A 50099-nucleotide genomic window follows, 5' to 3' on the forward strand; every position below is an offset into this window, starting at 1 on the left:
ACCCCTCGCAGGTGCTCGACGGGGTCGAGGTGCGGCTCGCGCAGCCGGCGGACGCACCCGAGCTGTTCGTGCTCCAGCGCGCGAGCTGGGTCGCCGAGCAGCACGACAACCCGGGGCTGCGGATCCCCGCGCTCCACGAGACCTACGACGAGTTCGTCGACTGGCTGGCCCGCGACCACGTGCTGGTCGCGCGGGCCGGCGGTCGGCTCGTCGGCGCGGTGCGTGGGTCGCTGGCCGACGACGGCACCACGTGGCACGTCGGGCGGCTGATGGTCGCGCCCGACCTCGGCGGTCGCGGGCTCGGCCGGCGGTTGCTGGAGGCGGTCGAGGCCGCGGCGCCGGCCGGCGTGGCGGCGTACGAGCTGTTCACGGGGGCGGGCAGCACGCGCAACCAGCGGATCTACAAGAAGGCGGGCTACCGGCACGCCGGGGAGCTCGAGCCGGGCGTCGTGCGGATGGTCAAGCGGGCCGGACGGCGCTGAACGGTCCCGGGAAGATTTCTGGCCGTCGAGCCCGCTGTGGCAGACTGACCCACCGGCCCAGTCGGCCGAAGGACCGCTCCGAGGAACACACGGAGGGTCCGCGTCGGGCTCCTGCCACAGGGGGAGTCCTGCGCCGCCGGCCACCAGCACTGCGCCACCCGCACCGTACCTTTCGATCACCGCGGCTGACCTGTGGCACTCGCGAGGAGCAGTCATGACCAACAACCTGGTGGCCGAGATCGGCAACAGCCTCAAGCGCGACGACGTCCCGGCCTTCCGCGCCGGCGACACCGTCAAGGTCCACGTCAAGGTCGTCGAGGGCAACCGGTCCCGCGTCCAGATCTTCCAGGGCGTCGTCATCCGCGTCCAGGGCGCCGGCATCGGCCGCACCTTCACCGTCCGCAAGGTCTCCTTCGGCGTCGGCGTCGAGCGCACCTTCCCGCTCAACAGCCCGATCTTCGAGCAGATCGAGATCGTCACCCGCGGTGACGTCCGCCGGGCGAAGCTGTACTACCTGCGCAACCTCCGCGGCAAGGCCGCGAAGATCAAGGAGCGCCGCGACGCCTGAGCGCTGACCAGGTGCTGGGGCAGGACACCTCCTCCCTAGACTCTGCGCGTGACCACCGAAGACCGCGACCTCGATCCCGCTGACGACACCGTCGGCACACCGGACGGGTCGCGGTCTTCGTCGTCTCCGGCCGCCGGGGACCTCGAGGGCGACGGCAAGAAGAAGCGCAAGCACCTGCCCGTGTGGCAGGAGACGATCCTGCTGCTCGGCATCGCGCTCGTCCTGGCGGTGGTCATCAAGGCGCTGTTCGTCCAGGCGTTCTACATCCCCTCGGAGTCGATGGAGCCGGGGCTCGTCAGGGACGACCGGATCCTCGTGCAGAAGGTGTCCTACTGGTTCGGCGGGGAGCCGCAGCGCGGCGACGTCGTGGTCTTCGAGGACCCGGGCAGCTGGCTGAGCAGCGCCGAGCAGGGCGAGCCGTCCAACGGCCTCACCTCGCTGATGGCCAAGATCGGGCTCTACCCGACCGGCGGCCACCTCGTGAAGCGCGTCGTCGGCGTCGCTGGCGACACCATCACCTGCTGCGACAAGAAGGGCCGCATCTCGGTCAACGGCAAGGCGTTGAACGAGGAGGCCTACGTCAAGCAGGAGAAGGGCATCGACTGCCGCGGCCCGATGACCGGCAACTGCAGCTGGTCGGCCGGGCCGGTGCCCGAGGGGCAGCTGTTCGTCATGGGCGACAACCGCGGGCACTCCGCGGACTCCAGCGCCCACCTGTGCCTGCCCGAGCAGGAGACCGACTGCACCAAGAACCCCTACGTGCCGGTCGACTCCGTCGTCGGCAAGGTGTTCGTGCTGCTCTGGCCGACCGACCGATTCGACTGGGTGGGGCGTCCCGACGCGTTCGCGGACGTGCCCGACCCGTCCTGACCCTCCCGGGAACCCGTGTCCGTCCTCCCACGTGGCTCGACCGTCCGGCGTGACGCCGGGATCTACGGCTACGAGCGTGCCCTCCGCCGCCACGGCATCGAGCCGATCGCCGGCGTCGACGAGGCCGGCCGCGGCGCCTGCGCCGGCCCGCTCGTCGCCGGCGCCTGCATCCTGCCGTCCGGCAAGTCGGGCATCGTCCCCGGCCTCGCCGACAGCAAGCTGCTGACCGAGAAGGCCCGCGAGCGCTGCTACGACCAGGTGGTACGTCGTGCCGTCGCCTGGTCGGTCGTCGTCGTCCCGCACGACGAGTGCGACCGGCTCGGCATGCACGTCGCGAACGTCGAGGCGCTGCGCCGGGCCGTCGCCCTGCTCGACGTCCCACCCGCCTACGTGCTCACCGACGGGTTCCCCGTGGACGGCCTGGGCGTGCCCGGGCTCGCGGTCTGGAAGGGGGACCGGGTCGCCGCCTGCATCGCCGCGGCCTCGGTGCTCGCGAAGGTCACCCGCGACCGCATCATGCGCGAGATGGACGCCGACTGGCCGGCGTACGACTTCAAGACGCACAAGGGCTACATCACCGACACCCACAGCGCCGCGCTGCTCGAGCACGGACCCTCGCCGGTGCACCGGATGCGCTTCGTCAACGTCCGCCGGGCGGCCGGGCTCGAGCCCGCGGTCGACGTGCACAATGAGGTCGCGGACGTCGCCGAGGCCGTCGAGGACGCCGCCGCCCTGGAGGGGATGTCATGAGCGCGGAGGACCTCGAGAAGTACGAGGCCGAGATGGAGCTGACGCTCTACCGGGAGTACCGCGACGTCGTCGGCATCTTCAAGTACGTCGTCGAGACCGACCGCCGCTTCTACCTGTGCAACCAGGTCGACGTGAAGGCGCGCACCGAGGCCGGCGACGTCTTCTTCGAGGTCTCCATGTCCGACGCCTGGGTCTGGGACATGTACCGCCCCGCCCGCTTCGCCAAGAACGTGAAAGTGCTCACGTTCAAGGACGTGAACGTCGAGGAGCTCCAACCTTCGGACATCTCTCCGCCGAAGACATAGCCCGAACGGGCCATTTCGCCCCATGGTGCTAAGCATCCGTCCTATGGTCGACGCCGGGGGAGGACGGTCGTGGGGGCCGTCCCGGACGAGCGTGTGCAGGGGTGGGTCGTGGCTGGTCGCAGGATGCTTGCGCGCCGCGGCGACCGTGGCGCCGCGGCTGTGGAGTTCGCCCTCGTCGCCCCGCTGCTGTTGCTCCTCCTTTTCGGCATCATCAGCTACGGCTACATGCTGAGCTTCCGCCAGGCGTTGAGCCAGGCCGCCGCGGAGGGCGCACGCGCCGCTGCTGTCGCCCCCGTCGCGGCCAACCGGCAAGCCGACGCCATGGCGGCTCTCAACGAAGGGCTTGCGTCGTACGGCGTGAGCTGCACGTCGACCGGTCTGATGAAGGGGTCGACGCCCGTCGGGACCTGCAGTGTCTCGACGCCGACGTCCTGCACCGGTTCCGGCACGACGTCGCCGCTGTGCATCAAGGTGAGCGTCGACTACCTCTATGGCGCGCACCCGCTGACTCCCGCGTTCCCCGGGCTCGGCGCTGTTCTTCCCGATCACCTCCAGTACTCGTCCTCGGCCCGGGTGAGCTAGGTGTCCCGTCACCGAGACGACCGCGGTGGAGTCACAGTCCTCGTCGCCGTCGCGATGGCCGTCCTCGTGCTGATCGCGGCGTTCGCCGTCGACCTCGGGATGCAACGCGTGGCTCGGCGAGACATGCAGGCGGTCGCGGACGTCGTCGCCATGGACCTGTCGCGCGAGCTGAAGGGGCAGTCCACGGGCACGATCCTGGACAGCGCCGCTTTCAAGACGGCCGTCGCACAGAGCGTTGCCCGCAACGACGACAACATCCTCGGCGCCGCTCCGACGCTGCTCGTGGAGGTCGGACTGGTGTCGGCCACCTCCTTCATACCCACCGGCAGCCTCACCCATCGCGCGGGCGACAGTGCCGTCGGGACCGTCACGAAGACGACGCCGGGTGCGCTACCCAACGCAGTGCGGGTGACGGCCAACGGCGGTGTGGACTTCGCGTTCACAAGCGGGCGCGGCGACGTGTCGCGGACCGCTGTAAGCACCACGCAGAGTTACGCGTGTTTCCGCGTCGGCTCGTACGCCCTGTCGGTAGATCCGGGCAACCCGAACGACCCGGAGTCGAAGCTGATCAATGCGCTCTTGGGTGACGCGCTCAATGTCACGGCGATCGGCTACCACGGCCTGGCGGATGCCAACATCTCCCTCGCCGGCATCGCCGCGGCGCTGAATGTCGGATCGCCGGAGGGGTTGGCTGCAGTCGAGGGCCTGACGGTGCGACACCTGGTGGAGGTCTCGGCCGCGGTGCTGCTGCGCGAGGCCGGCGCAGTGACCGCTGACGTCTCCCTGTTGCAGTCCCTGCAGGAGAAGGCGTCGGTGCTGCTCGATGCGACCATCGATCTGGACCGGGTCCTCACGCTGACCACCGCGAGCCCGGCGGCGTTGGCGACGGACATCAACGTCCTGGACCTCCTTGCGGGTGCGGTCCTCGTCGCCAACGGTGAGAACCTCCTCAAGACCGGAGTGATCTGGAACGAGCCGGCCATCTCCAAGGGAGAAGTGCTTCTCCAGGTCATTGAAGCGCCGCGGCAGGGCTGTGGTCCGATCGGGACCAAGGTCTCGACGTCGCAGGTCAAGCTGCACACGACCATCGAGCTTCAGCCAGGTTCGAAGTTGTGGAACCTCGACGTCGTCAAGGTCGACGGCAAGGTGCCGTTGGTCGTGGACGTCGATGTAGCGAAAGCCGACGCCACTCTCACGCGAATCAAGTGTGGAGCCGGCTCGACCGCGGACAAGCAGGAAGTAGACGTCCAGGTCGACCGGAGCAACATCAGGCTGGGACTCAGTGCACCGCTCCATCTGAGTGGAACGCTGGGCCTCGGTTCGCTCGTCAACGACCTCTGGTCGCTTCTCAGCCGTCTTGGATTGGGCAACCTGCTCACCACCCTCTTCAGTCGCGCGCCGCAGCTACGCTTCGACATCACCGTCGAGGCGGGTGCCTCGCTGGACAGCGGATCGACCAGCTCCACCGCGCCCTTCAAGCATCCCGACCAGCAGTACGGAGCCCTGGTGCCGGTGTCCCCACGCGACACGCTCAAGCTGCCTGCCGCAAGTGTCGTGATCGGCGACATCACCGGCTCGGTGAGCCTCATCGTGGGCGGAGAGGACAAGGGCGAGGTCCTTCTGGGAGAACTAAACCTCGGCGGTCTGATCTCGGCGATCACGTCGGAGATCGTCAACAAGTCCGTCAACCCGCTCATCAACAACGTGAACGCGATTATCAACCCGCTGACGTCGATGCTGGGGATCACCGCCAATGGCGCCGACGTGATCGTGCAGGCGCCCCCGAGCTGCGACGTGCCACGCCTCGTCGGTTGACGGTCGTGACTTCCGCGTACGAGGAGTGGCGTTGCTCCGTCGTCCGGTCTAATCGAGTAGTCAGGTTGGACTACGGGGGCCGCTGGCGGCGGTGAGGGCCTCTACGCTTCTGCCCTCAGGCCATCGGGGGTCGTAGGGAGGAGCACCGGCTTTGTCGAGCCGCCGGCTCAGGGAGCGCCGCGGCGAGGGGCGGGGAGCGGCCGCAGTCGAGTTCGCACTGCTGCTGCCGCTCTTGCTGCTGCTCGTCTTCGGCATCATCCAGTACGGCCTGTACTTCTGGACGATGCAGGGAGGCAGCGACATCGCACGCGATGCCGCGCGCCTCTCGGCTGTCGGCATGCCCGACAAGTGCGCCGACTTCCAGAGCCGCGTCCGCGCAGAGGTCGATGCGCTGAACGGCGCCGGGGAAGCCGCGACGATCACCCGGACGTACGACGACGCGCTGCCGAACGGGATCAACGTGGGCGACACGGTCGAGGTTCGCGTGGAGTTCCCGGCAGCAGACCTCAAGCTGCCGTTCCTCCCGTTCGTCAACGGTGGCCTGGTCTCCACGACGGCGCAGGCGCGGGTTGAGTACGTGCCGGTCGCACCTGAGGCCTGCACGTGAGGACGCGGGACGAGAGCGGCGCGACGGCGGTGATCGTCGGCATCCTCGCGGTCGTGCTGTTCGGGGTGGCCGCGCTGGCCGTCGACCTCGGCAACGCGTGGGCGCGGGAGAGGTCGGTCCAGAAGCAGGTCGACGTCACTGCCCTGAGCGTGGGTCACCTGCTGCCGGCGTCCGCCAGCGACCTCCCGGCCATCGCGGATGCCGCCGCGGCGTACCTCACGGGCAACGTCGCCTCCGGCCAGGAGGCCATCGTGGTGGACGACCTCAAGAACGGAGTGCTGGCCGACGGCGAGGTCCGGCTGCAGGACGAGGACGGCGACGCCTGCACCTCTGAGTGCGTGCGGCTCGAGATCACGGCACCCGGTGCGCGGGTCGACTTCGGCCTGGCCGGCGTCCTGGGTGAGAGCGGACTGGACGTGCAGCGGTCAGCAGTGGTCCAGGCGTTCTCCGCCATTCCGCGCGGGGAGAGCGTGCTGCCGTTCTGGTTGCCCAGTGGTTGTGCGCTCGGCCCGGCGATGCTCGACGTGGCGCCCGGGAACTCCGGGAAGTTCGCAGCATCGCCCGCCCCGGCCACGACCTCGGGGACAACCACCTCTGCGACGACCACCACGTCCACGCAGACGGTCCCTGTCGTCCTGCCGAGCGACGTGCAGCAGGGGACCCACGCGATCGTGGGTCCCGCGGCGCCGAGCGTGGCGGGGGTCGGACAGACGCTGTCTGTCGGCAACCTCCGGCTGACCGGCATCCCGAGCAACATCGACCGGGCGTCGATCCGATTCGTGGCGCCGGACGGGTCATGGCACGAGTACGCCGCGATGGACGTCGGCAAGACCGACCCGCTCATCGTGCCGTCGTTCTCCATCGGCCCCGAGGTGACGGGGACACCGGGCGCCTGGCGCGTCTTCGGCGTGGTCCAGGAGAAGAACGACAAGAAGCTGCCGCAGATCTCGACGAGCTCCCTCGAGTTCACGGTCAACGGGCCGGCGCCGGTGGTGCCGCCCCCGCCGGTGGAGCCGGCGCCGGAGCCCGCCAGCGACGCCGGCATGGTGGAGGAGATCGTGGTCGCACCGACCACGGCCGTCGGCTGCGTCGGACAGCAGCGCGGCAACTTCGGCCAGCTCGACAGCCCGCGGAAGGGCGGCTCAGGAACAGCCGACACCCTCGCACTCAACATCGCCGCGGGGCTCGATCACCTCCTCGCGCCGTACCCGTTCCCGGCGGGGACCGCTGAGGCCAAGGACTGCGGCTCGGGCGCGGGCCTCCTGCCCGACGCACAGCTGGACAGCTCGTCGCGGGACGGGAACAACTGCATCGCCGGCCTGCCCGGCAACCGGGTCAGTCCGCTCGCACCCGGGTTCATCACGGGCGTCGCCGGTCACCCGGGCCGGATCGCCGCCACGCGCGGTACGACGACCTGCCCCGGCCGATCGAACGTCTCCTACGGCGGGGCCACCGTCAACAACGACGTGTTGTCGTGCTTCCTGCGCACCGGGTACTCGCTCGAGCACATCAGCCGACCCAGTGGCGTCACCCCGACCATGCTCGACCCGGCGGTGATCCACTCGCCCCGCTTCGTGTGGGTGCCCGTCGTCGGTGCGTCCGACAGGGTCCAGAAGGGCTTCCAACCGATCCGGGAGTTCGCTCCGGCCTTCATCACCGACGAAGGTCCGACCAGCACCCGTACGACGACCGACGCCACGGCTGCCAACGGCATCGTTCTCAACGGCGGAGGCAAGCAGGTCCAGGGGGTCCAGGTCTACGTCTTCAACAAGGACGCCCTGCCCATCGAGGAGTCGGCGCCGACGGTGGCGTATGACCCGGTCGTCGGCATGAAGGTCGCCCGGCTCGTGCGCTGACGGCCCAGCCGCCGTCCACAACGGGTGCCGCCCGCGCGTTCCTCCACACGCTGGCCACGGCACCGAACGCGACGTCCGCCCTCACGGGCAGCCTCGGCGCAGGAGGTCGAGGACATGACGACGACAGCAGCGCGGAACCACGCGGTGGGGCAGTACGGCGAGACGCTCGCCGCCCGGCACCTGGTGGCGGAGGGGATGGCCCTCCTGGACCGGAACTGGCGGTGCGAGCAGGGCGAGATCGACCTGGTGCTGAGGGACGGGCGCACGGTCGTGATCTGCGAGGTGAAGACCCGCAGTGGCCGGATCGGCGGGACGCCGCACGAGGCGGTGACCGACATCAAGGTGGCGCGGCTCCGCCGGTTGGCCAACCGGTGGCTGGAGGAGCACGGCATCGCCCACCTCGAGTCGCGGGTGGACATGGTGTGCGTGCAGCTGCCGCGCCGCGGAGCCGCCGAGGTCGAGCACGTGCGGGGGATCGGCTGATGGCCTTCGCGACCGCGCACACCGTCTCGCTCCAGGGAGCCGTGGGCCACCTGATCGAGGTGCAGGCCGACGTCTCGCCCGGCATCGTCGCGACGGTCGTCGTGGGCCGGCCCGACGTGTCCCTCAACGAGGCGCGCGACCGCTGTCGCATGGCGATCGCCAACAGCGACCTCGGATGGCCGTCGAACAAGCGGGTCACGATCCTGCTGAGCCCGGCGGACCTGCACAAGACCGGCAGCCACTTCGACCTGGCGATGGCGATGGCCGTGCTGGGCGCGAACGGCAAGGTGCCGAAGGCGGCGCTGGCGGGCTGCCTGTTCGTCGGCGAGCTGACGCTGGCCGGTGGCCTGCGGTCGGTGCCCGGTGTGCTGCCGATGGTGCTGGCGGCGGCGCGACGTGGCATCACCGAGGTCTACGTGCCCGAGCCGCAGGCCGCCGAGGCGTGCATGGTGCCCGGCGTCTCGGTGTACGGCATGCGCTCGCTCGCGCAGGTCGCGGCCCAGCTGGCGGGGGAGGAAGTGCCTGACGCACCGCCCGTGGCCCAGCAGTCGGGCAGCCGGCTGCTCACCTGGCGCGGCGACGACCGGCTCGAGGACACCGACATGGTCGACGTCCTCGGTCTCGCCGACGCGCGCTACGCGCTCGAGGTGGCCGCGGCCGGGTCGCACCACCTCATGCTCACCGGGCCCAAGGGCGCCGGCAAGACCACTCTCGCGGAGCGCCTGCCGGGCCTGCTGCCCGACCTCGATGCGGAGGAGTCGCTCGAGCTCACCGCCCTGCACTCGCTGGCCGGGGTGCTCGACCCGGCTGCCGGCATGTTGACCCGGCCGCCGTTCGCCGCGCCGCACCACGACGCCAGCAAGGCGAGCCTCATCGGCGGTGGGACCGGACGGGTGCGCCCCGGGGAGATCAGCCGTGCGCACCACGGGGTGCTGTTCATGGACGAGTTCCCGCTGTTCCGCACCGACGTCATCGAGGCGCTGCGCCAACCGCTGGAGAGCGGCGACGTCACGATCGCCCGAGGGGAGCAGTCCGCCACCTTCCCGGCGCGCGGGATCCTGGTCGTCGCGTGCAACCCCTGCCCCTGCGGCGAGTACTCACCCGTGGCCCGCGACAACCGCTGCACCTGCAGCGAGCGAGCCCGGCGGGACTACCGCAGCCGGATCACCGGCCCTCTGAGCGACCGCATCGACATCACCCGTGAGGTCGTCCCGCTGCAGGCCGGCGGCATCGGCGCGGCCGGCAACTTCGGCCCGCCGGAGTCGTCGGCGCAGATCCGGGAGCGGGTGACGGCCGCCCGTCGCAAGCAGGCGGAGAGGTACGCCGGCTGCGGCTGGCGCTTGAACGGACACGTGCCCGGCCCGGCCCTGCGCGAGCTGTGGCCGCTGTCGACGGCCGCCCAGCGGTTGCTCGACGACAAGATCGGCAAGGGTCTGCTGACCCGGCGAGGCGCGGTCCGGGTCCACCGGCTCGCGTGGACCGTGGCCGACCTCGCCGGGGCGGCCGGACCGGGTGAGGTCGAGCTGTGCACCGCCCTGCGGCTGCGGACCGCCGAACCCCTGCTGCTCGCGGACCTGGAGAGGCGGGCCGGATGACCGGCGATGCGAGCGATGCGGACCGTCTCGCACGGGTGGCACTCTCCCGACTGGGGGAGCCGGGGGACCCGCGGTTCGCGGTCCACACCGCACAGATGGGGGCACCGGCGTTCCACGACGCGCTCCTGCACGAGCGGGACCCCGGCAGCGGCGTCCTCACCGACGTGGCCACCCGGCTGGGAGCGATGCAGCCGGAGCGAGACCTGGAGCTCGCGGCCCGGCTGGGCATCCGGTTCGTCGTGCCAGGGGACGCGGAGTGGCCAGAGCAGCTCGACGACCTGATGGGGGCGGGACAGGTCCACCGACGCGGCGGCCCGCCGCTCGGCCTGTGGGCGAAGGGGCCGGTGCGGCTGGACCGGTTGGCCGGCTCCCTGGCGGTGGTCGGCTCGCGCTCCGCCACGACGTACGGCGTCGACGTGGCCGCCTCGATCGGTGCCGGCGTCGCTCGGGCCGGCCTGCCCGTGGTCTCCGGCGCGGCGTTCGGCATCGACCTGGCCGCCCACCGGGGCGCGCTCGCCGTCGAGGGGCTCACGGTCGCGGTGCTGGCATGCGGCGTCGACCGCGCTTACCCGACCGCGCACCGCAGCTTGCTCGACCACCTCGCCGGCCACGGGCTGGTGGTCTCCGAGCTCCCGCCCGGATCCGCCCCGACTCGACTGCGGTTCCTCGCGCGGAACAGGCTGATCGCTGCCCTGGCCCGCGGCACGGTCGTCGTCGAGGCGGCGGTGCGCAGTGGCGCGCTCAGCACCGCCAACTGGGCCGGTCGGGTCAACCGGACGGTGATGGGTGTCCCCGGGCCGGTGACCAGCGCGCAGTCGCAGGGTGTGCACGAGCTCGTGCGCACGGGTGCCGCGATGCTGGTGACCTCGCCCGAGGACGTGCTCGAGCTGGTGGGGGAGTCCGGTGCCCACCTGGTCGAGGAGCTCCGGGGGCCGGAGCGGCAGCGCGACCGGCTGTCGTTGCGACACCAGCAGGTGCTGGACGCGGTGCCGGTGGCGCGACCCGCACACGTCGACTCGATCTCGCGCACCGCCGGGCTCAGCATCTCCGACACCGGGAACGCGCTGATGCGCCTGCGGGCGGTCGGGCTGGTCGAGGCAGACGGGGACGGGTGGCGGCTCGCCGCGCTGGCTCACCAGTGAGGGCACGCAGTCTTCCTAGACTCCTCGACCGTGGGTGCGGAGACCGAGGAACAGCCGCGGCCGGACGAGCTGCCGGAGCCGATGGCTCGTGTGCTCGCCGACTACGAGCGCCACCTCGTCGCCGAGCGTGACCTGACCCCGCACACCGTCCGCGCCTACACGACCGACGTCGCCGGCCTGCTCGGGCACGCGGCACGGCTCGGACACAGCGACGTGGCGGACCTCGACCTACGTGCCCTGCGCAGCTGGCTGGCCAAGCAGCAGACCCTCGGCCGCTCCCGCACGACCGTCGCGCGGCGGGCCACCGCGGCGCGGGTGTTCACCGCTTGGCTGCTGCGCACCGGGCGCGCCGCGACCGACGCGGGCGCCAGCCTCGGCAGTCCGAAGGCGCACAAGTCGCTCCCGCCGGTGCTGCGCGCCGACGAAGCGGCCGACCTGGTGCGATCGGCCGCCGAGCTCGCCGACGACGGCAGCCCGGTCGGCCTGCGGGACGTCGCGATGCTCGAGCTGCTGTACGCCACCGGCATCCGCGTCGGCGAGCTCGTCGGTCTCGACGTCGACGACGTCGACCGGGAGCGCAACGTCGTCCGCGTCCTCGGCAAGGGGCGCAAGGAGCGCACCGTCCCGTTCGGCCGGCCCGCCGCGCGGGCCCTGGACTTCTGGGTCAAGCACGGCCGGCCGCACCTGGCGGTCGACGGTTCCGGCTCGGCGCTCTTCCTCGGCGTCCGCGGGAAGCGGATCGACCAGCGCGCGGTGCGCACACTCGTGCACCGCCGGATCGCCGACGTCCCCGGCGCGCCCGACATCGGTCCGCACGGGCTGCGGCACACCGCCGCGACGCACCTGCTCGAGGGCGGTGCGGACCTCCGCTCGGTGCAGGAGATCCTCGGCCACGCCTCGCTCGCCACGACCCAGCTCTACACGCACGTCACCACCGACCGGTTGCGCCGGGCCTACCAGCAGGCGCACCCGCGGGCCTGATCTCCACAGGGTGGCGGCAGGTGCCGGGGTAGTCCGTGACGTTCCGCAGGTCGATGCGTCGAAACACCTGCCGAACGTCACGGACTATCCCGCTCGACGGCAGGAGACCGACCAGCCGCTCACCGGAGGCGGGGCCGGCAGGATCAGCGGGGAGCGGGAAGGCTGCTGACCGGCGGCCGCCAGCCGGCGTACGGACGGGGGAGCGTCGCAGCGCGGCCGACCCTGGCCGGTTCGTCCCGCCACAGCGGCAGCAGCCGGACCGGCCCGGCACCCACCAGGTCGAGCGGGTCGAGGTAGGTCTCGCCCTCGAGCCAACCCCAGTGCAGGCACGCCCGCGGGAAGCAGTGCGACCCGGTCAGCTCGAGCGACCCGACGACGTCGCCGGCGGCCACGGTGGTGCCGACCGGCACGCTCCCGGCGACCGGCTGGTACGTCGTCCGGGTCGCGCCGTGCGAGACCACGACGACCCCGCGGCCGGCCAGCGTCCCGGACCACGTCACCTCGCCCGGCAGGGCCGCCCGCACCGGCTGTCCCGGCGACCCGAGCAGGTCGACGCCGCGGTGCCCGGCGCCGTACGGCGTCTCGGGCGGGTCGAAGTGCTCGACCACCGCCGGCTCGGGACGCAGCGGCCACTCACCGACGGGGTCGGTGTCCGCGGCGGGCGCGGCGGCCGGACCGGGTGGGAGCAGCGTGACCAGGAGGGCGAGCGTCGCGAGGTGCATGGACCCACGGTGCGACCGGACCGGGCCGCCCGGGACCCCCGCAGGAGGGCCTGTGCACGAGCCGGCACGAGAGCCGCGATGGGGACGGTTGTCGGCCCCGCAGCGACGATTGGCGGGGGACCGGGCGGACGCCGTAGGCTGGCAGGGCAGTCCGCACGTCACCACGCGTACTGACTTCGCACGTCGGCAGACCGCGGCGGTGCCCTCTCCAGGGAGCCGACCACCCGCGGGCGACGACCCTCGGTCCCAGCGAGAGCCGGGTCGGGTCGCGCGCCGGCGTCAGGGCGACCGGCACCCGTCGGCTCGCGGCAACTGAAAACGACCGGAGCGCGTCACCGGTCCGCCCTCGTTCGCAAGGGCGGGCACACGGCGGCGGCTCCACACACAGGAGAAAACACACCATGGCAGTCGTGACCATGCGCCAGCTCCTCGAGAGCGGCGTTCACTTCGGGCACCAGACCCGTCGCTGGAACCCGAAGATGAAGCGCTTCATCATGACCGAGCGCAACGGCATCTACATCATCGACCTGCAGCAGTCGCTGGCCTACATCGACCGCTCCTACGCCTTCATCAAGGAGACGGTGGCCAAGGGCGGGACGATCATGTTCGTCGGCACCAAGAAGCAGGCGCAGGAGGCGATCGCCGAGCAGGCGACCCGCGTCGGCATGCCCTACGTCAACCAGCGCTGGCTGGGCGGCATGCTCACCAACTTCCAGACCGTGCACCAGCGGATCAACCGGCTCAAGGAGCTCGACGAGCTCGACTTCGACAACGTCGCCGCCTCGGGCCGCACCAAGAAGGAGCTCCTCCAGATGCGTCGCGAGCGCGACAAGCTGGAGAAGACCCTCGGCGGCATCCGCGAGATGGGTCGCACCCCGTCGGCCGTCTGGATCGTCGACACCAAGAAGGAGCACCTCGCCGTCGAGGAGGCTCGCAAGCTCCGGATCCCGATCATCGGCATCCTGGACACCAACTGCGACCCCGACGAGGTCGACTTCCCGATCCCGGGCAACGACGACGCCATCCGCGCCGTCGGGCTGCTGACCCGCGTGGTCGCCGACGCCGTCGCCGAGGGCCTCATCGCCCGCTCGGGTGGCAAGGCCGCCGCTGAGGGCACCTCGGCCGCCGCCGAGCCGCTGGCCGAGTGGGAGCGCGAGCTCCTCGGTGGCGAGGCCGAGCAGGCCGCCGTCGAGGCGACCGGTGGCGACGCCGCCGCCACCGAGGCCCCGGCCTCCGAGGCGACCGGCGCGTCCTCCGAGGGCGCTGCCTCCGACGAGGCCGCGGCCGCCGCGACCGACGAGCCGGCCGCCGAGCAGCCCCAGGCCTGACCGTCCACCGACGCGGCGCCGCACGTACGACGTACGCGCGGCGCCGCGGCGATGGTCACGGCGGGCGTGAGCCCGCTCCAGTCTTCCGATTCCTGCGACCCAGACGGGACAACACCATGGCGAACATCTCCGCCGCCGACGTCAAGAAGCTCCGCGAGCTCACCGGCGCCGGCATGATGGACTGCAAGAAGGCCCTGACCGAGGCCGACGGCGACTTCGACAAGGCCGTCGAGATCCTCCGTGTCAAGGGTGCCGCGAAGGCCGAGGCCCGCGGCGCCGAGCGCGAGGCCACCGCCGGCCTCGTCGCCACCTCCGGCGGCGCGCTCGTCGAGCTGCGCTGCGAGACCGACTTCGTGGCCAAGGGTGACGAGTTCGTCGCCACCGCCCAGAAGATCGCCGACGCGGCCGCCGAGGCCAAGGCCGGCGACGCGGAGGCCCTCAAGGCCGTCCAGCTCGGCGACAAGACCGTCGGCGACGTCGTCGCCGACCTCGCCGTCTCCATCGGCGAGAAGATCGAGCTCGGCCAGGTGGCGTACTTCGAGGGCTCGACGGTCGTCTACATGCACAAGCGTGCCGCCGACCTGCCGCCCGCCGTCGGCGTGCTCGTCGAGTTCGAGGGCGACGAGGAGGCCGCTCGCGGCGCCGCGATGCAGATCGCCGCGATGCGTCCGCAGTACCTCACCCGCGACGAGGTCCCCTCCGACGTCGTCGACCACGAGCGCAGCATCGCCGAGCAGAAGTCGCGCGAGGAGGGCAAGCCCGAGCAGGCGATCGCCAAGATCACCGAGGGCCGCCTGAACGGCTTCTTCAAGGAGGTCGTCCTCCTCGAGCAGGCGTCGGTGACCGAGAACAAGAAGTCGGTCAAGGCCGTCCTCGACGAGGCCGGCACCACCCTCAAGCGCTTCGCCCGTTTCGAGGTCGGCGCCTGAGGCACTAGGGTCTGGCCAGACATCACGAGGAGGCCGGTTCGATGGAGCAGACACTGTCCATCGGGCCGGCCTTCGTCGTGCCCACCGAGGAGAGGAGAGCCGGGTGACCGCGTACCATCGCGTCCTGCTCAAGCTGTCGGGCGAGGTCTTCGGTGGCGGCGAGGTCGGGGTCGACCCCGACGTCGTGCAGAAGGTGGCCCGCGAGATCGCCGCGGTCGCGCGGGCCGGCGTCCAGGTCGCGATCGTGACCGGCGGCGGCAACTTCTTCCGCGGAGCCGAGCTCCAGCAGCGGGGGATGGACCGCGCCCGGGCCGACTACATGGGCATGCTCGGCATCGTCATGAACTGCCTGGCCCTCCAGGACTTCCTGGAGAAGGAAGGCGTCGAGACGCGCGTGCAGACCGCCATCACGATGGGCCAGGTCGCCGAGCCGTACATCCCGCGCCGCGCGATCCGGCACATGGAGAAGGGCCGGGTCGTCATCTTCGGCGCCGGCATGGGCATGCCGTTCTTCTCCACCGACACCGTCGCGGTCCAGCGTGCGCTGGAGAGCAAGTGCGACGTCGTGCTGGTGGCCAAGAACGGTGTGGACGGCGTCTACAGCGCCGACCCGCGGGTCGACCCCACCGCGACGAAGTACGACGACCTCACCTACGACGAGGCGATCAGCCAGGGCCTGCGGATCATGGACCAGACGGCATTCGCGCTCTGCGGCGAGAACAAGCTGCCGATGGTGGTGTTCGGCATGGAGCCCGAGGGGAACATCCTGCGTGTCGTGCAGGGTGAGAGGATCGGGACGTTGGTCAGCGCCGGCTAGGCGCCGACGACCCCCGCAGCGAGAGCACGAGCCCGGCACGGGCGTGAGCAGCCACAGCGACGAGACGAACGCGAACCAGTAGGAGCACCGGTGATCAACGACATCCTCAACGAGGCCGACAGCAAGATGGACAAGTCGGTCGAGGCGACGCGCGAGGAGTTCGCCGCGATCCGCGCCGGCCGGGCCCACCCCAGCATGTTCGCCAAGATCATGGTCGACTACTACGGCACGCCCACGCCGATCCAGCAGCTCGCGTCGTTCACCGCTCCCGAGGCGCGCACGATCCTCATCTCGCCCTTCGACCAGGGCGCGATGAAGAACATCGAGAAGGCCATCCGCGACTCCGACCTCGGCGTGAACCCCGCCGACGACGGCAAGGTGATCCGCTGCGTCTTCCCGGAGCTGACCGAGGAGCGCCGCAAGGAGTACATCAAGGTCGCCCGCGGAAAGGCGGAGGACGGCCGGATCGCCGTGCGCAACCTGCGCCGCACCGCCAAGCAGAACCTCGAGAAGCTCGAGAAGGACGGCGAGGTCGGCAAGGACGACGTCACCGGCGCCGAGAAGCGGCTCGACGGCATCACCAAGAAGCACACCGACGCCATCGACGAGATGCTGAAGAACAAGGAGTCCGAGCTCCTCGAGGTCTGAGGGCTCGGGGACTCCATGACCGACTCCCCGACGCCGGCGGCAGCGCCGGCCAAGGACCACGGGCGGGCCGGCCGCGACCTGCCTGCCGCGATCACCTCGGCGGTCGTGCTGCTCGCCGCGATCGCCGCGTCGCTCTTCTTCTGGAAGACGGCGTTCATGGTGATCGTGGCGGCGGCCGTCGTCGTCGCGGTGTGGGAGCTGCGCAAGGGCTTCCTCGCCAAGGGCATCGACCTGCCCGAGCAGCCGCTGATGATCGGCGGCGTCGTGATGGTCGTGGTGGCGTACTTCTACGGAGCACCCGCGCTCGTCACCGCCACCGCGGTCTCGGCGCTGGTCACGATGCTGTGGCTGCTGCGCCGCGGCATCGACGGCTACGTGCAGAACGCCACCGCCTCGGTGTTCACGCTCGTCTACGTGCCGTTCCTCGGCTCGTTCGTCGCGCTGCTGCTCGCCGAGGGCGGGACCGGCCTCGGCTCGGACTCCGGCGGCTCGGGCCTCGAGAACCCCGGCGTGCAGGGCATCATCACGTTCATCCTGGTCACGATCGCCTCGGACATCGGCGGGTACATCGCAGGCGTGCTCTTCGGCAGGCACCCGATGGCTCCGGTCATCTCGCCGAAGAAGTCGTGGGAGGGCTTCGCCGGGTCGCTGGTGTTCACCGTCGCCGCCGGTTGGGCGCTGGTGACCTACCTGCTCGACGGCGACTGGTGGGTCGGCATCGCGCTCGGGATCATCGCGGTGGTCATGGCGACCCTCGGCGACCTGTGCGAGTCGGTCATCAAGCGCGACCTCGGCATCAAGGACATGAGCCAGGTCGTCCCGGGCCACGGCGGGCTGATGGACCGGCTCGACTCGCTGCTCGCGACCGTCGCCCCGATCTGGTTGCTGCTGCACTACGCGGTCTTCTGACCCGCAGCCGTTAGGGTCCCGGGGATGGAGACCGAGCACGTGGACGAGACCGCTCCGGGGGAGGACCCTGCGGACCGGCCGAGCTGGTGGCACCGCGACCACCCGGTGTTCACCCCGCTCAGCGGCTTCTTCACCGGCCTGGTCGCGATCACGCTGCTGCCGGGGATCTACGCGGCGGTCCTGGGCGCGATGTTCTCCAACGAGCGCGCCGAGGACCTGTTCCCGTTCGTGCTGGTGCTGCTGCTCGTCCCGCTGGGGTTGCTGGCGGTGCCTCGGACGCGGCGGTTCGGGGCGTACCTCCTCCTGGGCATGGTGCTCACCGCGCTCGTGGTCGCCGGCGTCGCGGCGCTCGTCCTGTGGGTCATGGTCGAGACCGGCTCCTGACCGAGGATTGAGCCGGGTGACCGGCCGGGTGGGAGACTGGACGGCGATGTCCGACCCGAAGCCCCTTCCTCTCGTGTTCAACGAGCCGCGCGGCCGCAAGAAGCCGCCGCGGCACCTCGCCGACCTCACCTCCGCCGAGCGCAAGACGCTGCTGGAGGAGCAGGGGCTGCCGGGCTTCCGGGCCAAGCAGCTCTCGACCCACTACTTCGGCCGCCTGGTCGACGACCCGGCCGAGATGACCGACCTGCCGGCGACCCAGCGCGAGGAGCTCGTCTCCGCGCTGCTGCCGCAGCTGATGACTCCGCTGCGCACGCTCGAGGCGGACCGCGGCACGACCCGCAAGACGCTGTGGAAGCTCTTCGACGGCGCCCTCGTCGAGTCGGTCCTGATGCGCTACCCCGACCGCGCCACCGTGTGCGTCTCCAGCCAGGCCGGCTGCGGCATGGCCTGCCCGTTCTGCGCGACCGGGCAGGGCGGTCTCCAGCGCAACATGTCGACCGCCGAGATCGTCGAGCAGGTCGTGGCCGGCGCCCGGGCCATGGGCCGCGGTGAGGTCCCCGGCGGGCCGGGGCGCGTCTCGAACGTGGTCTTCATGGGCATGGGTGAGCCGTTGGCCAACTACAAGGCGGTCATCGGCGCCGTACGCCGCCTCACCGACCCCGCCCCCGACGGCCTCGGCATGTCGGCGCGCGGCATCACCGTCTCCACCGTCGGCCTGGTGCCGCGGATCAACCAGCTGGCCGAGGAGGGCATCCCGGTCACGCTCGCGCTGAGCCTGCACGCACCCGACGACGAGCTGCGCAACGAGCTGGTCCCGATCAACACCCGCTTCTCGGTCGCGGAGACCGTCGAGGCGGCCTGGAACTACGCCCGGACCACGAAGCGCCGGGTCTCGATCGAGTACGCCATGATGCGCGGCATCAATGACCAGGGTCACCGCGCCGACCTGCTCGGCGACGTCCTGAACGCCTACGGCGACTGGGGCTGGGTGCACGTCAACCTCATCCCGCTCAACCCCACCCCGGGGTCGAAGTGGACCGCCTCGGACCCCGCCGACGAGCGCGAGTTCGTCCGCCGGCTCGAGGCCAAGGGCATCCCCACGACGGTCCGCGACACTCGCGGCCGCGAGATCGACGGCGCCTGCGGGCAGCTCGCGGCCGTCGAGGCCTGAGGCCCCGCCCACCACGGGAGTCCCTCGCATACCGGGGCAGATCTGCCCCGGTATGCGTCGGGGTCCCCGGTGAACCGGGGACCCCGACACCTCAGCCGACCAGCGACCGGCGCGCGGCCTACCAGCGCAGCGGGTTGGCGATGAGCAGCTCGACGTTGCGGTCCTGACGGGTGCCGGTGCGGCCGACGGCGCGCTCGTGCCAGTCGTTCGCGGCCAGCTCGCGGCCGATGGAGGCCAGCGCGTGCGTGTCGTCCAGGTCGGCGGCGTCCGGCGCCACCGGGCCGCCATGGTCGACCATCGTGGCGAAGATCGAGAGCGTGCGGTCCTTGTTGTTGGCGATCTCGATCAGCCGCGACTGCTGGGGCCAGTCGATGTGGGAGGCGGTGTTGATCTCCCAGAAGCCGCCCTTGCCCTGGGGCTTCTTGCGTGCCCAGACGTTGTTGGTGTGGGTGTGGCCGTTGACCCAGGCCACGACGTTCGGGTGGGCCAGCAGGGTCGTCACGACCTCGTCGCCGAGCACCCGGTTGCCGCCGGCGTTGTTGTCCATCGAGGTCGAGGTGTGGTGCGAGCAGACGACGACGAGCTTGTTGTCCTTCTTCGCCTGCTTCAGGGTCGACTTCAGCCACGCGTGCTGGGCCTGGTCGATCGAGCCGTTGGACCCGCCGGCGAGGTTGACCGTGTCGAGACCGACGAAGCGGATCCGGCCGCGGTCGAGGGTGTAGTACGCCGTGCCGTCGGCGAGGTTCTGCTGGGTGAACCCGTGACCCTTGAGCCAGGTCTTGGTGGTGAAGTGCTCCGCGACGACCTCGGCTCGCGAGAGCAGGCGCCGGTCGGGGTCGGACGTGACGGTGCGGGCACCGGGGGAGCTCATCACCTTCTGCAGGATCTCGGTGACCCGCCCGGTGGCCAGCGCGAGGAGCACCTCGCCCTTGCTGACCTCGGCCGGCGGCGAGATGACCTTCGTCGATCCCGTGGCGACGGCCGACAGGCCCTCGATCGCGGTCGGGAAGTTGCCCTGCACCAGCCCGTCGTGGTTGCCGAAGACCGAGATCCACGGCATCTTCAGGCCCTCGGCGGTGAACGGCCGGCGGGCGGCGTCGAGCAGCCCCGGGAAGGCGGGGAAGCCGTACTTCGCCCGCGGCCGGTCCGGCTCCACGCCCTCGGGGAGCGGGTCGGGGTGGTAGTAGTGGATGTCGTAGAAGCCGGGCTCGAGGTCCGCGACCCCCTCCCACTTCTCCAGGTCGCCCGAGTCGATCCGGACCTCGCCGCCGTCGAGGACGTCGATGTTCCAACGGATCTCGTTGAGCTGGGCGTTGTCGGAGTTGTCGCCGGTCTGGACGGCGAGCGCGAGCGGCTTGCCGGTGACCGGGCCCTTCCCGATCGCGTTGATCTCGCGCACCATCGAGTCGGCGATGTGCGCGGCGAGCATCTCGTGCGGGCGGTAGGAGGAGCTGAGCAGCCCGGTCGGTCCGTTCTCGGCGTCCTCGTCGTCCCAGCGGTCGACCCACTCGACGCGGAGGGGGGACTGCGCGTCGGTGACGTGGACGTCGCTGAGCTGGGCGAAGGCGAGGACGCCCCGGCGCCGCTTGACCCGGCCCTTCTTCGGCTTCACGCCGAGGTCGGTGCGCACGACGTGCTTCTCGCCAGGACCGGCGACCAGGGTGGTGTAGCCACCCGGGCCGGGAGCGGCCTTGCGGATGACACCGGCGAGCGTGGTCCGGCGAGCGGCCGCCGCGACGGCGGAACCCGCGGAGGACGCGGCGGACGAGGCCGCGGTGGCGGCGGAGGAGACCGCGCCCGAGGCGGCGGCCGTGGCGGCGAGGGCGGCAGCACCGGCGGACCGGAGCAGCTGGCGGCGGGAGAGGTCTGGCATCGGCATGGTGCGAGAACCCTAGGTGTGACCGCCGACACTCGGGTGGGTATTGCCCGAATCCGTCACCGGTTCGAGACCACGAGCGCGGCCGCCTCCTCGACGGTGTCGACCAGGTGCACGTGCGGCTCCATGTGCCGGCCGCGGGCCAACGACCGCAGGAGCGGCCAGACCGGGAACGTCTCGGTCCAGTACGAGCCGCCGACCAGCACCATCGGCGCGACCGACGACTCGTCGGCGTAGTAGTTCTCGCACGCGTCCTGGAAGACCTCCTGGACCGTGCCCGCCGCGCCGGGCAGGAAGACGATCCCGGCGTCGCACACCTCCAGCAGCACCGCCTCCCGGGTGGCGTTGCGGAAGTACTTCGCGATCGCGGTGGCGAAGACGTTGGGCGGCTCGTGCCCGTAGTGCCAGGTCGGGATGCCGAGGGTCTCGGCGGGGTCCGGGTGCGCCGCGCACACGTCGAGGGCGGCACGCGCCCACGCGCCGATCGAGGGACGGTACGACGGCACGCGCGCCAGCCCGGCGAGCGCGGCGGTCAGGTCGTCGGCGGAGCGGCGCGCCAGCCTCGCGCCGAGGTTGGCCGCCTCCATGGCGCCCGGCCCGCCGCCGGTGGCGACCGTGCAGGACCCCGTGCCGGCCAGGGCGTGCCCGAGCGCGGCCGCGGCGGCGTACCCCTCGGACCCGCGCTCGAGCGCGTGGCCGCCCATCACCCCGACCAGCCGGCGGCCGGTGACCCAGGAGGCGAGCGCCTGGTCGACGGCGTGGTCGTGCAGCGCCTGGGCGAGCGCGGTCTCGGGCGTGGACGGCTCCTGCGACCAGGCGTAGGCGCGCGCGTCGAGGGAGTCCGGGTAGTCGCCGTGGCCGAAGAGCTCCGCCGCGGTGTAGAGGTCGGCGCGCGCCGTGTCGAGCGGTGCGCCGGCCATCGTCGGCAGGACGAGGGCACCCTCGGCGAGCAGGCGCTCGGCGTCCCCAGGCGCGAACGTGCAGCCGAGGAACGCGGCCCCCGCCACGCGGCACCGCGCGAGGAGGTCCGAGCGCTCCGTCAGGTCGAGCGCGCGGACCCGCCAGCCCGACAGCGAGGTGGCCCCGGCGGCCAGGCGGCGGTCGAGGTCCGCGAGCGACTCGACGTGGACGACGCGGCCGTGGGTGCTCTTCACCCGGCCAACCTAGGGGCCGTCCCTAGAAGGCGTGGGCCAGCAGCTCGCCGAAGAGCTCCTGCTCGTCGACCTCCAGCCCGCGGGCGCGGAACCACCGGCAGACGTTGGTGCAGTCGCGGAGCAGGTAGTCCATCCCGTTGAGGTTGCCGACCAGGTCGACGACCTGCGGCAGGTCGATGACGACCAGGCGCTCGCCGGCCGCCAGGATGTTGTAGGGCGACAGGTCACCGTGGACCACCCCGTGCTGGACCATCACGGCGAGCGCGTCGCGCAGCTGGTCGAAGTACGACGCCAGCAGTGCCGGCGCCGGCCGGGTCTGCGCCAGCCGGGGCGCGGTCTCCACGCCGTCCTCGCCCTCGACGTGGATCCACTCCATCAGCAGCTCGGTGCCGTCGAGCTGCACGGGGTAGGGGACCGGCAGGCCGAGCGACCAGAGCCGCTTCAGCGCCTCCCACTCCGAGAGGGCCCACTCGCCGGCGGCGACCTGGCGGCCGAAGGTGGACTTCCGCTTGACCGCGCGCTCCTCGCGGGAGCGCTTCCGGCTGCGGCCCTCGGTGTAGGACGCGGTTCGGTGGAAGGTGCGGTGCTCGGAGGAGCGGTAGCGCTTCGCCGCCATGACGACGCGGTCCGGCTCGTGCGGGTCACCGCGCTCGAGCAGGAAGACGTCGGCTTCCTTGCCGGTCTTGAGGATGCCGAGGTCGGTGTCGACCGCGCCGCGGGAGGTGACGAGCCAGTCGGGCCAGGGCTCGGGTCCGCGCGCGAGCGGCTCCACGTCGTACCACGTCGTCCAGCGCTGGCCGTCGTCGAGCTCGTCGTAGGTGCGCCACTCGGTGACGAAGGCGGGGTCGACCTCGACCGCGGAGAGGTGGTCAGGGGTGGTGCGGGGTTGCTGCGGGTCCTGCAGTGACAAGGGTGCTCCAGGGATGCGAGAGGAGAGGGGCTGCTGGGGGCAGGCCGGAGACAGTCATGGACATGTCACGCTCCTCTCGATCGCGGGGCCGCTGCCGGAACGCCACGGCGCCCGGTTCGGGACCATCATCGAGGTCCTCGAGCGGTCGTGGCAACGGGATTGCGACCGCCCCGTCGGTGCCCCGGGTTACCGTTCCGCCGTGCCCCGAACCCGTCGGTTGCTGACCGGTCTGCTCACCGCCGCGCTGCTGCTCGGCGGATCCGCGGCCGCCCTGCCTGGCGAGCGCGCCGCGACGGGTCCGCGGCCCGGCGCGGCCGGGATCGGCGACCCGTACTTCCCCCGGGACGGCAACGGCGGCATCGACGTCCGGCGCTACGACGTCGACGTCAGCTACGACTTCGCGCGCGGCCGGCTCTCCGGCACCACCCGGCTGACGCTGCGGCCCACCCAGGCGTTGTCGCGGTTCAACCTCGACCTGCTCCTCCCGGTGGAGGACGTCCGCGTCGACGGGCGCCGCGCCGGCTGGACCCGCCCCGACCGCCACGAGCTGCGCATCCGGCCCGCCCGGCCGCTCGCCGCCGGCGAGGTGGTGACCGTGCTCGTGCGGTACGCCGGCCGTCCCGCGAGGTTCGGCTACGCGGGCGAGCGGAACTGGCTGGCCGACGGCGGCGAGGTCGTCGCCATGAACCAGCCGCACATGGCGCCGTGGTGGTTCCCGGCCAACGACCACCCGCGCGACAAGGCCGTGATGGACGTAGCGGTGACCGTGCCGGCGGCCAAGCAGGTCGTCGGCAACGGCCGGCTCGTCTCGCGCACCGTCCACGGCCGGACCGCGACCACGCGCTGGCGGGCCGCGGAGCCGATGGCGCCATACCTGGCGTTCTTCGCCGCCGGCCCCTTCGAGGTCGACCGCGGCACCGACCGCGCTGCCACGCCGGGCGAGCGGGACCTGCCGTGGTACGTCGCCGTCTCCCGCCGGATCCCCGAGCCGGACCGGTCGCGGTCGATGGACCTCATGCGCCGGACGCCGGCGATCGTCCGGTGGACCGAGCGGCAGGTGGGCGACTACCCGTTCGGGTCGACCGGCGGGCTGACGACCAGCCTCGACCCGGGGTTCGCGCTGGAGAACCAGACGCGGCCGACGTACCCCGTCATGCACGGCGACGGCGCGCTCGCCACGGTCGTGCACGAGGTCGCCCACCAGTGGTTCGGCGACTCGGTCTCGGTGCGTGGCTGGCGCGACATCTGGGTCAACGAGGGTGCGGCGACGTTCCTGGAGGCGCGGTACGCCGAGACGCACGGCGGCGTGCCGGCGCAGCGGTGGATGGAGCGCACCCACGCGGCGCTGGCCGGCTCCGAGGAGTTCTGGGACCTGCGGGTCGACGACCCCGGGCCGAGCCGGATGTTCGCGGCGCCGGTCTACGTGCGCGGCGGGATGACGTTCCAGGCGCTGCGCCAGCGGATCGGCGAGGACGACTTCTGGCAGCTGTTGCGGACCTGGGTGCGCGACCGCGCCGGCAGGCACGGCTCCGGCGCCCAGCTCGAGGCGCTCGCGGAGCGGGTGAGCGGGGAGGACCTCGACGCGTTCTTCGAGGCCTGGCTGCGCGCGCCGCGACCGCCGGCGCGCACGGCCGCCAACGGGTTCGCGTGACCGTCGACCGCACGCTCCTGGACCCGCTGCTGGTCTTCGCCGCCGGCGCGCGGCTGGACCGCGGGTTCGGCCACCTCGACCGGGACGGGTCCGTCGATGGTGGGCGCGGGCTGGAGCTCTGGATCAACGCGCGGATGACCTACGTCTTCGCGCTCGCGTCGATGCTGGACGACGCGGGTCCGGTGCCGGCCCGGGAGCTGGCGCGGCACGGCGTCGACGCACTCTCGGGGCCGTTCGAGGACCGCGTGCACGGCGGCTGGTGGAGCGCCCTCGACGCCGATGCGGTGCCGACGCAGGACACGAAGTCCTGCTACGACCACGCCTTCGTCGTGCTCGCCTCCGCCGCCGCGGCGGTCGCCGGTGTGCCGGGCGCGGGCGACCTGCTCGAGCGTGCGCTGGCGGTGCACGAGCAGCGCTTCTGGGACGAGGCGCGGGGTCTCTGCGTCGAGTCGTGGTCCGGCGACTGGTCGGTCGCCGAGGGCTACCGCGGTGCCAACGGCTGCATGCACACCGTCGAGGCCTACCTCGTCGCCGCCGACGCCACCGGCGACCCGGTCTGGCGTGCCCGGGCGCTGCGCGTCGCCGAGCACCTCGTCGACCGGGTCGCCCGCGCGCACGACTGGCGGGTGGTCGAGCACTTCGACGCCTCGTGGCGGCCGCTGCCCGAGCACAACCGGGATCGACCGGCCGACCCGTTCCGCCCCTACGGCGCGACGCCCGGTCACGGGCTGGAGTGGGCCCGCCTGCTCGTCTCGCTCCGCGCCGCGGTCGAGCGCGCCGGCGACGAGCCGCCTGCCTGGCTGCTCGAGGCGGCCGTCGGCCTCTTCGACCGGGCGGCCGCCGACGCCGACGAGGGCCGCACCGGCTTCCCCTACACCATCAACTGGTCGGGGGCGCCCGTCGTCGACCAGCGGTTCCACTGGGTCCACTGCGAGGCGGTGCTCGCTGCCGACGCGCTCGCCCGGGCGACGGGCGGGGAGCGGTACGCGGCGCTGGCGGAGCGGTGGTGGACCTTCACCGTCGAGCACTTCGTCGAGGGCGATGGCTCGTGGCTCCACGAGCTCGACGTCCGCCTCGCGCCCTCGGGTGGGACCTGGCCGGGCAAGCCCGACGCCTACCACGCGGCGAACGCCCTGCTCCTCCGGTCGCTGCCGCTCGCTCCTTCCGCCCCCGTCGCCCTCCGCGGCCCGGTCGCTGGTTGAGCCGGCGCCCTCGGCCCAACCAGCGGTGGCGAGGCCGGTACTCGTCGACCGGCTACCAGAAGTCGGCCCGTGGGCGCATCGGCCCAGGTCGCGACCGCGGCCGGATGAGTTCTGGTAGTCCCTCGACGCCGGCTCAACCAGCGGCAGGGACGATCTTCGCGGTGAAGCGGGCGAGGAGGCTGGGGCGGCGGGTGAGGGACTCCTCGGCGTCGGCGAGGCGGGTGGCGCGAAGGCCGGCGTTGATGCCGAGCCACCGCAGCGGTTCCGGCTCCCAGGCGGGGGAGCGGTGGCCGACCCACGGCAGCCGGACCAGCTCGGTGTCGTGGCCGAGCACGAGGTCGCGCAGGGTGCGGCCGGCGAGGTTCGTGGTGGCGACCCCGTCGCCGACGTACCCGCCCGCCCACGCGAGCCCGGTCCGACGGTCCAGCCCGACCGAGGCGCACCAGTCCCGGGCGATGCCGAGCGGGCCGCCCCAGGCGTGGGTGACGCGCGTGCCGGCGAGCACGGGGAAGAGGTCGACGAGAGTGGCGTGCAGCCCGGCGAAGACCCGCTCGTCGCGGTCGAACGCGGGGCTGACCCGCGAGCCGAGGTGGTACGGCGCGCCACGCCCGCCGAAGGCGAGCCGGTCGTCGGCGGTCCGCTGGCCGTAGATGACCAGGTGCCGGTGGTCGCTGAACGTCTCGCGCCGAGCCAGCCCGATCTCGTCCCACACCGCGGCCGGCAGCGGCTCGGTGGCGATCATGAGCGAGTAGACCGGGACGACCGCGCGCCGCTGCCCGGGCAGCAGCGGGGTGTACCCCTCCGTCGCGCGCACGACGACGTCGGCGCGCACGTCCCCGACGGCGGTCCGGGCGCGGCCGGGCTCGATCGCGGTGACCCGCGTGCCCTCGTGGATGGTGACGCCGTGCCGCTCGCACGCCTCGGCCAGGCCGCGGACCAGGCGCGCGGGGTGGATGGCGGCGCAGTCGGGGGTGTACGTCGCGCCGACGGTGCTCCTCGCGCGCAGCACGCCGGTCGCCTCCCGCCCGTCGAGCAGCCGCAGGTCGTCCTCGCCGCGGCCCCAGGTGCGTGCCGCGGCGACCTCGGCGCGAGCGCGCGCCCACTGGGCCCGGTTGCGGGCGACGACGACGGTGCCGCCCTTGGCCAGGTGGCAGTCGATGCCCTCGGCAGCAGCGGTCCGCGCCACCTCGTCGACCGTCGCGCGCATGGCCCGGTGCTGCGCGAGCGCGGCGTCGCGCCCGGCGGCGGCCGCCAGCGCGGGCAGGGAGGCGGGGAAGAGTGCCGAGCACCACCCGCCGTTGCGCCCGGACGCGCCGTGCCCGACCTGCTCGGCCTCGAGCACGACGATGCGCAGGGAGGGGTCGGCGACGGCGAGGGAGTACGCCGTCCACAGCCCGGTGTAGCCGGCGCCGACGACGACCACGTCGGCGTCGCGGGCGCCCGGCAGCGGTGGGCGCGACGGCGCGGGCGGGGCCGTGTCGTGCCACAGCGAACGGGTCAACGGACACCCCAGGAGTAGGTCTGCTTGCGCAGGCTGAGGTACATGAACGTCTCGGTCGCGACGACGCCCTCGATCGAGCGCACGCGGTGGGAGAGCAGGTCGAGGAGGTGGTCGTCGCTCTCGCAGACCACCTCGACGAGCAGGTCGAACGAGCCGGCCGTGATCACGACGTAGTCGACCTCGTCGAGCGCGCTCAGCGCGTCGGCGACCGGCTCGAGCGGGCCCCGCACCTTGACGCCGACCATCGCCTGTCGCGCGAAGCCGAGCTCGAGCGGGTCGGTGACCGCCACGACCTGCATGACGCCGCCCTCGACGAGCCGCTGCACCCGCTGGCGCACCGCGGCCTCCGAGAGCCCGACGACCTTGCCGATGGCCGCGTAGGAACGCCGACCGTCCTGCTGGAGCTGCTCGATAATCGCCTTCGAGACGTCGTCGAGCACCACGGGGGTGCGGTCCTGCCGGCGGGTCATGGGCGGCACTCTCCCACGGCGGGGCCGGTCCGAGCGACCACGGAACGCCGAGGCAGGCCGAGACCGCACGAGCGATTTCGTTGCGAACACGTTTCGTGTCGACGGTTTCGCTTGCCGGGGGTCCCGCTCGGTGGCACGATCCGGAGCACGCCAGCCCGAGACGAGCTGCGGCCGCACGGCCGCCGAGGGGAGCCGGATGACACCGCGACCGCCCACCGGCCCGTCGGCTGCCCGCGGCGGGCTGGCCACGCGGCGTACCGTCCTGCGGGGCCTGGGGGGCCTCGCAGTGGCGGGTGCGAGCGTGGGGGTGCTGCCGCTCTTCGGCCAGGACGGCGCCCAGCAGGACCCCGCCGACTGCCGGGCTCCCGACCGGTCCGCCGACGACCGGCTGGTCGTGGTGTCGAACTGGCCGGGCTACATCGACCCGCGCCGCGACGAGGGCAACACCCGCGACCTGCTCGAGGAGCGGACCGGAATCACCGTCCGCTACACCGACGACATCAACGACAACGCGGAGTTCTACGCCAAGGTGCGCAACCAGCTCGGCAGCTGCGAGCCGGTCGACCGCGACCTGATGATGCTGACCGACTGGATGGCGGCCCGGATGATCAGCCTCGGCTGGGTCCAGCCGCTGGACCGGAAGAACGTCCCCAACCTGCACGCCAACCTCATCGAGCCGCTGCGCGGCGTGGCGTGGGACCCCGACCTGCAGTACCACGCGCCTTGGCAGACCGGCCTGACCGGCGTCGCCTACAACGCCGCGAAGACCGGCGAGATCGGGAGCTTCGCCGAGCTGCTCGACGACCCGGCGCTCAAGGGGCGCGTCACGCTCCTGTCGGAGATGCGCGACACGATGGCGTTCGCGCTCAAGGTGGTCGGCGCCGACCCGGAGGACTTCACGCAGGACCAGTGGGACGACGCGATCGACCGGCTGCGCAAGGCGGTGAGCGACGGCCAGGTCCGCGCGTTCACCGGGAACGAGTACATCCAGGACCTCGCCGCCGGCAACATCGTCGCCTGCGAGGCGTGGTCCGGCGACGTCATCCAGCTCCAGTTCGAGAACCCCGACATCAGGTTCGTGGCGCCCGAGGAGGGCCTCGCGCTGTGGAGCGACAACATGCTCGTGCCCAACGGCGCCGAGCACCAGGCCAACGCCGAGGCCTGGATCGACCACTACTACGACCCGGCGATCGCCGCGCGGCTCGCGGCCTGGGTCAACTACATCTGCCCCGTCGAGGGCGCCCGGGAGGAGATGGAGAAGCTCGACCCCTCGTTGGTCGACAACACCCTCATCTTCCCCGACGCGGAGATGCTCGCGCAGACCTTCGCCTTCATGCCGCTCGACGACCGCCAGGCGATGGCCTACGAAAGGGACTGGTCCGATGTCACAGGTGGCTGAGACCCCCACGAGCCCCGAGCGCCCGTCCGCACCCGCGCGCGACGGCGACCACACGGCGTACGACGGGTTGCGGCTGCGCCAGGTGACCAAGGAGTTCGCGGGCGGGTTCACGGCGGTCCGCTCGCTGGACCTGGACGTGCCGCGCGGGTCGTTCTTCGCGCTGCTCGGGCCGTCCGGGTGCGGCAAGACCACCACGCTGCGGATGGTCGCCGGACTCGAGACGCCGACCTCCGGCACGATCACGCTGGCCGGGCAGGACATCACCTACGCCAAGCCGTATCGCCGACCGGTGAACACCGTCTTCCAGAGCTACGCGCTCTTCCCGCACCTCGACATCTTCGAGAACGTCGCCTTCGGCCTGCGCCGCCGCAAGGAGAAGGACGTCGACCGCCGGGTCCGCGAGATGCTCGAGCTGGTCGAGCTCTCGTCGCAGGCCCGCAAGCGCCCCGCGCAGCTCTCCGGCGGCCAGCAGCAGCGGGTCGCGCTGGCGCGGGCGCTCATCAACCAGCCCGAGGTGCTGCTGCTGGACGAGCCGCTCGGCGCGCTCGACCTCAAGCTGCGCCGGTCGATGCAGATCGAGGTCAAGCGGATCCAGATGGAGGTGGGACGAACCTTCGTCCACGTCACCCACGACCAGGAGGAGGCCATGACGATGGCCGACACGGTCGCGGTGATGAACGGCGGCGTGATCGAGCAGATGGGCGCCCCGGCCGAGCTCTACGAGAACCCGCGCAGCACCTTCGTCGCCAACTTCCTCGGCCAGTCCAACCTCATCGAGGGGCGGGTCGTGCAGCGGGCCGCCGACGTCACCAGCGTGGACATGCACGGCATCGCCGTCTCCGTGCCGACCCCGCGCGTGCACACCGACAGCGACGCCGGCTGGGTCGGCATCCGCCCGGAGAAGGTGCTGATCGGACCACCGGGCGAGGAGCTCGACGCGCCCGGCAACACCATCCCGGGCGGCGTCGTCAGCGACGTGAGCTTCGTCGGGGTGAGCACGCAGTACCTCGTGCGGATGCCGTGGGGCCAGGAGCTGCAGGTCTTCTCGCAGAACACCGGGCGCACCCGGATGTTCAGCCAGGGCGAGCAGGTCGAGCTGTCCTGGCGGCCGGAGTACGCCTTCCTCCTCGACCGCAGCCAGGACGCCGCCGCCGGTGCGGCCGAGCGCGTGGGTGGCTGAGTGACCAGCACCGCGGGGGTCGCCCCGCCCCTCGACGTACCCGGCACCGGGACCGGCCCGACGCCCGGCGCGCCTCCCGAGGTGCCGCCGGAGACCGGCCGGCGCCGCGGGAAGACCGGCTACCTGCTGCTCCTGCCGGGCGCGCTGTGGCTGGTGCTGTTCTTCGTCGTGCCGTTCTACTCCCTGGTCGCGACCAGCCTCTACGACCCGGCCGGCTCCGACTTCCGCGGCTACGAGATGACCTGGGCCGTCGGCAACTACGTCGACGCGCTCCAGGAGTACTGGCGCCCGATGCTGCGCTCGCTCTGGTACGGCGCGCTGGCGACGCTCTTCTGCCTGGTCCTGGGCTACGTGCTGGCCTACGCGATCGCGTTCAAGGCCGGCCGCTGGAAGAACCTGATGCTGGTGCTGGTCGTGGCACCGTTCTTCACCAGCTTCCTGGTGCGCACGCTGTCGTGGAAGCTGATCCTCGCCGACGACGGCTGGGTCGTGAACACGCTCCAGTTCCTCCAGGTGCTCGGCGAGGACGGCCGGCTGCTCGCGACGCCGGTCGCGGTCGTGGCCGGCCTGACCTACAACTTCCTGCCGTTCATGGTGCTGCCGCTCTACGCCAGCCTCGACAAGATCGACCCGCGGCTCGTCGAGGCGTCCAGCGACCTCTACGCCCACCCGGCCGTCGGCTTCTTCAAGGTGACCTGGCCGTTGTCCCTGCCCGGCGTGGTCTCGGGGACGCTGCTCACCTTCATCCCGGCCTCGGGCGACTACATCAACGCCGAGCTGCTCGGCTCGCCGAACCAGCGGATGGTCGGCGGGGTCATCCAGAGCCTGTTCACCGACGCCAACGACTACCCAGCCGCCGCGGCGCTGTCGATGGTGCTGATGGTGCTGATCGTCGTGATGGTCCTGCTCTACGTACGCCGTGCGGGGACGGAGGAGCTCCTGTGAGCCGGGCGGGCAGGTGGGTGCGCGAGCACCTGGTGCTGGTGCTGGGGCTGCTGGTGCTGGCCTACACGTTCGTGCCGATCGCGATCGTGGTGCTGATGAGCTTCAACGCGCCGGCCAGCCGCAACGTCTACGCCTTCGACGGCTTCACCCTCGACAACTGGGCGAACCCCTGCGCGGACCCCGGCATGTGCGACGCGCTCGCGCGCAGCGTCCAGATCGGCCTGCTCTCGACGCTGCTGGCGACCGTGCTCGGCACGCTCGCGGCGTTCGCGCTGGTGCGCCACGACTTCGCCGGCCGCTCCGCGAGCAACCTGCTGGTCTTCCTGCCGATGGCCGCGCCCGAGATCGTGCTCGGCTCCTCGCTGCTGGCGCTCTTCGTGGCGACCGGCTTCAGCGGTCAGCTCGGCTTCTGGACGATCTTCGTCGCCCACGTGATGTTCTGCCTGTCGTTCGTGGTCGTCGCGGTCCGCGCCCGTCTCGCGGGCATGGACGACCACCTCGAGCAGGCGGCGATGGACCTCTACGCGACGCCGGTGCAGACCTTCCGCCGGGTGACCTTCCCGCTGGTGTTCCCGGGCATCCTCGGCGCCGCGCTGCTGAGCTTCTCGCTGTCCTTCGACGACTTCATCATCACCAACCTCAACGCCGGCACCACCACGACGTTCCCGATGTACGTCTGGGGCGTCGCCCAGCGCGGCGTGCCGATGCAGGTCAACGTGATCGGCACCGTGATGTTCCTCGTCTCGGTCGCCATCGTCGTCGTCGGCGAGGTCGGCAACCGCCGCCGGCTTGCCGCCCGCACCTGACCCGCCGAGGTGGCGCCCGCGCAGGGTCGAGGTGGCGCCCGCGCAGGGCCGAGGTGGCGCCCGCGCAGGGCCGAGGTGGCGCCCAAGCAGGGTCGCGCCTGCGGGGCTGCTACTCCGGCGCTGCGGGAGTGCCATCTCGGCGGGGGGAGGGTCAGAGCAGGGAGCCGGCCTTGTCGAGGACGACGCGGAGCACCTGCTCCATCTCCTCGAAGTGCTCGGGGCCGCAGATGAGCGGGGGAGCGAGCTGGACGACCGGGTCGCCGCGGTCGTCGGCGCGGCAGTAGAGCCCCTCGGCGTAGAGCTGCTTGGACACGAAGCCGTAGAGGATCCGCTCGGACTCCTCGGCGGTGAAGGACTCCTTGGTGTTCTTGTCCTTGACCAGCTCGATCCCGTAGAAGTACCCGTCGCCGCGGACGTCGCCCACGATCGGCAGGTCCAGCAGGCGCTCGAGGATCGCGCGGCACTCCGCCTCGTTCTCGCGGACGTTCTCCAGGACGCGCTCCTCCTCGAAGAGCTGGAGGTTGCGCAGCCCGACCGCGGTCGAGACCGGGTGGCCACCGAAGGTGTAGCCGTGGGCGAACATCGCCTTCTCCTCGTGGAACGGCTCCATCAGCCGGTCCGAGGCGATCATCGCGCCGAGCGGTGCGTAGCCGGAGGTGATGCCCTTCGCGCAGGTGATCATGTCGGGCTGGTAGTCGTAGCGCTCCGCGCCGAACATGTGGCCGAGCCGACCGAAGGCGCAGATGACCTCGTCGGAGACCAGCAGCACGTCGTACTCGTCGCAGATCTCCCGGACCCGCTGGAAGTAGCCGGGCGGGGGCGGGAAGCAGCCGCCGGCGTTCTGCACGGGCTCGAGGAAGACCGCCGCGACGGTGTCGGGGCCCTCGTTCTCGATGGCGATCGCAACCTGGTCGGCGGCCCAGCGGCCGAACGCCTCGGGGTCGGAGCCGTCCAGGAAGCCGGAGGTGATCTCGTCGGCGCGGTAGGCGTTGGTGTTGGGCACCCGGAAGGTCGAGGGCACCAGCGGCTCGAACTGCTGCTTGAGCAGCGGCAGCCCGGTGATCGACAGCGCGCCCTGGGTGGTGCCGTGGTAGGCGATCGAGCGGCTGACCACCTTGTGCTTCATCGGCTTGCCGGTGAGCTTGAAGTAGTTCTTGGCCAGCTTCCACGCGGTCTCCACGGCCTCGCCGCCACCGCTGGTGAAGAAGACGCGGTTGAGGTCGCCCGGGGCGTACGACGCCACCTTCTCGGCCAGCTCGATGGCCGGCGGGTGCGCGTAGGACCACAGCGGCATGAACGCCAGCTCCTGGGCCTGCTTGGCCGCGGCCTCGGCGAGCTCGGTCCGCCCGTGGCCGAGCTGGGAGACGAAGAGGCCCGCCAGCCCGTCGAGGTAGCGCTTCCCGGTCGCGTCCCACAGGTAGGCGCCCTCGCCGCGCACCATGATCGGCACGTCGCCCTCGGCGTACGCGCCGTGGCGGGAGAAGTGCAGCCACAGGTGGTCCTTGGCGGCCTGCTGCAGGTGGTCGTAGTCCGGGTGCATGGCTCCATGGTGCGCCGAGGTCGGGGGCAGGAGCAAGCCGCCGCGCACGATTCCGCATGTGTCCGGCACGTTTCGCGACGGATTTCGTGGACGAATCGCGCCGAGACCTCCCCATCCGCGTTCCGGATCACTAGGGTCGGCCCATGGCCGAGCAGTCGTTCCGCAATGTCGTCGACGGCCAGACCGTCGACTCCGTCTCCGGCGAGACCTACGAGGTCCTCGACCCCAGCACCGGCGAGGTCTACGCCCGGGCGCCGCGGTCGGGCGCCGAGGACGTCGACCGGGCGTACGCCGCCGCGCAGCGCGCCTTCGAGGGTTGGGGGTCCACGACGCCCCAGGAGCGGTCGCTGGCCCTGCTGCGCATCGCCGACGCGCTCGAGGCGCGCGCCGAGGAGTTCGTGGCCGCGGAGTGCCGCGACACGGGCAAGCCGATCGGGCTGACCGCCAGCGAGGAGATGCCGCCGACGGTCGACCACTTCCGCTTCTTCGCCGGCGCGTGCCGGGTGCTGGAGGGCAAGTCGGCGGGGGAGTACCTGGCCGACCACACGTCGTTCATCCGCCGCGAGCCGATCGGCGTCGTCGGGCAGGTGACGCCGTGGAACTACCCGCTGCCGATGATGGTCTGGAAGATCGCCCCCGCGCTCGCGGCCGGCAACACGGTCGTCCTGAAGCCCTCGGACACCACGCCCGCGACCTCCACGATGATGGCCGAGCTGGCCCAGGAGTTCCTCCCGCCGGGCGTGCTCAACGTCGTGTGCGGCGACCGCGACACCGGCCGGGCGCTCGTGGCGCACCCGACGCCGCAGATGGTCTCGATCACCGGTTCGGTCCGCGCCGGCATGGAGGTCGCCGGCGCCGCCGCGGCCGACCTCAAGCGGGTCCACCTCGAGCTCGGCGGCAAGGCGCCGGTCGTGGTCTTCGACGACGCCGACGTCGAGAAGGCCGCCGCCGCGATCGCCGAGGCCGGCTACTTCAACGCCGGCCAGGACTGCACCGCCGCCACCCGCGTGCTCGCCGGGCCGGGCATCCACGACGACTTCGTCGCGGCGCTCACCGAGCAGGCGCGCGCCACCCGCACCGGGATGCCCGACGACGATGACGTCCTCTACGGCGCGCTCAACAACGCCGACCAGCTCGCCCGGGTCAGCGGCATGGTCGACCGGCTGCCCGACCACGGCCGGCTGGAGACCGGGGGCCGCCGGCAGGGGGAGGCCGGTTACTTCTACGAGCCGACCGTCCTCTCGGGCCTGCGGCAGGACGACGAGCAGGTGCAGGAGGAGATCTTCGGCCCGGTCATCACCGTCCAGCGGTTCTCCGACGAGGCCGAGGCCCTGCGTTGGGCCAACGGCGTGAAGTACGGCCTCGCCTCCAGCGTCTGGACCCGCGACCACGGCACCGCCATGCGGATGTCGCGCGGCCTCGACTTCGGCGTCGTGTGGGTCAACACCCACATCCCCTACGTCTCCGAGATGCCCCACGGCGGCTTCAAGCACTCCGGCCACGGCAAGGACCTGTCCATGTACGGCCTCGAGGACTACACCCGGATCAAGCACGTCATGAGCTACATCGGTGAGTGACGTGACGGCACCGATGCGCATCCTCCTGGTCGGCGCCGGCGGCGTCGGCGCGGCGTTCTGCTCGATCGCGGTACGCCGCGACTTCTTCGAGGCGGTCGTCGTCGCGGACTACTCGCTGGCCTCGGCCGAGCGCGCGGCCGCAGCCGCCGACGGGCGGTTCACCGCCGCGCAGGTCGACGCCTCGAGCGCCGAGTCGGTCGCGGCGCTCGCCCACGAGCACCGCGCCACCCACGTGATGAACGCGGTCGACCCGCGCTTCGTGATGCCGGTCTTCGAGGGGGCGCGGGCCGCGGGCGCCGACTACCTCGACATGGCGATGTCGCTGTCGCGGCCGCACCCGGACGCGCCGTACGAGCAGACCGGCGTGAAGCTCGGCGACGAGCAGTTCGCCCAGGCCGAGGCGTGGGAGGCCGACGGTCGTCTGGCCCTCGTCGGCATCGGCGTCGAGCCGGGGCTCTCCGACGTGTTCGCGCGGTACGCCGCCGACCACCTGTTCTCCGAGATCGACGAGCTCGGCACCCGGGACGGGGCGAACCTCGCCGTCGAGGGCCACGACTTCGCGCCGTCGTTCTCGATCTGGACGACCATCGAGGAGTGCCTCAACCCGCCGGTGATCTGGGAGGGCGACGGCACCGGCAACGGCGAGTGGCGCACGACCGCGCCGTTCTCCGAGCCGGAGGTCTTCCACTTCCCCGAGGGCATCGGACCGGTCGAGTGCGTCAACGTCGAGCACGAGGAGGTGCTCCTCATGCCGCGCTGGGTCGACTGCAAGCGGGCGACGTTCAAGTACGGCCTCGGCAACGAGTTCATCGAGGTCCTCAAGACCCTCCACAAGCTCGGCCTCGACCGCACCGACAAGGTCACCGTCGGCGGGGTCGAGGTCAGCCCACGCGACGTGGTCGCCGCCTGCCTGCCCAACCCCGCCGAGCTCGGCCCGCTGATGACCGGCAAGACCTGCGCGGGCCTGTGGGTCACGGGCCGCGGCAAGGACGGCGCGCCGCGGTCGACGTACCTCTACCACGTGGTCGACAACGAGTGGTCGATGCGCGAGTACGGCCACCAGTGCGTCGTCTGGCAGACCGCCGTCAATCCCGTCGTCGCCCTGGAGCTGCTCGCCACCGGGGCGTGGAAGGGCGCCGGCGTCCTCGGCCCGGAGGCCTTCGACGCCGTGCCGTTCCTCGACCTGCTCACCGCCTACGGCAGCCCCTGGGGGACCGAGGAGCTCGAGGCCTAGGCGGTAGCCGTGAGGTTCATCGGGGCCCCGATGAACCTCACGGTCCCCCGATGAAATTCCGTCGGGGGACCGTCAGTTTCATCGGGGCCCCGGCGAACCTGACAAACCGCCGACCAGCCGGCTGCCTCAACTGGCCGACGGCAGCGAGTCGGCGCCGGAGGCGGGGAGGGGGTCGACGGCGGACTGGCCGGCGCGGAGGAAGCGGCCGGTCCGCTCGCGGCCGAGGACGTCGGCGGCCCGCCCGTCGCGCCAGACGGTGCGACCACCGACCATGACGAGCGGGACGGTGGCGTCGTTGCGGTTGACCATCCGCGACAGCCCGCCGTACTGGTCGACCGGCGACTCGGCGTACTCCTCCAGCGAGGCGTCCAGCCGCTCGGGGTCGACGACGACGAGGTCGGCGCGGTCGCCGACGCGCAGGTGGCCGGCGTCGAGGTCGTACCACTCGGCGAGCTCGCCGGTGAGCCGGTGCACGGCCTGCTCGACGCCGAGGAACGGCTTTCCGGCCTTCTCGGCGTCGTGCACGTGCTTGAGCAGGCGGAGGCCGAAGTTGTAGAAGGCCATGTTGCGCAGGTGGGCGCCGGCGTCGGAGAAGCCCATCTGGATGCTCGGCGTCTGCGCCATCCTCTGCAGGATCTTCGGGCGGTGGTTGGAGATCGTGGTCCGCCAGCGCAGCGCGGTGCCGTGCTCGAGCACGAGGTCGAGGAACGCGTCGACGGGGTGCGCGCCGCCGCGCTCGACGCCGACCTGGCCGAAGGACTTGCCGACGACCGAGGCGTCCGGGCACTCGACGACCTCGGCGTCGAAGAAGTCGCGGTGCCAGACGCGCGGGCCGTACTTAGACTCGTAGTCCTTGCGGAACCGGGCGCGGTACGCCGGGTCGCGCATGAGCTCGTCGCGGGCGAGCTTCTCCTGCAGGTGCAGCGCGGCCGCGCCGGAGCCGAACTCCTCGAAGATCACCAGGTCGATTCCGTCGGCGTACACCTCGAACGGGACCGGCAGGTGCTGCCACCGGAAGTCGGCTCCCAGCCGGTTGACGACCCCGCCGAGCAGGCGCATCAGGTGGATGATGAACGGGATCGCCTTGATGTCGGCGGCCGAGAGCAGGCTGGTCTTCAGCGGGTTGCGCCACAGCCCGATCGAGCCGAGCGCCTGGGTGACGATCGTGTGCGGGTGGGTGGCGTCGGGGCCGGCCTGGAGGGCGCGGCCGCGGCGGCGCAGGACATCGCGCAGGCGACGCATCTCGTGCCCCTTCGCGTACGTCGACGGCAGGGTGCGCGAGCGGCACAGGTCGCCGTCGAGCTTGTCGAAGAGCAGCTGCTGGGCCGACATGCCGACGAAGCCGGCGTCGAGCGCCTCGGTGAGCATCCGCTCCATCCGGTCCAGCTCGCTGCGGGTGGGGCGGACGTCGTCGCGGGTGGCGCGGTCCAGCCCCATGGTGGCGGCGCGCATGTCGGAGTGGCCGATGAACGACGCGAGGTTCGGGCCGAGCGGCAGCGACTCGAGCGCGGCGACGTACTCCTCCGCCGAGCGCCACGTCTTGTGCGCGCCGACCGAGCGGATGACGTGCTGGCGGGGGATCGCCTCGACCCGGCCGAAGAGGTCGCCGGCGTCGACCGCGTCCACGTGGACGGTCGAGAGCGAGCACGAGCCGAGCAGGATCGTGGTGACGCCGTGCCGCAGCGACTCCTCGAGCGCCGGCCCCTCGAGCACCTCGACGTCGTAGTGGGTGTGGATGTCGACCATGCCCGGCATGACCCACCGCCCGGTGGCGTCGACGACCTCGGGGCAACCGGCCTCGTCGAGCGGCTCCGCGGAGACCGCGGCGACTCGACCGCCGCGCAGCCCCAGGTGCCGCACCGCCGACGGCGCTCCGGTCCCGTCGAACCAGCGGCCGCCCTTGATGATCGTGTCGTAGGTCACAGGCGGATCGAACCGGCCCCGCTCGATTCGGTCAAGCTCGACGCGCGTCAAGCGGTTGCGCGGAACCCGTCGGCGACGACGTCGAAGGCCTCGTGCAGCAGCGCGTCGGAGATGGCCAGCGGCGGCAGGAACCGGAAGACGTTGCCCCAGGTCCCGCAGGTCAGCGTGACGACGCCCTGCTGGTGGCAGTACGCCGAGACGGCGGCGGCGCGCACGGGGTCGGGCTCGGTGGTGCCGGGCTCGCACAGCTCGATCGCCATCATCGCCCCGCGGCCGCGGACGTCGCCGATGACCGGGTGCTCGGCCTGCAACGTCTCGAGCCGCCCGCGCATCAGCGTGCCGATCTCCCGGGCCCGGCCGACGAGGTCCCCGGCGCGCATCTCCTCGATCGCGCCGAGCGCGGCCGCGCAGGCCAGCGGGTTGCCGCCGTAGGTGCCGCCAAGCCCGCCCACGTGGACGGCGTCCATGAGGTCGGCCCGGCCCGTGACCGCGGCGAGCGGCAGGCCGCCGGCGATCCCCTTGGCGGTCGTCACCAGGTCGGGCACGACCCCCTCGTGCTCGCTCGCGAACCAGTCGCCGGTGCGGCAGAAGCCGGACTGGATCTCGTCGGCGATGAACACGACGTCGTGGGCCCGGCACCACTCCGCCAGCGCCGGCAGGAAGCCGGGCGCCGGCTCGACGAAGCCGCCCTCGCCCTGCACCGGCTCGATGACGACGCAGGCCAGGTTGGTGGCGCCGACCTGCTTCTCGACGACGTCGACGGCCCGCCGGGCGGCCTCCTCGCCGGACAGCCCGTCGCGGAACGGGTAGGACATCGGGGCGCGGTAGACCTCGCCGGCGAACGGCCCGAAGCCGTGCTTGTAGGGCATGTTCTTCGCCGTCATCGCCATCGTGAGGTTCGTGCGGCCGTGGTAGGCGTGGTCGAAGACGACGACCGCGTCCCGGCCCGTCGCGACCCGCGCGATCTTGACGGCGTTCTCGACCGCCTCGGCGCCCGAGTTGAACAGCGCCGACTTCTTCGCGTGGTCGCCCGGCGTGAGCTCCGCGAGCCGCTCGCACACGTCGACGTAGCCGTCGTACGGCGTGACCATGAAGCAGGTGTGGGTGAACGCCTCGAGCTGCGCCGAGACGCGCTCGACGACCGCCGGGGCGGCGTTGCCCACGGTCGTCACGGCGATGCCGGAGCCGAGGTCGATGAGGGAGTTGCCGTCGACGTCGACGAGCACGCCGCCGCCGGCCGCGACGACGAAGACCGGCAGCGTCGTGCCGACGCCGTCGGCGACGTGCGCGCGCTTGCGCTCGAGCCGCTTCAGCGAGAGTGGGCCGGGGATCTCGGTGACCAGGCGGCGCTCCTGGGGGAGGCCGGGCCCGCCGTTGGCAAGGGTGGTGCTCGGTGCGGACGTCGTCGTCATGGCGGAAGCGTAGGCGTGGTCCGGGTCACACGGGAGCCCCGCTCGTCGACGCTCGCCAGGGCTCGCCGCTCGACCGGCGGCTGGCTGGGAGACTGGCCCGGTGACTGACCGCCGCGACATCGTCATCCTCGGCTCGACGGGCTCCATCGGCACCCAGGCCATCGACCTGGTGCGCGCCAACCCGGACCGGTTCCGCGTCGTCGGGCTGACCGCCGGCGGGTCCAACCCCGACCTGTTCGAGCAGCAGGTGTCGGAGCTGCGCCCGGCGTACGCCGGTCTCGGCGAGGACGCGAGCGTCGAGGCGGCCTCGATGGACGCGGACGTCGTCCTCAACGGCATCACCGGCGCCGTCGGCCTGCGGCCCACGCTCGCCGCGCTCGACGCCGGCACGACGCTCGCGCTCGCCAACAAGGAGTCGCTCGTCATGGGCGGCCCGCTGGTGCTGGAGCGGGCGCGGCCGGGCCAGATCGTCCCGGTCGACTCCGAGCACTCGGCCGTGGCGCAGTGCCTGCGCGGCGGCGCCGCCTCCGAGGTACGCCGCCTGGTGCTCACCGCGAGCGGCGGGCCGTTCCGCGGCCGCACCCGCGCCGAGCTGGCCGAGGTGACGCCGGAGCAGGCGATGGCGCACCCGACGTGGGACATGGGCCCGGTCATCACGATCAACTCCGCGACCCTGGTCAACAAGGGGCTGGAGGTGATCGAGGCGCACCTGCTCTTCGGCATCCCCTACGACCGGATCGAGGTCGTGGTGCACCCGACGAGCGTGGTGCACTCGATGGTCGAGTTCGTCGACGGCTCGACGCTCGTGCAGGCGAGCCCGCCGACGATGATGATCCCGATCGCGCTGGGTCTCGCGTGGCCCGACCGGGTCCCCGGCGCCGCGGCGCCGGTCGACTGGTCGAAGCCGGAGACCTGGGAGTTCCACCCGCTCGACGACGAGGCGTTCCCTGCCGTCGCGCTGGCGCGGGCCGCGGGGGAGCAGGGGGCGACCGCCCCTGCGGTCTACAACGCCGCCAACGAGGTGTGCGTCGACGCCTTCCGCCGGGGCGCCCTGCGGTTCGTCGACATCGTCCCCACGGTTCAGGCGGTTCTCAGCGAGCACGACGTACCCTCGACCGAGCACCTCTCTGTCGACGACGTCCTCGCCGCCGACGCCTGGGCCCGGTCCCGGGCCGAGGCGCTGCTCGAGCCGTGACCCACCGCTGACCGGACCCTGAACGGACCCGCATGACCGCCCTGCTCTACCTCCTCGGCGTGGTGACCTTCGTGGTCGCGATCCTCGTCTCGATCGGTCTGCACGAGCTGGGCCACATGATCCCCGCGAAGGCGTTCGGCGGGAAGGTCACGCAGTACATGATCGGCTTCGGCCCGACCGTGTGGAGCAAGCGCGTCGGCGAGACCGAGTACGGCCTCAAGGCGATCCCGCTCGGCGGCTACGTGAAGATCGTCGGGATGCTGCCGCCGGGCGCCGCTGCGGTCGCCGACGAGGTGACGTACGACGAGCACGGCCAGCAGGTCGTCCGGGTGCGGAAGTCGAACACCGGCATGTTCACCCAGCTCATCTCCGACGCCCGCGCGGCCGAGTGGGAGCTGGTCGAGCCCGGCGACGACGAGCGGCTGTTCTACAAGATGCCGTGGTGGAAGAAGGTCGTCGTCATGGCCGGCGGCCCGACGGTCAACATCCTCATCGCCTTCGGCATCTATGCCTCTGTCTTCGGCACCTACGGCAACCCCGGTGACGTCGAGATCGAGCCGGTCGTCAGCTCGGTCCAGGAGTGCGTCGTGCCGGTCGAGGAGGACGGCCGCGTCTGCACCGCCGCCGACCCCGTCACCCCCGCGGTGCAGGCCGGCCTCGAGCCGGGCGACCGGTTCCTGGCCTTCAACGGCACGCGGATCGAGGACTGGCGCCAGCTGCAGGACCTCATCCGCGGCAACGACGACGGTCGCGCCGAGATCCTCATCGAGCGCGACGGCCGCGAGCGGACGGTCGTCACCAACACCACCGTCTCCGCCCGGCCGACCTCGGCGACCGACGAGACGCTGACCCAGGTCGGCTTCCTGGGCATCTCGCCGAGCGCGGACATCGCGACCGGCGGCATCGGCTACACGCTGGGCCAGATGGGTCAGATGACCAAGGACACGCTGGTGGCGCTCGCGACGCTCCCCGCGAAGGTGTGGGACGTCGCCCAGGCGATCGTCGGCCTGGAGGAGCGCGACCCCGAGGGCCCGGTCAGCATCGTCGGCGGTGGCCGCCTCGCCGGCGAGACGACCGCGCATGAGGAGATCCCCGGCAACGACAAGCTGGCCTTCCTGCTGCTGCTCATCGCCGGCTTCAACTTCTTCATCGGCATGTTCAACTTCATCCCGCTGCTGCCGCTCGACGGGGGCCACATCGCCAGCGCCCTGTGGGAGGCCGTCCGCCGCGGGTTCGCCCGCGTCCTCGGCCGCCCCGACCCGGGGTACGTCGACGCGGCCAAGCTCCTGCCCGTCGCGTACGTCGTCGCCTCGGCCATGCTGGTCATGGGGGTCGTGCTCATCGTCGGCGACCTCGTGGTGCCGCTGCACCTGCCGGAGTCCTGAGCGGCGTCCGGCGCCCTCGGGCCGCGCCGTACCCTTGAGGACATGACCGCCATCAGCCTCGGCATGCCCGCGGCACCGCCGCCGGTGCTCGCGCCGCGCCGACAGACCCGTCAGATCCAGGTCGGCAAGGTCGGTGTCGGCAGCGACCACCCGATCTCGGTGCAGTCGATGACGACGACGGTCACCGCGGACGTCAACGCGACCCTCCAGCAGATCGCCGAGCTGACCGCGTCGGGCTGCGACATCGTTCGTGTCGCCTGCCCGAGCCAGGACGACGCCGAGGCGCTCCCGGCCATCGCCGCGAAGAGCCAGATCCCGGTCATCGCCGACATCCACTTCCAGCCGAAGTACGTCTTCGCAGCCATCGACGCCGGCTGCGCCGCGGTCCGCGTCAACCCCGGCAACATCAAGAGGTTCGACGACCAGGTCAAGGAGATCGCCCGCGCGGCGGCCGACCGCGGCACCTCCATCCGGATCGGCGTCAACGCCGGCTCGCTCGACAAGCGGTTGATGGAGAAGTACGGCAAGGCCACCCCCGAGGCGCTGGTGGAGTCCGCGAAGTGGGAGGCGAGCCTCTTCGAGGAGCACGGCTTCCGCGACTTCAAGATCTCGGTGAAGCACAACGACCCGGTCGTCATGGTCCGCGCCTACGAGCTGCTCGCGGCCGAGGGCGACTGGCCGCTGCACCTCGGGGTGACCGAGGCGGGGCCGGCGTTCCAGGGCACGATCAAGTCCGCGACCGCGTTCGGCGCGCTGCTCTCCCAGGGCATCGGCGACACGATCCGGGTCTCGCTCTCCGCGCCCCCGGTCGAGGAGGTCAAGGTCGGGCTCCAGATCCTGGAGTCGCTCAACCTGCGGCCCCGCCGCCTCGAGATCGTCTCCTGCCCCTCGTGCGGCCGCGCCCAGGTCGACGTCTACAAGCTCGCCGACGAGGTGACCGCCGGCCTCGAGGGCATGGAGGTCCCGCTGCGCGTGGCCGTCATGGGCTGCGTCGTCAACGGCCCGGGCGAGGCCCGCGAGGCCGACCTCGGCGTCGCCTCGGGCAACGGCAAGGGCCAGATCTTCGTCAAGGGCGAGGTCATCAAGACCGTGCCGGAGTCGCAGATCGTGGAGACCCTCATCGAGGAGGCCATGCGGATCGCCGAGGGCATGGAGTCCGTCGACGGCGCCGGCGCCCAGGTCACGGTCGGCTGACGCCGCCTGGCACGAGCCGGACCCCGTAGGCTGCCGACGTGCTGTCGACCCGGTCCGGTGTGCGCCCCCTCGGGGCGGCCGACCTGGCCGCCTTCCTCGACCTCGCCGGGCGCGACCCGGTGGTCAACGTCTTCGCGGACTACCGCGCCCGCACCACCAACCTCGAGCCCCGTTGGCTCGGCGGGGAGATGTGGGGCCGCTTCGACGGCGGTGAGCTCGTCGCGGCCTGCCACGTCGGGGCCAACCTGGTTCCGGTCCAGGCCGGGCCGGACGACGCTCGCGCGTTCGCCGAGCGGGCGTTGAGCCGCGGCCGCACGGTGTCCACGATCGTCGGGCCGCACGCCGCGGTCGAGGCGCTGTGGGAGGGCGTGTCCCCCGGCTGGGACCGTCCGCGCGAGGCCCGCTGGCGCCAGCCCCACCTCGAGATCGCCGGTCCGCCGCAGATCGAGCCGGACCCGCGGGTGCGGCGTACGACCCGGCAGGACATGCCCGAGCTCTATCCCGCGTGCGTGGCGATGTACACCGAGGAGGTCGGCGTCTCGCCCGAGCACGGGGGAGGGGCCGAGCTCTACCGCGCCCGGGTCACCCAGCTGATGAGCCGCGGGTGGTCCTTCGCCGCCTTCGAGGGCGACCGGTTGATCTTCAAGGCCGAGGTCGCCTGCGCCTCCCCGCACGCCGCCCAGATCCAGGGCGTCTGGGTGCCGCCCGACCAGCGCGGCCACGGCCTGGCCGCGCACGGCATGGCCGCGGTCGTGGAGATGGTCCGCGCCGAGGTCGCGCCGGTCGTCTCGCTCTACGTCAACGAGTGGAACGAGCCCGCCCGCCGCGCCTACGCCCGCGTCGGCTTCGCCGAGACCGCCCGGTTCTCCACCGTGATGTTCTGACCGGCGCCCCGACACGCCTCTGACAGGGTGGGCGACATGAGCCTGCCCCTGAGCGCCAAGGTCCTCGCCACCGGCTTCACCGTCAGCGGGGTCGTCCACCTCGTCAAGCCGGAGGTCTTCGAGCCGCTCATGCCGGCCTGGGTGCCGGCCCACCGCGAGGTCATCTACGCCAGTGGCGTGGCCGAGCTGGTGTGCGCCGCGGGCATGGCGGTGCCTGCCACCCGCAAGGTCGCCGGCTACGCCAGCGTGGCCGTGCTCCTGGGCGTCTTCCCGGGCAACGTCAAGATGGCGCAGGACTCGCTCAGGACCCGCAGCACCCGCTTCAAGGCGATCGCGATCGGCCGCCTGCCGATGCAGCTGCCGATGATCCGGGCGGCACTCAAGGCCGCCCGGAGCTGACCCGGCGGGCGGCCGTACCCTTGCGCCCATGACCGCCCGGATCCTGCGCATGTCGAGCCTCTTCGTCCGCACGCTGCGCGACGACCCGGCGGACGCGGAGGTCCCCAGCCACAAGCTGCTCGTCCGGGCCGGCTACATCCGCCGCGCCGCCCCCGGCATCTACACCTGGCTGCCGCTGGGCCTGCGCGTGCTGCGCCGGGTCGAGGACATCATCCGCGAGGAGATGGACGCGATCGGCGCGCAAGAGGTCAGCTTCCCCGCGCTGCTGCCGCGCGAGCCCTACGAGGCGACCAACCGCTGGACGGAGTACGGCGACGGGCTGTTCCGCCTGCAGGACCGCAAGGGCGGCGACTACCTGCTCGGCCCGACGCACGAGGAGATGTTCACGCTCCTCGTCAAGGACCTGTACTCCTCCTACAAGGACCTCCCGCTCGCGCTGTACCAGATCCAGACCAAGTACCGCGACGAGGCGCGTCCGCGCGCCGGCCTGCTGCGCGGCCGCGAGTTCATCATGAAGGACTCCTACTCCTTCGACGTCGACGACGCCGGCCTGGACGAGAGCTACCAGAAGCACCGCGACGCCTACGTCCGGATCTTCGACAAGCTCGGGTTCTCCTACGTCATCGTCTCGGCGCACTCCGGCGCGATGGGCGGCTCGAAGTCCGAGGAGTTCCTGGCCCGCGCTGCGGTCGGCGAGGACACCTTCGTGCAGTGCACGGTGTGCGACTACGCCGCCAACGTCGAGGCGGTCGAAATCCCCGCGCCGGCACCCGTGCCGTACGACGACGCGCCGGCCGCCCACGCGGAGGCAACCCCCGGCACGCCGACCATCGAGACCCTCGTCGACCACCTCAACGCTGCGTTCCCGCGCAATGACCGGTCCTGGACCGCCGCGGACACGCTGAAGAACGTTCTGCTCCTCCTCGAGCACCCCGACGGGTCGACCGAGCCGCTGGCGATCGGTCTCCCCGGCGACCGCGAGGTCGACGAGAAGCGCCTCGAGGCCCACGTCTACCCGGCGTCGTTCCGCCCCTTCGGCGAGGACGACTTCGCCGCGTACCCCGACCTGGCCAAGGGCTACATCGGCCCCCGCGTCCTCGGCGAGGAGAGCGCAACCGGCATCCGCTACCTCGTCGACCCGCGCGTCGTCGAGGGCAGCCGCTGGGTCACCGGTGCCGACGTCGAGGGCTCCCATGTCCTGGAGCTCGTCGCCGGCCGGGACTTCACCCCGGACGGCACGATCGAGGCCGCCGAGGTGCGCGCGGGGGACCCGTGCCCCCGGCTGGACGGCGGCACCCTGCAGGCGGAGCGCGGGCTGGAGATGGGCCACATCTTCCAGCTCGGCCGGAAGTTCGCCGAGGCGCTTGACCTCAAGGTGCTCGACGAGAACGGCAAGCTCGTCACCGTCACCATGGGCTCCTACGGCATCGGTCCCTCGCGAGCCGTCGCCGCGATCGCCGAGGGCACCGCCGACGAGCAGGGGCTGTGCTGGCCCCGCCACGTCGCGCCGGCCGACGTCCACCTGGTCGCGACCGGCAAGGACGAGGCGGTCTTCGCCGCCGCCGAGCGCGTCGCCCACGAGCTGTCCAAGCAGGGCATCGAGGTGCTCTACGACGACCGTCCCGGCAAGGTCAGCCCCGGCGTGAAGTTCAAGGACGCCGAGCTCATCGGCGTGCCGACGATCGTCGTGGTCGGCAAGGGCCTGGCCGACGGGGTCATCGAGGTCAAGGACCGCCGGACCGGCGAGCGCGAGCAGGTGCCGGCCGACCACGTGGTCGACCACCTCGTCCGGCTGGTCCGCGCCTGACGCCGAGGCGCCGCTCCTGCAGGGTCGCCCTGCAGGAAGGTGCAATGCACGAACCTGAGGAGTCGCGGGCATCGACCCGGTGGCCCCGCGTGCTGCAAGGTCGTCCCCGAGGGAGCTCCCCGTCGGTCCCCACCTCGGACGGCTCCCTCGGACCCACGTGTCCGGGTCACCAACGGTCCGCGTGCTCGCCCACCCCGGGGAACATCTCGGGAGTTCCCCGGAAGGCGAGCCCGCGGACCGCTGTGCGTACCAGCACCTCGACCGCCCACCGGCGCAGGTCGTCGGCCGTGTGCCCCACGAGCGAGGCGTACGCCGCCGCGCAGTCGGTCTCCAGCTCCCGCGCCCGCCGCTCGACGGCCGGCACCGCGGCCAGCCGGTCCGGCAGCTCGTAGGCCGGCTCCGCGGCCACCGGCTCGGCCCCTCGGTCCCGGAGCTCGCGCTCGAGCCGGTCGCGCTGCGCCCGGTGCTGGACGTAGGCGTCCTGGAGCGCGGCGTACAGCCCGGGGGAGCCGGACTCCGACGTCTGCGCGCCGAGGGCACCGACGACGTGGAGGGCGGCGTGCTCGGCCGCGAGGGTCGCCTGGAGGGCGTCGAGCGTGGTCATGCGCCGGTTCCCGGGCGGCGGGGGAGCAGCACGAGCTGCTGGGCGACCGCGGCGGCCATCGAGGCGAGCAGCTGCGCGAGCTGTCCACTGTCGGCGCGGACGGCCTGGTCGGCCAGCCGGCGCTGGGTGGCGGCCGCCCGACGGCGGACCAGCGCGAGGGCCGCGGCGGCGTCCGCGGTCGGCGGCGCGGCGGGCCCGCGCTGCTCGCCCTCGAGCGCCGCGAGGTGGGCGACGTGGCTGTCCTCGAGCCCTGCGAGGACGTCGCGCAGGCGCGGGTGCCGCACCCGCACCGCGGCGACGAGGGCCAGGGCCTCGGCGAGCCCGCCGACCGCCTCCTCGACGAGCGCCTCGTCGGCGTCCGGGTCGGGTGCCGGCTCCGGCGCGGAGCCGTCGGAGGGGTCCGTTCGGGGCAGCAGGTCGCCCACGTCGGAGGCGTCGCAGGCGCCCAGGGAGCCGGCCAGGAGGGGCACCAGCGTGACGGTGCCCACGCCGACGACGGCGCGTCGGGACGCGGGCGGCAGGAGAGGCACGGCGCGACCCTAGCCTCCGTCCCGTGCCGGGCTATGGTGTCCGGACGCTGGGAACCGCAGGACAACAGAACAGGGAGGTCGCCCACCCGTGACCACAGGCAAGCAGGACGCCGTCCGGGGTCGGATCGAGGAGGAGCTCCGCGACCCCCTGCAGGTGCTGGGCCTCGACGTCGAGGCCGTCGAGATCACCCCCGCCGGCAAGCGCCGCGTGCTCCGGGTCGCGGTCGACAAGGACGGGGGCGTCACCCTCGACGACGTCGCGGACGCCACCCGTGAGGTCGACCGGGTGCTCGAGGCCTCCGACGTGATGGGCGAGCAGCCCTACACCCTCGAGGTCACCTCCCGCGGCGTCGACCGCCCCCTCACCCTTCCGCGCCACTGGCGGCGCAACGCCACCCGGCTGGTCAAGGCCACGACGACCGCCGGCGAGACCCTCACCGGGCGGATCACCTCCTCCGACGAGGAGGGCGTCACCCTCGACGTCACCGGCCGCGAGCGGCGGCTGGCGTACGCCGACGTCGCCAAGGCGCTGGTGCAGGTCGAGTTCAACCGCAAGACCGACCCCGACGAGGGTCTCGACGAGGAGGAGTCCTGATGGACATCGACCTGAGCATCCTGCGGATGCTGGAGCGGGAGAAGGAGATCTCCTTCGACGTCCTCGTCGAGGCAATCGAGCAGGCCCTGCTCACGGCGTACCACAAGACCCCGGGCGCGCAGGAGCGCGCGCGCGTCGAGCTGGACCGCAAGTCCGGCCACGTCACGGTGCTGGCCACCGAGGTCGACGACGACGGCAACCCGGTGGGGGAGTACGACGACACCCCCCAGGGCTTCGGCCGCATCGCCGCGACGACCGCGAAGCAGATCATGCTCCAGCGCCTGCGCGACGCCGAGGACGAGATCCGGTTCGGTGAGTTCTCCGGCCGGGAGGGCGACATCATCTCCGGTGTCATCCAGCAGGGCCGCAACCCCGACGACGTCATGGTTGACCTCGGCAAGATCGAGGCGCTGCTGCCGGTCAGCGAGCGCGTGCCGGGCGAGGACTACCGCCACGGCACGCGGATCAAGTGCCTGGTCGTCTCGGTGCGCAAGGGCATGCGCGGCCCCCAGGTCACGCTGTCGCGCTCGCACCCGAACCTGGTCAAGAAGCTCTTCGCGCTCGAGGTCCCCGAGATCGCCGACGGCACCGTCGAGATCGCAGCGATCGCCCGCGAGGCGGGCCACCGCACCAAGATCGCGGTCCACAGCAGCACGCCCGGGGTCAACCCCAAGGGCGCGTGCATCGGCCCGATGGGCCAGCGGGTGCGCAACGTGATGGCCGAGCTGAATGGCGAGAAGATCGACATCGTCGACTGGTCCGAGGACCCGGCGACGATGGTGGCCCACGCGCTGTCCCCGGCCCGGGTCACCTCCGTCGAGGTCGTGGACGCCGCCGCCCGCTCCGCGCGCGTCGTGGTGCCGGACTTCCAGCTCTCCCTCGCCATCGGCAAGGAGGGCCAGAACGCCCGCCTGGCCGCCCGGCTGACCGGCTGGCGCATCGACATCCGTTCCGACGAGGGCGACGACGCCTGACCTGTCGCGGACCTGTCGCCGGACCTGGCGCCGGCCCGGCCCTCCCGGTTCGGGAATGCGCCGACGACCCGGTAGGGTTGATGCCAGTGGTTCGCTCTCCCCAGTCCTTCGCACGCCCGGACGACATCGACCCCTCGGGGCCGGTCCGGACCTGTGTGGGTTGTCGGAAGCGGGCCGCCAAGCGCGAGTTGTTGCGGGTGACCGCCGGCTCGGACAGCGACGGCCAGCCGGCCGTGGTGCCCGATCCGACAGCCACCGCTCCGAGGCGTGGTGCCCACCTGCACCCCACCCAGGAGTGCTTCGACCTCGCGGTGCGCCGGAAGGCGTTCGGCCGGGCCCTGAGGACCAGTGGCACGCCCGGGCTCTCCAGCGCACCGGTGGCCGAGCACCTCGCTCGCTCGCACGTCCGACCTGTCAACACCTGATGCACACGACCAGGAACTGGAGCAGCAGCTCATGAGCACTCGATGAGTACTTCCCAATGAGTTTGCACAACCACCAACGGTCCTAGGACGCCGAGCGCGGGTCTGGGGCCAGAAGGAGAAACGTGGCCAAGACCCGAGTTCACGAGCTCGCCAAGCAGTACGGCGTCGAGAGCAAGTTCGTTCTCGAGAAGCTCAAGGAGATGGGGGAGTTCGTCAAGTCGGCGAGCTCCACGGTGGAGCCCCCCGTCGAGATGCGCTTCAAGAAGGAGTTCGGCGAGCAGCTGAAGGCTGCCGGCGGCTCCGCACCTGCCGAGGCACCCGCAGAGAAGGCCGCTCCCGCGGCCCCCCGGGCGCCCCGCGCCCCCGAGGTCGCTCCGGCGGCC

The 50099-nt window shown here is 72.0% G+C and carries 49 protein-coding genes; 38 read left to right on the forward strand and 11 right to left on the reverse strand.

What is annotated here, in order from left to right:
- The first annotated feature begins 68 nt into the window (after positions 1-68).
- From G6553_RS20980 to G6553_RS05940, 13 genes are all read left to right on the forward strand, one after another.
- A complete protein-coding gene (locus G6553_RS20980; protein WP_347565537.1) occupies positions 69-482 on the forward strand; it encodes a GNAT family N-acetyltransferase in 414 nt (137 codons plus the stop codon).
- A 214-nt stretch (positions 483-696) separates the two neighbouring features.
- Entirely contained in the window at positions 697-1050 is a 354-nt protein-coding gene (gene rplS, locus G6553_RS05885) for a 50S ribosomal protein L19 (protein WP_166190037.1), read from the forward strand.
- Positions 1051-1098: 48 nt separating this feature from the next.
- A complete protein-coding gene (gene lepB / locus G6553_RS05890) occupies positions 1099-1920 on the forward strand; it encodes a signal peptidase I (protein WP_166190039.1) in 822 nt (273 codons plus the stop codon).
- 15 nt (positions 1921-1935) lie between these two features.
- Entirely contained in the window at positions 1936-2670 is a 735-nt protein-coding gene (locus G6553_RS05895; protein ID WP_166190040.1) for a ribonuclease HII, read from the forward strand.
- On the forward strand, positions 2667-2975 hold the full coding sequence (locus G6553_RS05900; RefSeq protein WP_166190042.1) for a DUF2469 domain-containing protein: 309 nt from the start codon (positions 2667-2669) through the stop codon (positions 2973-2975). Before G6553_RS05895 ends, G6553_RS05900 begins: the two co-directional genes overlap by 4 nt.
- Before the next feature lie 159 nt (positions 2976-3134).
- Entirely contained in the window at positions 3135-3557 is a 423-nt protein-coding gene (locus tag G6553_RS05905; RefSeq protein WP_166190044.1) for a TadE/TadG family type IV pilus assembly protein, read from the forward strand.
- Positions 3558-5372, forward strand: coding sequence for a pilus assembly protein TadG-related protein (locus G6553_RS05910; protein WP_347565531.1), 1815 nt, complete (start codon positions 3558-3560; stop codon positions 5370-5372). It begins immediately after the preceding gene.
- 151 nt (positions 5373-5523) lie between these two features.
- Positions 5524-5979 (forward strand): TadE/TadG family type IV pilus assembly protein, encoded by a 456-nt coding sequence (locus G6553_RS05915; RefSeq protein ID WP_166190048.1) that lies wholly within the window; start codon positions 5524-5526, stop codon positions 5977-5979.
- Complete coding sequence (locus G6553_RS05920; protein WP_166190050.1) at positions 5976-7835, forward strand: hypothetical protein; 1860 nt, start codon at positions 5976-5978, stop codon at positions 7833-7835. The genes G6553_RS05915 and G6553_RS05920 overlap by 4 nt, the downstream gene beginning before the upstream one ends.
- A gap of 114 nt (positions 7836-7949) precedes the next feature.
- The gene (locus tag G6553_RS05925; protein ID WP_166190051.1) at positions 7950-8318 is read left to right on the forward strand and encodes a YraN family protein; all 369 of its coding nucleotides are present in this window, start codon (positions 7950-7952) and stop codon (positions 8316-8318) included.
- Positions 8318-9913 carry a YifB family Mg chelatase-like AAA ATPase gene (locus tag G6553_RS05930; RefSeq protein WP_166190053.1) on the forward strand — a complete coding sequence of 532 codons (1596 nt, stop codon included), beginning with the start codon at positions 8318-8320 and terminating at the stop codon, positions 9911-9913. Before G6553_RS05925 ends, G6553_RS05930 begins: the two co-directional genes overlap by 1 nt.
- A 35-nt stretch (positions 9914-9948) precedes the next feature.
- Positions 9949-11055, forward strand: coding sequence for a DNA-processing protein DprA (gene dprA, locus G6553_RS05935; protein ID WP_347565532.1), 1107 nt, complete (start codon positions 9949-9951; stop codon positions 11053-11055).
- Between the two features lie 81 nt (positions 11056-11136).
- A complete protein-coding gene (locus G6553_RS05940) occupies positions 11137-12036 on the forward strand; it encodes a tyrosine recombinase XerC (protein ID WP_166190138.1) in 900 nt (299 codons plus the stop codon).
- A gap of 143 nt (positions 12037-12179) precedes the next feature.
- On the opposite strand, the gene G6553_RS05945 is transcribed toward G6553_RS05940, so the two are convergent.
- Positions 12180-12758 carry a M23 family metallopeptidase gene (locus G6553_RS05945; protein WP_166190057.1) on the reverse strand — a complete coding sequence of 193 codons (579 nt, stop codon included), beginning with the start codon at positions 12756-12758 and terminating at the stop codon, positions 12180-12182.
- 401 nt (positions 12759-13159) lie between these two features.
- Between G6553_RS05945 and rpsB the strand changes: the two genes are divergently transcribed.
- From rpsB to rlmN, 7 genes are all read left to right on the forward strand, one after another.
- Positions 13160-14086, forward strand: a complete 927-nt coding sequence (rpsB, locus tag G6553_RS05950) for a 30S ribosomal protein S2 (RefSeq protein WP_166190059.1) — start codon at positions 13160-13162, stop codon at positions 14084-14086.
- 116 nt (positions 14087-14202) lie between these two features.
- A complete protein-coding gene (tsf, locus tag G6553_RS05955; RefSeq protein WP_166190061.1) occupies positions 14203-15015 on the forward strand; it encodes a translation elongation factor Ts in 813 nt (270 codons plus the stop codon).
- Positions 15016-15118: 103 nt separating this feature from the next.
- Positions 15119-15832, forward strand: coding sequence for a UMP kinase (pyrH, locus tag G6553_RS05960; protein ID WP_166190063.1), 714 nt, complete (start codon positions 15119-15121; stop codon positions 15830-15832).
- 93 nt (positions 15833-15925) lie between these two features.
- Positions 15926-16480 (forward strand): ribosome recycling factor, encoded by a 555-nt coding sequence (gene frr, locus G6553_RS05965; RefSeq protein ID WP_347565538.1) that lies wholly within the window; start codon positions 15926-15928, stop codon positions 16478-16480.
- A 15-nt stretch (positions 16481-16495) separates the two neighbouring features.
- The gene (locus tag G6553_RS05970; protein ID WP_166190067.1) at positions 16496-17389 is read left to right on the forward strand and encodes a phosphatidate cytidylyltransferase; all 894 of its coding nucleotides are present in this window, start codon (positions 16496-16498) and stop codon (positions 17387-17389) included.
- Positions 17390-17413: 24 nt separating this feature from the next.
- Positions 17414-17773, forward strand: coding sequence for a hypothetical protein (locus tag G6553_RS05975; RefSeq protein ID WP_166190069.1), 360 nt, complete (start codon positions 17414-17416; stop codon positions 17771-17773).
- A 46-nt stretch (positions 17774-17819) separates the two neighbouring features.
- Positions 17820-18944 (forward strand): 23S rRNA (adenine(2503)-C(2))-methyltransferase RlmN, encoded by a 1125-nt coding sequence (gene rlmN / locus G6553_RS05980; protein WP_166190071.1) that lies wholly within the window; start codon positions 17820-17822, stop codon positions 18942-18944.
- Between the two features lie 118 nt (positions 18945-19062).
- Here the strand turns inward: rlmN and G6553_RS05985 are convergent, their stop codons facing one another.
- The 3 genes from G6553_RS05985 to G6553_RS05995 are packed head-to-tail and all read right to left on the reverse strand — an operon-like array spanning position 19063 to position 22884.
- Complete coding sequence (locus G6553_RS05985; protein ID WP_207619412.1) at positions 19063-20823, reverse strand: TIGR03767 family metallophosphoesterase; 1761 nt, start codon at positions 20821-20823, stop codon at positions 19063-19065.
- Positions 20824-20879: 56 nt separating this feature from the next.
- Positions 20880-21974 (reverse strand): LOG family protein, encoded by a 1095-nt coding sequence (locus G6553_RS05990; RefSeq protein ID WP_166190073.1) that lies wholly within the window; start codon positions 21972-21974, stop codon positions 20880-20882.
- Between the two features lie 22 nt (positions 21975-21996).
- The gene (locus G6553_RS05995) at positions 21997-22884 is read right to left on the reverse strand and encodes an RIO1 family regulatory kinase/ATPase (RefSeq protein ID WP_242680040.1); all 888 of its coding nucleotides are present in this window, start codon (positions 22882-22884) and stop codon (positions 21997-21999) included.
- Positions 22885-23083: 199 nt separating this feature from the next.
- Between G6553_RS05995 and G6553_RS06000 the strand changes: the two genes are divergently transcribed.
- Together G6553_RS06000 and G6553_RS06005 are read left to right on the forward strand one after the other, a co-directional pair.
- Complete coding sequence (locus G6553_RS06000; RefSeq protein WP_166190074.1) at positions 23084-24535, forward strand: M1 family metallopeptidase; 1452 nt, start codon at positions 23084-23086, stop codon at positions 24533-24535.
- Complete coding sequence (locus tag G6553_RS06005) at positions 24532-25737, forward strand: AGE family epimerase/isomerase (protein WP_166190076.1); 1206 nt, start codon at positions 24532-24534, stop codon at positions 25735-25737. Before G6553_RS06000 ends, G6553_RS06005 begins: the two co-directional genes overlap by 4 nt.
- A 133-nt stretch (positions 25738-25870) precedes the next feature.
- On the opposite strand, the gene G6553_RS06010 is transcribed toward G6553_RS06005, so the two are convergent.
- Both G6553_RS06010 and G6553_RS06015 read right to left on the reverse strand, forming a co-directional pair.
- Positions 25871-27238 carry an FAD-binding oxidoreductase gene (locus G6553_RS06010; protein WP_242680042.1) on the reverse strand — a complete coding sequence of 456 codons (1368 nt, stop codon included), beginning with the start codon at positions 27236-27238 and terminating at the stop codon, positions 25871-25873.
- Positions 27235-27708: an Lrp/AsnC family transcriptional regulator gene (locus G6553_RS06015; protein WP_166190078.1), complete on the reverse strand. Its 474-nt coding sequence runs from the start codon at positions 27706-27708 to the stop codon at positions 27235-27237. Before G6553_RS06015 ends, G6553_RS06010 begins: the two co-directional genes overlap by 4 nt.
- 196 nt (positions 27709-27904) lie before the next feature.
- On the opposite strand from G6553_RS06015, the gene G6553_RS06020 reads away from it, so the two are divergent.
- The 4 genes from G6553_RS06020 to G6553_RS06035 are packed head-to-tail and all read left to right on the forward strand — an operon-like array spanning position 27905 to position 32038.
- Entirely contained in the window at positions 27905-29107 is a 1203-nt protein-coding gene (locus tag G6553_RS06020) for a spermidine/putrescine ABC transporter substrate-binding protein (protein ID WP_166190080.1), read from the forward strand.
- On the forward strand, positions 29100-30287 hold the full coding sequence (locus tag G6553_RS06025; RefSeq protein WP_347565533.1) for an ABC transporter ATP-binding protein: 1188 nt from the start codon (positions 29100-29102) through the stop codon (positions 30285-30287). The genes G6553_RS06020 and G6553_RS06025 overlap by 8 nt, the downstream gene beginning before the upstream one ends.
- Entirely contained in the window at positions 30288-31232 is a 945-nt protein-coding gene (locus tag G6553_RS06030) for an ABC transporter permease (RefSeq protein WP_347565534.1), read from the forward strand.
- Positions 31229-32038 (forward strand): ABC transporter permease, encoded by an 810-nt coding sequence (locus G6553_RS06035; RefSeq protein ID WP_166190084.1) that lies wholly within the window; start codon positions 31229-31231, stop codon positions 32036-32038. The genes G6553_RS06030 and G6553_RS06035 overlap by 4 nt, the downstream gene beginning before the upstream one ends.
- Positions 32039-32189: 151 nt before the next feature.
- Here the strand turns inward: G6553_RS06035 and G6553_RS06040 are convergent, their stop codons facing one another.
- Entirely contained in the window at positions 32190-33578 is a 1389-nt protein-coding gene (locus tag G6553_RS06040; protein ID WP_166190086.1) for an aspartate aminotransferase family protein, read from the reverse strand.
- Between the two features lie 143 nt (positions 33579-33721).
- On the opposite strand from G6553_RS06040, the gene G6553_RS06045 reads away from it, so the two are divergent.
- On the forward strand, positions 33722-35155 hold the full coding sequence (locus tag G6553_RS06045) for a gamma-aminobutyraldehyde dehydrogenase (RefSeq protein WP_166190088.1): 1434 nt from the start codon (positions 33722-33724) through the stop codon (positions 35153-35155).
- Positions 35148-36389 (forward strand): saccharopine dehydrogenase C-terminal domain-containing protein, encoded by a 1242-nt coding sequence (locus G6553_RS06050; protein WP_347565535.1) that lies wholly within the window; start codon positions 35148-35150, stop codon positions 36387-36389. Before G6553_RS06045 ends, G6553_RS06050 begins: the two co-directional genes overlap by 8 nt.
- Before the next feature lie 126 nt (positions 36390-36515).
- Here the strand turns inward: G6553_RS06050 and G6553_RS06055 are convergent, their stop codons facing one another.
- Together G6553_RS06055 and gabT are read right to left on the reverse strand one after the other, a co-directional pair.
- Positions 36516-38312, reverse strand: coding sequence for an amidohydrolase family protein (locus G6553_RS06055; protein ID WP_166190090.1), 1797 nt, complete (start codon positions 38310-38312; stop codon positions 36516-36518).
- A 47-nt stretch (positions 38313-38359) separates the two neighbouring features.
- Entirely contained in the window at positions 38360-39724 is a 1365-nt protein-coding gene (gene gabT, locus G6553_RS06060; RefSeq protein WP_166190092.1) for a 4-aminobutyrate--2-oxoglutarate transaminase, read from the reverse strand.
- Between the two features lie 100 nt (positions 39725-39824).
- Here gabT and dxr point away from each other — a divergent pair, with 100 nt between their 5' ends.
- From dxr to G6553_RS06090, 6 genes are read left to right on the forward strand one after another with little or no spacing between them, the layout of a single operon-like run.
- Positions 39825-40919 (forward strand): 1-deoxy-D-xylulose-5-phosphate reductoisomerase, encoded by a 1095-nt coding sequence (gene dxr / locus G6553_RS06065; protein WP_166190094.1) that lies wholly within the window; start codon positions 39825-39827, stop codon positions 40917-40919.
- 32 nt (positions 40920-40951) lie between these two features.
- Positions 40952-42304 (forward strand): site-2 protease family protein, encoded by a 1353-nt coding sequence (locus tag G6553_RS06070; protein ID WP_166190096.1) that lies wholly within the window; start codon positions 40952-40954, stop codon positions 42302-42304.
- A 42-nt stretch (positions 42305-42346) separates the two neighbouring features.
- Entirely contained in the window at positions 42347-43498 is a 1152-nt protein-coding gene (ispG, locus tag G6553_RS06075; RefSeq protein ID WP_166190098.1) for a flavodoxin-dependent (E)-4-hydroxy-3-methylbut-2-enyl-diphosphate synthase, read from the forward strand.
- 38 nt (positions 43499-43536) lie between these two features.
- A complete protein-coding gene (locus tag G6553_RS06080; protein WP_166190100.1) occupies positions 43537-44382 on the forward strand; it encodes a GNAT family N-acetyltransferase in 846 nt (281 codons plus the stop codon).
- A gap of 36 nt (positions 44383-44418) precedes the next feature.
- Entirely contained in the window at positions 44419-44781 is a 363-nt protein-coding gene (locus tag G6553_RS06085; RefSeq protein WP_166190102.1) for a DoxX family protein, read from the forward strand.
- Positions 44782-44809: 28 nt separating this feature from the next.
- Positions 44810-46588 (forward strand): proline--tRNA ligase, encoded by a 1779-nt coding sequence (locus G6553_RS06090; protein ID WP_242680043.1) that lies wholly within the window; start codon positions 44810-44812, stop codon positions 46586-46588.
- Between the two features lie 166 nt (positions 46589-46754).
- Here the strand turns inward: G6553_RS06090 and G6553_RS06095 are convergent, their stop codons facing one another.
- Together G6553_RS06095 and G6553_RS06100 are read right to left on the reverse strand one after the other, a co-directional pair.
- On the reverse strand, positions 46755-47192 hold the full coding sequence (locus G6553_RS06095) for a ferritin-like domain-containing protein (RefSeq protein ID WP_166190104.1): 438 nt from the start codon (positions 47190-47192) through the stop codon (positions 46755-46757).
- Entirely contained in the window at positions 47189-47722 is a 534-nt protein-coding gene (locus G6553_RS06100; protein WP_166190106.1) for a hypothetical protein, read from the reverse strand. Before G6553_RS06100 ends, G6553_RS06095 begins: the two co-directional genes overlap by 4 nt.
- A gap of 88 nt (positions 47723-47810) precedes the next feature.
- Between G6553_RS06100 and rimP the strand changes: the two genes are divergently transcribed.
- From rimP to G6553_RS06120, 4 genes are all read left to right on the forward strand, one after another.
- On the forward strand, positions 47811-48317 hold the full coding sequence (gene rimP / locus G6553_RS06105; RefSeq protein ID WP_166190108.1) for a ribosome maturation factor RimP: 507 nt from the start codon (positions 47811-47813) through the stop codon (positions 48315-48317).
- Entirely contained in the window at positions 48317-49291 is a 975-nt protein-coding gene (gene nusA, locus G6553_RS06110) for a transcription termination factor NusA (protein ID WP_166190110.1), read from the forward strand. The genes rimP and nusA overlap by 1 nt, the downstream gene beginning before the upstream one ends.
- Positions 49292-49371: 80 nt before the next feature.
- The gene (locus tag G6553_RS06115) at positions 49372-49716 is read left to right on the forward strand and encodes a YlxR family protein (protein WP_166190112.1); all 345 of its coding nucleotides are present in this window, start codon (positions 49372-49374) and stop codon (positions 49714-49716) included.
- 122 nt (positions 49717-49838) lie between these two features.
- Positions 49839-50099: translation initiation factor IF-2 N-terminal domain-containing protein (locus G6553_RS06120; protein WP_166190114.1), on the forward strand; the 261-nt coding region annotated here is incomplete at its 3' end.

The sequence above is a fragment of the Nocardioides sp. IC4_145 genome (assembly GCF_011250565.1).
Classification (GTDB): Bacteria; Actinomycetota; Actinomycetes; order Propionibacteriales; family Nocardioidaceae; genus Nocardioides.

What these genes read in the sequence shown, in the direction of transcription:
- G6553_RS06070 (WP_166190096.1), top strand. Translation starts at nt 40,952, where the DNA reads ATGACCGCCCTGCTCTACCTCCTCGGCGTGGTGACCTTCGTGGTCGCG.
- G6553_RS06085 (WP_166190102.1), top strand. Translation starts at nt 44,419, where the DNA reads ATGAGCCTGCCCCTGAGCGCCAAGGTCCTCGCCACCGGCTTCACCGTC.
- G6553_RS05925 (WP_166190051.1), top strand. Translation starts at nt 7,950, where the DNA reads ATGACGACGACAGCAGCGCGGAACCACGCGGTGGGGCAGTACGGCGAG.
- G6553_RS06040 (WP_166190086.1), bottom strand. Translation starts at nt 33,578, where the DNA reads ATGCACCCGGACTACGACCACCTGCAGCAGGCCGCCAAGGACCACCTG.
- G6553_RS05985 (WP_207619412.1), bottom strand. Translation starts at nt 20,823, where the DNA reads ATGCCGATGCCAGACCTCTCCCGCCGCCAGCTGCTCCGGTCCGCCGGT.
- G6553_RS06090 (WP_242680043.1), top strand. Translation starts at nt 44,810, where the DNA reads ATGACCGCCCGGATCCTGCGCATGTCGAGCCTCTTCGTCCGCACGCTG.
- G6553_RS05900 (WP_166190042.1), top strand. Translation starts at nt 2,667, where the DNA reads ATGAGCGCGGAGGACCTCGAGAAGTACGAGGCCGAGATGGAGCTGACG.
- ispG (WP_166190098.1), top strand. Translation starts at nt 42,347, where the DNA reads ATGACCGCCATCAGCCTCGGCATGCCCGCGGCACCGCCGCCGGTGCTC.
- rlmN (WP_166190071.1), top strand. Translation starts at nt 17,820, where the DNA reads ATGTCCGACCCGAAGCCCCTTCCTCTCGTGTTCAACGAGCCGCGCGGC.
- gabT (WP_166190092.1), bottom strand. Translation starts at nt 39,724, where the DNA reads ATGACGACGACGTCCGCACCGAGCACCACCCTTGCCAACGGCGGGCCC.
- G6553_RS06095 (WP_166190104.1), bottom strand. Translation starts at nt 47,192, where the DNA reads ATGACCACGCTCGACGCCCTCCAGGCGACCCTCGCGGCCGAGCACGCC.
- G6553_RS05975 (WP_166190069.1), top strand. Translation starts at nt 17,414, where the DNA reads ATGGAGACCGAGCACGTGGACGAGACCGCTCCGGGGGAGGACCCTGCG.
- G6553_RS06020 (WP_166190080.1), top strand. Translation starts at nt 27,905, where the DNA reads ATGACACCGCGACCGCCCACCGGCCCGTCGGCTGCCCGCGGCGGGCTG.
- G6553_RS05930 (WP_166190053.1), top strand. Translation starts at nt 8,318, where the DNA reads ATGGCCTTCGCGACCGCGCACACCGTCTCGCTCCAGGGAGCCGTGGGC.
- G6553_RS05945 (WP_166190057.1), bottom strand. Translation starts at nt 12,758, where the DNA reads ATGCACCTCGCGACGCTCGCCCTCCTGGTCACGCTGCTCCCACCCGGT.
- G6553_RS06115 (WP_166190112.1), top strand. Translation starts at nt 49,372, where the DNA reads ATGCCAGTGGTTCGCTCTCCCCAGTCCTTCGCACGCCCGGACGACATC.
- G6553_RS06015 (WP_166190078.1), bottom strand. Translation starts at nt 27,708, where the DNA reads ATGACCCGCCGGCAGGACCGCACCCCCGTGGTGCTCGACGACGTCTCG.
- rpsB (WP_166190059.1), top strand. Translation starts at nt 13,160, where the DNA reads ATGGCAGTCGTGACCATGCGCCAGCTCCTCGAGAGCGGCGTTCACTTC.
- rplS (WP_166190037.1), top strand. Translation starts at nt 697, where the DNA reads ATGACCAACAACCTGGTGGCCGAGATCGGCAACAGCCTCAAGCGCGAC.
- G6553_RS06045 (WP_166190088.1), top strand. Translation starts at nt 33,722, where the DNA reads ATGGCCGAGCAGTCGTTCCGCAATGTCGTCGACGGCCAGACCGTCGAC.
- G6553_RS05940 (WP_166190138.1), top strand. Translation starts at nt 11,137, where the DNA reads ATGGCTCGTGTGCTCGCCGACTACGAGCGCCACCTCGTCGCCGAGCGT.
- tsf (WP_166190061.1), top strand. Translation starts at nt 14,203, where the DNA reads ATGGCGAACATCTCCGCCGCCGACGTCAAGAAGCTCCGCGAGCTCACC.
- G6553_RS05970 (WP_166190067.1), top strand. Translation starts at nt 16,496, where the DNA reads ATGACCGACTCCCCGACGCCGGCGGCAGCGCCGGCCAAGGACCACGGG.
- nusA (WP_166190110.1), top strand. Translation starts at nt 48,317, where the DNA reads ATGGACATCGACCTGAGCATCCTGCGGATGCTGGAGCGGGAGAAGGAG.